The following is a 40713-nucleotide window of genomic DNA, read 5'->3' as shown; positions in this document are numbered from 1 at the left end:
GATAAAGTTACCGAGAATAAAGTTAGCGAGAATAAAGTTAGAGAGAATAAAGTTAGCGAGAATAAAGTTCGAAGAATGAAGTTTTGCTGATAGATAAGAAAAGTGGTGGAGGGAGCTGGATTCGAACCAGCGAAGGCTGAGCCGTCAGATTTACAGTCTGATCCCTTTGGCCGCTCGGGAACCCCTCCACACTAATTTTGTCGCATTTGGCCCCACTTAACTTAGCGGTAAGAAAAGTGGTGGAGGGAGCTGGATTCGAACCAGCGAAGGCTGAGCCGTCAGATTTACAGTCTGATCCCTTTGGCCGCTCGGGAACCCCTCCAATGCAACGGCGCTGATAATAGCAAAGTGAGCATTTAAGTAAAGAAAAAAGCTAAAGAAATATTAAATAAAGCCGATAAATATCTATTACTAACTGCAATCGGCTAAAGTCTATGCAAATCGATGATTTGTTAATCACAGAGAGTCAACTTAACAATCGTCTTGCCAAAAGTGTCTCAGAACACCGTCGTGGCGAGTTTGCATTATTATTGGCAATGCTTTCTCATGACGTGTTAGATTTTAGTCAATTTCATCTCCCTAAAACCCCATTTGATGCACATGCTTCAACACCAACTGAAGCGCAATTACGTGAACAATTAGGGGCAGGGCCTGAGCAAGCATTGGCTCCAGATGAATTTGATATGCTCATTGGCCAACATAATGCACAGCTATTACAACAAGGCAGCATGGCAGATATTCGTTTACGCTCGTGCCTTGCGCCGGAACCATTAGTGATCAGGGATGATAAAAACCATATTCCACTAATGGTGATTGATAATTGCGAACTTGTCGTGCGAAAGCGTCATTTAGATAAAGAAACACAGCTGGATCATCCGCAAATGGATGCGGCTGCATTTTACGATAGCCTTAATAATGCTGAGCTTCATCAACCCTTACACCTTGCCCAAGCGTGATATTAAGCTGTAATAATTATCGGTAAAAATATTTTATTTATTTTAGTGTAAAAAAAGCATCCACAAACTAAATGCAATTGCTATAATGACCCCAAATGGCATTTCCAATTTACTTGGTATTATTGCCATCATCATTAAATCAAGGTAATTAGGAACGTAATGAAGAAAACATTCACGCTGAATCACGAGAAAATCAAATACCCTCGCATGGTAGATGCTGCAAAGCATGAAGTAAAAAAGTATTTGAAAAGAGAGCGTAACAAAACGTTGCCAATTGATGCTGATTACTGGGCATTTGATTGTAAATTTGGTAACACTGCTGAAGATGCCCAAGTGGTGCACGTTGCTGAAATTAGCAACTCAATCAGCGAAATTGAAAAACAAGGCTTAGAGTCGTTTTATGTTGAAATCATTGCTAGAGCTGCACAACGTCAAGTGCAAGACTCTGATGATGAAATTTAAAAGTAATTGATTTAATGAAAGAATGGGCTAAGTAGCCCATTTTTTGTGCTTGCAAAAAAGTAAGTCCAGCACTTTATTTTGCACCTGGTTGGTGCGAAATAGATTTTTTATTTTATTTAAATAATACAACTAATTGATTTATAAGTTTTTGTAAAGTTGGTTCTGTAATTGCTATTACTTTTAATTATGCAGTTAGGAGCAAACACATGGCAAGAATGAGTTATATCAGTAGCGTCGAACGTTACCAAGAATACCAAACCGTGATCCACGACTTACTTGACTCAGTGCTAGCAAGCTTAGAAGACGGTGTTAAAAAACAACAAGATAATCGTTACTTAATCGCTCAATACCCATTTTTAGAATTACAATACTGTTTAGATAAAAATGGCGTGCAGCTAGGTAATAATGTCTGCTTTAAACGTCAGTATATGAAAACCTTAAATAATCGTGGCGATTCACAGGATTTGAGTGAAAGGCCGTATTTTCAAGGTATCCAACAGCAGCAACATACTCGTTTTACGCCGCCCTATATTTCGATCGCGACCAATCACTTATGTATTTCAGCAATAAAATCGTTACATGCTTCATATGGCGAAAATCGCTATTTAGTGATTGATGTATGTCTAACGCAATTAATCGAATTTATTATGGGGGATCGTACTCGCGCCACGATGACGCCATTTTTTAAAGCGGGTTATGGCATTATTGTCAGTTGCTTATTTATCTTAGTGTTATTTTTGCTTGGTCGGGTGTTTGGTGATATTTATAGCTTACTGTTTGTCCGCTCTATAGAAAATGATCCGCTCGAACCGTTTACGATCATCATTTTTATCACCCTCGCATTAGCAATATTTGATTTAGGTAAAACGATTCTCGAAGAAGAAATTTTAATGCATAAAGATATCTTTAGGCACAGTTCAACGCGGCGCACTATCACACGGTTTATTTCAACTATTTTAATTGCAGTGTCTATTGAAGCGTTATTAACGATGTTTAAGGCAGCGCTGGGGCAGTCGCAGTATTTATTACCGGCAATTTATATGATGTTGGCGGTTGTAGGGCTATTGATTGCGCTGGCTATTTATGTGTATTTAGGGGCAAAAGCCGAAACCTTATTATTGAGCGCACAACGCAATAAGAAAGGGCATTAATAAAAATGGGGTAGGCGATGAATGCCTACCCCAACTCAACTTAGTTTATTCTGCGCGGTCTTGGGCGCGACGAGTTTTAAAATCTGAATCGGCTTGCCATTTTGGCCAATCACCGTTGTTTGCCAATTGTGATGCGATATCAACAATTAACTCGATGTCTTGTTTTACACCACCTAATGACCACTGAGCAGAGTAATCATCAGCTTCTTTATGGTATTTATGAGCAATATAATCTGGATCTGTATCACCTAAACTCATAAACAGTAAACCAGGTACGCCTTGTTTAGCTAGTGAGAAGTGATCTGAACGGAAGAATAGGCCGTTTTGTGGCACGGGATCCATTTTTACATGACGGCCTTGTTTGCTTGCGGCTTTGCTAAGGTAGTCTTCCATTTGTGATAAGCCTTTGCCGTATTGCAGTATGTAATCGGTGCCATCTAGCACATTCATACCATCAATATTTAACAGAGCGACCATCTGCTTGGTAGGGATAAGTTCGCCACTGGCAAATTGCTCTGAGCCAATTAACCCTGTTTCTTCGGCGGTAAAGTTCGCAAAAATAATCGAGCGCTTAAACGGTTTTTGTTTATGCATGTTACTTAATATACGAGCGATTTCAATTGTGGCAGCACTGCCTGAGGCATTATCAACTGCACCATTATAAATTTTTGGCCCGCTATCAGTTTGCTTAGTGCCAAAATGATCCCAATGTGCGCTGACCACAATATATTCATCAGGCGCTTCACTGCCCGTTAATTGCGCAACAACATTGTGTGATTTAGCGTGTGACACTTCGTTTTTAAATGCAAGGTTTGCTGTTAAATTAAGCGCAGTAGCTTTAAAGTCGTCGTTAAGTGCTTGTTGCTTTAATTGTTGATAGCTCAAGTTTGCTGATTTAAATAGCTGCTCGGTTGCATCGAGTGTTAGCCAACCCATAACCGGTAGTTCTGATGCGTTTAGGTTGTTATCCATCAAGGTATATTTTGTGCCTGTATTTGAGCTTTCAACTACGCCCCAAGGATATGCAGCTGGCGCTGTTTCGTGCACAATAAATACTGCGGCTGCGCCTTGGCGAGCGGCTTCTTCGTATTTGTAAGTCCAGCGACCGTAGTAGGTCATAGCGTTGCCGGTAAATAGCGCATCGTTTTGCGTAGCAAACCCAGGATCATTTACTAACACAACAACCGTTTTACCCGTTACATCAATATTCTTATAATCATTCCAATTATACTCGGGCGCATTAATGCCATAACCAACAAATACTACCTCTGAATCACGAACATCAATAAGTGGCTGTAATTGCTTCGTTCGCGCCGTAAAATCTTTACCAGCGGTAAAGCTCAAGTCGCCAATTTTTAATTGCATGTTTTGATCAGCGGTTACCATCGCCATTTTTACCGGCTGTAAAAACTTATCATTATATGCACCAGTTAATCCAAGCGCTTGGTATTGGTCACTTAAGTAACCCACAGTTTTTACTTCACCGCGCGTTAATGGACCGCGTCCTTCAAATTCGTCTGAGGCAAGGGTTTTAATATGTTGTTTAATATTGCTTAAATTTACACTGGTTGTATTGTCAAGCGTCGTTTGTTCTTGAGCAGGCTCTGAACAGCCAGTTAAGCCCAATAATAAAGTTACACTGAGCGATTTAAAAAGAGGAGTCATAATTGCAGGTTTTTAAGGATACATACTGTGACTATATGGGGTGTCGGTTTTGCTGTCTAGTTTTTTGCCATGAAGCGCAGATATTTTTATAAAATACAATTAGTTGATTTTGGGTACTATGATTTAGGGGCTGAATTAAATTTCGTTGGGTGAAAGGGACTGGCGCAGAAGTTGTGTGAAAAAAAGCTAAAAGCCAGCGAAGAGTGCTGGCCTTTTGCAACAAAATAACACGTTTAAGCGTCAGCTTTCTTTACGCGGATCTTGCTTTTATCAACAGTACTTTGATTCAATGCTTTTATTGCTACAGCAGCTTCTGCATCGTTTGGCATTTCTACAAAGGCAAAGCCTTTCGATTGGCCGGTTTCTTTATCTAGTACTAAATTACAATCGGCTACTTTACCGTGTTCAGTAAAAAGTACGCGGATTTCATGTTCAGTGATAGTGCGTGATAAGTTTCTAACTAATAGTTTCATAAAGAACCATGTTTTAAAAATAACAGGGGTGATTGTCTCAAGGAAAAGCCGTTTGACCTAATGATTAATTACAAACCGCAAAAATAGTTTTTGGCTGATAGCCAAAGAATAAAGTAGGTTCCTTTTTTGGGGGGGAATAGTTAAAGCATAAGAATAGTTAGCCGATAACAACTTAGCTATAAAAAAAACAAGGACGTAATATGCAAGTTAACTCGAAAGATACATATCCACTATTGCAACCTACTTCAAACAGTTCGGTGGTCGAAATCAACACGCCAGTGAATAGTAAAGAGCAATTAAAAAGTGAAATGGAGCGCCTAGCGAAGGACATCTATCATAAAGGGCAGTTTAAAGAGCCTGATGCAACATACTATAAGCCTGTAAATAAAGATGCCAATATATTAAGACCTATTGAAGAGGTTATGTATGATATTGGAGTCGCTACAGTTCATTTGTATATGCCTGGTGGTGATGTCCCTAAAGCAGTTGAGAAGATGCTTTCACCCTATGATAGCGTTATGGCTGAATTAAGGAGTGAACAGCCTTCCTTAGCAAATAAAAGTTGGGGTATTTCTATCAATGAGTCAGGTGAGCTTACAGTAACGGGTTCTCTTAATGATGATGAAAAGGCAATCATTGCAGAAAAACTAAATAGTAATGAAGAGCTAGTCACTGCCGTTAATGATTTTAAGTCTAATTATTTAAAGTATATTAAGATGGAGCCTAGAGGCTGGGGTAATTATGACGTAAATGAAAGTAATTTTGCGGACGTCTTTGATTTTAGAGAAATGTTAGAAAGCTCAAGGAGTAGCGAAGAGTTTAAAGCAACGTGGGATTATGAAACAAATTGGCTTAAGTTGAACGATAATGTTTCAGCACAATTGAGAAGCAATGCTTCGAAACGAAAATAAACGTTGAAAAATATATGCTAAAAATTTTTACAACAACTAAGAAGAAATGCTCTTAAAATTAACTTTAAGGGTTTAGCATGAAAGGTAAGACCATTAATATAACAAAAAAGCCGTTAGTGATTTAATCCATTACTAACGGCTTTTTCAATTCTGTAAAAATGATTACTTCACTTCTTTACCCGCAGCTTGTTGATCAGCATGGTAGCTTGAACGAACAAATGGGCCTGATGCGGCATGAGTAAAGCCAATTTCATCAGCGTACTCTTTAAGCGCGTCAAACTCTGCTGGTGGCACGTAGCGTTTTACAGGTAAGTGATGCTTTGATGGCTGTAGGTATTGGCCAACCGTTAGCATATCGACATTATGCGCGCGTAAATCACGCAGTACTTCTTCGATTTCGCTAATTTCTTCGCCAAGACCAACCATTAGACCTGATTTAGTTTTCACTTCAGGGTGTGCTTCTTTAAAGCGACGCAGTAATTCTAATGACCATTTGTAGTCAGCACCTGGGCGCGCAAGTTTATATAAACGCGGTGCAGTTTCAAGGTTATGATTGAATACATCTGGTGGCGTTTCTATTAAGATTTCAAGCGCTCGGTCCATGCGACCACGAAAATCAGGCACTAAAATTTCGATGGTGATTTTTGGGTTATACTTACGAATTTCACGAATACAATCAGCAAAATGTTGTGCGCCGCCATCACGTAAATCATCACGATCCACAGAGGTGATCACCACATAGCTTAACTTCATATCGCGAATAGTAAGAGCCAACTTCTCAGGCTCTGCGGCGTCTGGTGTTAACGGACGGCCATGGGCAACATCACAAAATGGGCAACGACGAGTACAAATTGCGCCTAAAATCATAAAAGTTGCTGTACCGTGATTAAAGCATTCTGATAAGTTAGGGCAAGAGGCTTCTTCACACACTGAATGCAGTCCGTGCTTACGCATGGCTTGTTTAATGCCGTCGATCCGCTCAGTTGATTTAGGTAAGCGAATTTTTAGCCACTCTGGCTTGCGTAACATTTCGTTTTTTTCAGTGGGTAATACTTTTACTGGGATCAACGCCATTTTTTCAGCGTCGCGTAGTTTTACCCCTGGTTCCATCTTGACTGGTTTATTCATTCGTTTTCAAACCCTTCAGTATACTTAACCTGTGTCGCATTAAGTTTTTTAATCATATGTTTTACGAGCCCAGCACCTGCTTGCGCAAGGTTTTCTGGGCCGTTCAAGTCGGTTGTTTGCACCATGTTCATACCGGCGTAACCACATGGGTTGATACGTAAAAACGGGCTCATGTCCATGTTTACATTCAATGCTAGACCATGAAAAGAGCAGCCACGGCGAACACGAAGTCCTAATGATGCTATTTTGCTATCGTTAACATAAACCCCCGGGGCATCTGCTTTTGCGTAGGCTTTAATACCGTAATCATTGAGTGTATCGATAATACACTCTTCAAGCCATGTGACCAATTCTCGTACGCCAATTTTCAAGCGACGTAAGTTAAATAATACGTACATCATTTGCTGGCCCGGTCCGTGATAGGTTACTTGACCACCTCGGTCAACCTTGATCACTTCTATATCTCCAGGTGCAAGTAGGTGTTCATCTTTACCTGCTTGGCCTTGCGTAAATACTGGCTCATGTTCAACGAGCCATATTTCATCCGCATCATGCTCAGTTCGAACATCAGTATAGTTTTGCATTTGTTGCCAAATTGGCATGTAACGCTGTTTACCAAGTTGACGGACGATTAAGGTATTTTCGCTCACAGCTTACTCCGCTTAGCGTTTAAAGCATGTGTCGTACGTCATCAATCGCACTGATCACGTTATAAATTTCTTCAATATGAGTGCCGCTGGTCACGGTAACGACTAAGCTAACTGACTCATAATTACCTTTGCTGCTAGGTTTAACTTTTGGAGCGTAGTCGCCAGGGGCAATAGGTTGTAACTTAGTTAGAATTTGGTCAGTTAAGTTGACGTTTGCCAACCCCATTACTCTAAATGTAAAAGGGCAAGGGTATTCTAAATATTCATCAAATTTAGTATTTTTTACCGGTGTAGCCACGACGTTGACTCCTCATACTTATATGTGTGTTTAGTATTTATTACCAAACAATAAACCGATTAGATAACCTGTTCTCGACCTTTATAACAATTGAATTAATCGCTTACATAAGACAATTGGTATTCTGGTTATTTGCGGGTTAGATATGAGGCGCATTCTACCATCTTTAAAGCAAAAAAAAACGCCTTGCTTTGCAAGGCGCTTATATTATTTGGTAGCGTTTTACATTATTTGTAAACGTAGGTAATCATAAATTTTACTAAAGAAGCTACCTTCTTCAACTTCTTCAAGCGTTACCAGAGGATACTGAGCAATTACTTCGCCTTCAAGTTGTAAAGATAAAGTACCTACGGTAGAGCCTTTCGCTAATGGTGCCTCTAAAACTTTATCAAGTTTAAAGTCGGCTTTTAAATTTTTACGTTGGCCGCGTGGAATAGTGATCGGCGTATCAACTAAAATGCCTAACGATACATTTTCTTTGTTACCCATCCAAATACGTTGTTCGGCAAAACTGTCGCCGGCTTTGTAAGGTGTGATTGTTTCAAAAAAACGAAAACCATAGTTAAGTAATTTTTTACTTTCTACTTTACGTGCACGTTCACTCGAAGTACCCATAACCACGGCGATTAAACGCATATCATCTTTAGTCGCTGAACTTACTAAGCTGTAACCTGCTTCCGATGTATGACCGGTTTTTATACCATCAACGTTTAAGCTTTCATCCCATAACAGTGAGTTACGGTTGTATTGCTTAATGCCGTTAAAAGTAAATGATTTTTGTGAGTAAACCGCATACTCGTCAGGCACATCACGAATAAGTGCTGCACCTAAGGTGGCCATATCTCGAGGGGTTGTGAAGTGTTCGTTGGTATCTAAACCATGGCTGTTAATGAAGTGGCTGTTACTCATACCTAATTTCTCAGCATGGGCATTCATTAAGTCTGCAAATGCGCTTTCGCTACCGGCAATATGTTCTGCCATTGCTACGCAAGCATCATTACCTGACTGGATAATAATACCGTGGTTTAAATCGTTAACACTAATTTGCTTACCCACTTCGATGAACATTTTCGAAGATTCAGGAAAGTTTTTAGCCCACGCTTTTTCGCTTACCGTAACCATATCTGTTGGCGCTATATTGCCTGCTTTGATTTCGGTACCAATGACGTAGCTGGTCATCATTTTAGTTAAACTGGCAGGTGCTAGGCGAGTATCAGCTTCACCCTCGGCAATAACTTTACCAGTGGTGAAATCAACAAGAAAATAACCTTTTGCATTAACTTGAGGCGGTGCAGGGATGATTTGGGCGGTCGCAGAAAAAACGGCAGCAGAGCAAACTACGCCACATACACCGCTAATAATTTTGGATTTAATAGATTTCATCATACTCATTAATGGTTAAAGTTAAAGATTCGCGTTTACCTCATTCTAAAGGTGTTATTCACTATAAAGCAAGAACGCGTTTTGAAATTGATCCTGTTTTAGTTTTTCAAGTACTTGCTGAGCTTGCTCAGCATTTTTAATTGGCCCTAAACGCAGCCTATAAATAGCATCTTTTTCCACAATATTAGTGGGTAATTGATATTGCTGGCGTAAAGTGTACGCTAATGCTTCAATATTTTTTAAGGTACTGCCTGCAGCGACTTGAATATAACTCAAACGCGCAGTCGAATCGGCCATTGTAATAGCTTCAAGCTTAACCTTGGCTGTACCATGATGATAGTAACCAAGTTTATACGCTGCTGCATAGGATAAATCGATTAAGCGATCATCATGAAATGGGCCACGATCATTTACACGGACAATCACAGATTTGCCATTACTGGTGTTGGTTACTTTTACAAAGCTAGGCAAGGGTAACGTTTTATGAGCTGCAGTCATCGCAAACATATCGTAGACTTCGCCATTTGAGGTGTGATAACCATGAAATTTACGGCCATACCATGAAGCGATACCTTCTTCGCTATAACCAGTTTCATCTAGCATCGGAGTATAGTTTTTGCCGTTAACTGTGTAAGCGCGCCCAGCACTGGCACTTTTGCTAACCTCTGTGACTATGGCATCTTGCATTTCTAATTCAGTGGGTACTCTCAGTGGTGCAGAATCATGGCGCATACTATACCGGTCACTGTGATTTATACCTGAAGAGCTACAGGCACTTAAAAAAACCACTAACCACAAACAGCTGAATAATTTTAAACAGTAGCGCATTATTTTAACAGCATCCTTTTATCAGTTGCGATAGACATAATAATGCCAAACCCGGCCATTAAAGTGACCATCGACGTACCGCCATAACTTATCAATGGCAATGGTACACCCACCACAGGTAGTAACCCTGATACCATGCCAATATTTACAAATACATAAACAAAAAAAGTCAGCGTGAGTGCCCCTGCCAGTAATTTACCAAATGCATCTTGAGCATTAACTGCGATATACAAACCGCGACCAATAATAAATAAATACATGGACAATAAAACACATACACCAAAAAGGCCAAATTCCTCACTAAGTACTGAAAAGATAAAATCAGTATGGCGTTCAGGTAAAAACTCTAATTGTGATTGCGTGCCTTGCAGCCAACCTTTACCTTCAATACCACCAGAGCCGATAGCTATTTTTGATTGGATAATATGATAACCAGAGCCAAGAGGATCGCTTTCTGGATTGAACAAAGTTAGTACCCGCTGTTTTTGATAGTCATGCATACCGTAATGCCAAAAAGGCCATGCAGCTAAAGCAACCAAAGCGCTTAAAAAGCCGATTAATCGCCAGCTTAAACCAGACAAAAATAATACAAAGATCCCTGAACTGGCAATTAAGATGGAGGTACCTAAGTCGGGCTGTTCTTTGATCAGGAGTGTGGGAACCATAACAATGGTAAAACCAACAACTAAGTGCAGTGCTCTTGGCGGCAAATGATTACGGCCAATATACCAAGCCACCATCATAGGCACGGCTATTTTCATTAATTCAGCAGGTTGAAAGCGGGTAATGCCTAAATCTAACCAGCGCTGAGCGCCTTTGGAGCTGACGCCAAATAACAGCACCCCAACCAGCATCATTAACCCAACACAATATAAAGGAATAACTAAACGCTTTAAGGTCGCGGGTGAAAATTGCGCTAAAATAATCATACCTAAAACAGCGCCGCCCATCCTAGTAATATGACGGATCATCATTGCAGGGTCTTGACCACTGGCGCTATAAACAACGGTTACACTGCCTGCCATCATTAATAGCAATGCCAGCAGTAGCGGCAAGTCAAGATGCATACGCATCCAGATTGAACGGCCATCATGCAAACTGGTCATGGTGTGTTATTCCTAGCAAGATTAACGGGATTTGCGGCAAAGTAGTAATCCATTAGTTGGCGAGCAATTTGCACACCGCCATGATTGTTTTCTAGAACAACAGAAACAACGATTCTGGGATCCTCATAAGGTGCAAAGCCTACATAGATAGTGTTATCACGTTGACGCTCTTTGAGGGATTTTGCATCGTATCGCTCACCTTGAGCAATACTGACTATTTGTGCGGTGCCTGTTTTACCTGCTGAATCGTAATTTGTTCCTTTAAATGCTCTGTGTGCAGTACCTGAGGTTTTTTGAACTGTGTTATGCATAGCATCTAATGCGACCTGCCAATGGCGAGGATCTTTTAAAATAACGGGTGGCTTTTCTTCATTATTGATCTGTGTGACGTCATTGTCTTTTTTCACAACTTGTACTAAGTGTGGTGGGTGGTTAATGCCACGATTTACTAATATATTCATCGCGTTTGCGATTTGTAGGGGAGTTGCGGTCCAATAACCTTGGCCAATGCCAACAGAGATAGTATCGCCACGCCACCATGATTCTTTAAAACGGCCTTCTTTCCATTCTTTTGATGGCAAAATAGCCGTGGTTTCTTCATGAATATCAATACCGGTTAAATCACCGTAGCCAAACTGTGCCATAAAATCACTGATTTTGGTGATCCCTAATCGATAAGAAACATCATAAAAATAGGTATCACAAGACTCTTCAATGGCTTTGTAAACATCAACATGGCCATGGCCCCAACGTTTCCAATCTCGCCACTTATGATCAACATTCGGAATTTGGAAGAAACCAGGATCCCACATTGACGTTTGCTCGGTAACGAGACCTTCTTCAAGGGCCAGAACAGCCATGTGAGGTTTTACCGTCGATGCTGGCGCATAACGCCCTTGTGTGGTTCGATTGATTAGAGGTCGGTCAGGATTTAATAAGGCTTTGTAGTTTTTACTGCTAATGCCGTGAACAAATAAGTTCGGATCATAACTGGGATTAGAATACAGCGCTAACACGCCTCCGTCTTTGGCGTCCATGACGATCACAGCGCCACGCATATCTTTAAGTGCATGTTGGGCAATTTGCTGCAAGCCAACATCAAGAGTAAGAACAAGATCATTACCCGGCTGCGGAGGAGTCATACTTAAGGTGCGAATGACGCGACCACGATTATTGACTTCAACCCGCTGTGAACCTACTTGGCCATGCAGCAGTTGTTCATAATATTTCTCAATACCGAGTTTACCAATATCATGGGTTGCACGGTAATTAGTACCTTGCTCTTGTGCTTCGAGCTGAGCCAGTTCTTTTTTATTGAGTTTAGCAACATACCCTAACGCATGAGTTAGGGTATCTGCAAACGGGTAGTAGCGTGCCAAACGTGCTTCGATACTAAACCCTGGGAATTTATGCTGATTGACCGAAAAACGGGCCACTTCTTGTTCGTTTAAACGTGCTTTTAATACTTGACTCTTAAAGCGACGGTTATGTTTTATATCATCAAGAAAATCGTTTTTTTGTTGCTCTGAAATATCAATAAATTTTGTCAGTGCTGACAGTGATGCATCAAGATCGTCAACTTCTTCAGGAATAACTTCTAAATTGTAAACAGGCTTATTTTCAGCGAGCAACACACCATTGCGGTCATAAATAAGGCCTCGGTTAGGAGCAATAGGAATAACTTTAATGCGATTGTCGTTAGAACGTGTTTGATAATCTTGGTGATCATCAACTTGAATGGTATATAAATTGGAAAGTAAAACCGCGACTAAAATAGTAACAAATACAAACCCCACAAAGGCGCGACGAGCAAATAGGTTAGCTTCTGCTGAGTGGTCTCTAATTGTGGGTCTGTGTTTGCGCATGAGTAAATGTTACTCGCGGTGATACGGGTGGTTATTGTTTAAGCTCCAGCCTCTATATAGACTTTCAGCAACAATAATACGCACCAATGGATGTGGTAGGGTCAAATTTGATAATGACCATTTTTGCTCTGAGGCAGCAATACATTCTGGTGCTAAGCCTTCAGGGCCGCCAATTAGCAAACTTACATCGCGGCCATCCAGTTGCCACTTCTCCATGTCTTTTGCTAATTGGTGAGTATCAAGCGCTTTGCCTGTTACCTCAAGCGTAACAATACGATTGCCTTTAGGGATAGCGGCTAAGGTTTTTTCGCCTTCAATATGCAAAATACGTTTAATATCTGCATTTTTACCACGTTTACCTGCGGGAATTTCAATTAACTCCAGCGCCATATCTTTTGGAAAGCGGCGCTGATATTGTGCAAAACCCGTTTCTACCCACGCTGGCATTTTGGTGCCAACGGCAATCATCTGTATTTTCACGTGTTACATCCAAACTCGATTAAAATTAGTGAGCTGTTAGCTTGATATTAGCTCCATAGTTTTTCGAGGTCGTAATAGCTACGTGCTTGATCTTGCATTACGTGTACGATTACATCGCCTAAATCAACCAGTGCCCATTCACCATCGCTTTGGCCTTCATACCCTAGAGGCTCTTGACCTGCGTGACGAGCTTCTTTTGCTAAATGATCAGCAATTGACAATACATGACGTTTCGAAGTACCAGAGCACACGACCATAAAATCGGTGATGTCTGAGCTTGCGCTTACATCAATATTAACCACATCACGTGCTTTCATATCGTCAATTTTGTCTATTGCAAAGGCGAGTAGTTGTTTCGTATCCAAGGTGTTATCTCATTTAAAAGTGAATAGCTGTTATTTTATCACGCAACTGGTATTTATTCATCACTTAGATAAAGTTGCTGTGATTGAATATACTGACTCACGCCAGTAGGAAGAAGTTCATTGTAATCTATGCCATTTTTAATCGCCTTGCGAATATCGCTTGAGGCAATAGCCATTTCTTCGCCAGCTAAAAAATATAATTTTCCACCAGCTTGCGTTGTAAGCTCTGCGCTATTGCTACATTCTGCGGCTTGTTGGTATGCGAGTAACTCGCCATGGGCAGTGAATTTTAGGCCCGGGCGTTGAAATACCACAATATGACAAAGCTGAGTAATTGTTTGCCACTCAAACCATTTATCTAAGTTATTAAACGAATCCATGCCAATTAAAAATAATAATGGTTGATCTGGAAATTGTATGCGGATCTCTTGCAGGCTTAATAATGAATATGACGGGCCACTGCGATTGAGTTCGCGTAAATCGAGTTGAAAATATGGGTAAGGTGCAATCGCAGCATTGAGCATTGTGATGCGATGCTGCGTACTTATCCCAGGTGCAGTCTTATGAGCTGGAATAGCACATGGCATAAAGTATAAAGTTGTTAAATTGAAATGCTCGACACAATGCTTAGCCATATTGATATGGCCTAAATGAACGGGGTCAAAAGTCCCACCAAACAGTGCAATCATCATAAACGCCTAATAATTAGTTGAGCGGATGCGCAGGCAAAGGAAACGTCAATGGTTGGCAAAATACTAAACAAATATGTGCTAATGCTTGATACGGTTTGACTAAATTACCTTGCTTATAACTGGCATCAAATTGTGCGAGCAACTGGGTGATTTGCTCTAAAGTATGTATCGACAAACGATTAAGTGCTTGTTGAATCGGCCCTTGCTGATTTTTCCAGATGGCTTTTTGTTTAAATAGCGTTGCCAGTTGTTCACCTTGTTGTAAGCCTAATTGTAGGCTTAGTAAGGTATTTGCTTCTTTAGTAATGGTCCATAAGATACTCACAGCTTCAGTGTTATCGCCAGCGAGTTTATTTAATACTTTAATTGCTTGGTGACTATTACCTTGTAGCAGTGCATCACTTAAATCAAAAATATCAAACTTGGCTTGATTAAGTAGGCCTTGTAAAACCTGCTGTTGATCGATCATAGCAGTGCCATGCAATAACGACAGCTTTTCGAGCTCTTGAAAACACGCTAACAAATTACCTTCAGTAGCATCAATTAGGGTGCGTTTGGCATCTGCTTGCATATTGATTTTTAAGCGCTGGCACTGCTCATCAAGCCAACGGCTTAAATGATTGCCGGTCAGGGGGTAGCAGGGTACAAATACGCCCAGTTTATCTAACGACTTAAACCAAGCACTGCGCTGAATATCTTGACTGGCCTTGGCCCCTTTTACAATAAGTACGGTGTCGGGGTTGTTTAGTGCTACGAGCTGTTTAAACGTTTGGCTACCAACAATACCTGGCTTTTGAAAATTAAGGTCTAGCTCGATTAAAGTACGAGCACTAAATAACGACATACTTTGATATTGCGCTATTAGCTCTTGCCAATCAAAACCGGGCATTAAGGTAAATTTAACAACCTCATCAAAACCTTGCTGTTTCGCAATCTGACGAATTTGTTGAGCGCATTGTGCTACTTGAAAGGGTTCTTCACCAAATACTAAATAAAAAGGCTGTAAGCCTTTTTTTAATTCATTGGGTAATTGATTCGCATAACAGCGCATTATAGTTGCGACAGCTCTCTAACAATACGACGACTAGCTTGCATGCGAATTTCATTCAATAGCAACTCTAACTCTTTTGCTTTTGCTAAAGCGTTATCAGGGTCGTCTTGATAATTACGATAAAGCTCAAAACGTTGTTCAATTGCTTCTTTGCCAGGGCGCTTGAGTAAGTAGCGAACACTATAAGCTAACTCGTACTCGGCAACCTGACCATTTTTAAATAATGATAAGGTTTGACGTTCAAGACGATCTTTATATAAATACAGCTGAGCGACGTTTTTCTTAGGCGTGTCGAGTAACTCAACTTTGCTCAATGTGAGTTCTTTGCCAAGCATCGCAAATAACGCTGATTTTTCATCATCACCGTTTAAAGTTAAGGTGGCCAAGTCATCAGGCAGACTTGAGGCTTTTTTAAGGTGAAAGCCGCAGCTAGATAACAAAAAACAGACTAGCGCTAAGGCTAGTCCGTTTTTAATGGCATGAATAGCAGCCATAATTAGTTAGCAACCACGTTAAGTAGTTTACCTGGTACGTAAATAACCTTACGGATTGTTACGCCATCAGTGAACTTAGATACGTTAGGTTCAGCAAATGCTAGTGCTTCTACTTGCTCTTTAGTAGCATCGGCTGGCACCGTTAATTTTGCGCGTAGTTTACCGTTAACTTGCACGATGATCAGTTTTTCATCTTCAACAAGGGCAGACTCATCAACTACGGGCCAAGACGCATCTAAAATATCGCCTTCTTTACCCAATTCTTGCCACAATTGATGTGACAAATGCGGCGTAATTGGTGCAAGCATAATTAGCAGCGCTTCAAGCGCTTCGTTGGCAATCGCTACATCTTGTTTGTCAGCTAAAGGTGCTTTTAACAATTTGTTTGAGATTTCCATGATTGCCGCAATGGCAGTGTTGAATGTTTGACGACGTTCAACATCATCAGTCACTTTTGCAATTGCTTTGTGCAGCTCACGACGAAGCACTTTTTGCTCGTTGTTTAATGCTGATTTGTCTAATGCTTGGAAACCAACAGTGTTTACATCAACCGCATATTTCCATACACGTTTAATGAAACGATGTGCCCCTTCAACACCTGAATCAGACCATTCAAGCGTTTGCTCTGGTGGTGCGGTAAACATCATAAATAAACGTACCGTATCAGCGCCGTATTGAGCGATAACTTGTTGCGGGTCGATACCGTTATTTTTTGATTTAGACATTTTGCTCATGCCTGATGAGAATACTGGCTCGCCGTCAACTTTATGCCATGCTTTAGTCACGCGGCCTTTGTCGTCGGTTTCAGTATTTACATCACTAGGGGAAATCCAAATGTCGCCACCTTTTTCATCTTTACGATAAAATGTTTCGGCAAGTACCATGCCTTGGCATAATAAGCGGTCAAATGGCTCATCTGAATTAACTAAGCCAAAATCACGTAATAATTTATGGAAAAAGCGCGAGTACAATAAATGTAAAATAGCGTGCTCAATACCACCAATGTATTGGTTTACTGGTAACCAGTAGTTTGCCGCAGCTGGATCTAACATACCTTTGTCATGGCGTGGACTACAGTAACGTGCGTAGTACCAAGATGATTCCATAAACGTATCAAAGGTGTCAGTTTCATGAAACGCAGGAGCGCCATTAACCGTGGTTTTAGCCCATTGTGGATCTGCTTTGATTGGCGATGTTACACCGTTCATTACCACGTCTTCTGGTAAGCGCACCGGCAGCATATCTTCAGTCGCAGCAAGTTCGTTACCGTTTTCATCGCTTAACATTGGGATTGGTGAACCCCAATAACGCTGACGGCTAACACCCCAATCACGTAAACGGAAGTTTACTTTACGCTCACCAACACCCAGTGCTTCAAGTTTGTCGGCAATAGCCTTAAATGCGCCATCAAAATCAAGGCCATCAAATTCAGCTGAATTTACCAGCACACCTTTTTCAGTGAATGCCGCTTCATTTAGGTTTACTTCAAGATCTGAACCTGCGACAGGTGCAATGACTTGTTTGATGTCTAAACCGTAAGCGGTAGCAAATTCAAAGTCCCGTTGGTCGTGCGCGGGTACGGCCATTACAGCACCTGAGCCGTAATGCATTAATACAAAGTTGGCAACCCAAATTGGTACTTGCTCACCGGTAAGTGGGTGAGTAGCAAAAAAGCCCGTTGCGATGCCTTTTTTCTCCATCGTCGCCATATCTGCTTCAGCTACTTTGGTGTTTTTGCATTCATCAACAAAGCGTGCCACAGCGTCGCTATTTTTAGCTGCTTCTTGTGCGATAGGGTGTCCGCCTGCAACAGCAACATAAGTCACACCCATAAAGGTATCAGGGCGAGTGGTATAAACACTGAATGTTTCGTTGTTATCGGTGCGTTTAAACTCAATATCTAACCCTTCAGAGCGACCAATCCAGTTGCGCTGCATGGTTTTAACTTGCTCTGGCCAATCTTCTAACTTGTCTAAGTCGTCAAGTAGCTCTTGCGCGTAGTCAGTGATTTTAATAAACCACTGTGGAATTTCTTTTTGTTCAACTACAGCACCTGAACGCCAACCGCGACCATCAATAACTTGCTCGTTAGCAAGTACTGTTTGGTCTACTGGATCCCAGTTTACCGTTGACATTTTTTTGTACACTAGGCCTTTTTCGTAAAGCTTAGTGAAGAACCACTGTTCCCATTTGTAATATTCTGGATGGCAAGTTGCGATCTCACGATCCCAGTCATAACCAAAACCTAATTGCTTAAGTTGGGTACGCATGTAATCGATGTTCTCGTAGGTCCATTTTGCTGGCGCAGTTTTATTTTTAATTGCCGCATTTTCAGCCGGTAGACCAAACGCGTCCCAACCCATAGGTTGCATTACGTTTTTGCCTTGCAAGCGTTGGAAACGAGAAACAACATCACCAATCGTGTAGTTACGCACATGACCCATGTGGAGTCGGCCGCTTGGGTAAGGGAACATAGAAAGGCAATAATACTTTTCTTTGCTCTCGTCTTCAGTGGCTTTAAATACTTGGTTTTCTTCCCAGTAGGCTTGGACTTTTGACTCTATGTCTTGCGGGTTATATTGCTCTTGCATCTACGGTTCCAGACTTCTTGCAAACTAATAAAAAATTGCCGTTAGGATACCCCAAAAAAAGCACTAATCACAGCGTCAAATCAGTGGATTTTATATGAAATTAGTTTTCAGGGCAGGTTAACCTATACTTGTGTAAGGTATAGGTTCGCTAAACACAGTTCTGAAGGAGTAAACAATGGCTGATTATAAGACGTGGTTAACAGATTTGAGCACATGGTTGAAAGACGTAAAAGATCATGAGCTAAAAGATGCGATGGATAAGTTTATTGAATCTGAACAAGCGCTAAAAGATTTAGGACAAGAAAAATTAACTTTATACAGTGAATATTTAAAGCGCGATATTGAACACATCCAAGAGCACGATCAACACTATGGTTCCCTTGCATGGCAAGAGCTTAAAGAGTCTTTGTGGTTTGAACTTTCACATATCGAAGACAAAACTCAACTTGAGTGGCAAGCATTAAATCAAGATTTTAAGCACAATGGGGTATATCACCAAGGCGAATGGATAGCCATGGGCACATTAGTATGTAAGAATTGCCAATATAGTTATGATATTTACCACGCTACGCAAATTACAGCGTGTTCGCAATGTGATGGTATCTACTTTAGCCGCAAGGCACTACAACCTTAAATAGTTAGTGAACAGTGCCTTTTAGTGCACTGATGCCACCTTACAAAATCAACGAATATGTTGGTATAAAAAGAAGTTAGAATGACGAAGAAACTGCTGCCTTTATCTGTGTCGGCCCTTGCGCCGACAATTTCACTTAATCATGTACAAACGTGCATGAACAATCCATATCCTGAAACCTTGACTTTCATCGGTCAACAGCGGGCGCAAAGTGCGCTTGATTTCTCGTTAGGGATGGAATTACCTGGTTACAATGTGTATGTAATGGGGGAGGCCGCGCATGGTCGGTTTACCTTAGTCAAAGATAAACTTCAAGCACACAGCAAAGGCCGGCCAACACCAAATGAGTGGTTATACGTTAATAATTATGACGACCACCGCGAGCCTATCGCAATGTTTTTACAAGCAGGTCAAAGTAAACAGTTAGCTGATGATATTGACTCATTTATTGATGAAGTACTCGACACCTTTCCTGCAGCGTTTGATAACCCAGCGTACCAGCGTAAAAAGAAAAAAATCGACCGTGAATTTAACGACGCTTACGATAGCGCAATTACTGCTGTGGAAATTGCCGCGCTTGAGCAAAGTGTTGCCTTAATTGAAGAAAAAAGTGTGGTTGGATTTGCCCCGCTGATTGATGGCAAACAACTAAGCGATGCTGAATTTGCTGAGCTTGATGATGAATTGCGTGAACAATTTTATGAAGTAATTGAAAAACTCGAAGATGCACTCATTGAGGCACTGATTGAGTTGCCTCGTTGGAAACGTGAATCATCTGAAAAACTCCGTAATTTAAAAAAATCCACCGCAGAGCTGGCTACTAAGCCATTACTAAAAGATCTTGAACATAAATATGCTGCGCACATTGGAGTATTACGCTATCTAAAAGACATCCGCGTGGAAATTATTGATGCGGTACTTGAGTGGCTCGATGATGAAGATGTTAGCGACGAAAACAAAGAAGATTTTGACCGTAAAGGGATGCTTACCGACTTTTTTGCACCTAATATTTTAGTTGAATTTAAAGAAGGTGATGCTGCCCCTGTGGTGTATGAGCCAAATCCTACCTTTGGTAATATTTTTGGCAAAATTGAATATGCTACTTCACAAGGCTCATTGATCACCAGTTATCGATCGATTCAGCCGGGGGCACTGCATCGCGCTAACGGTGGTTATTTGATTATGGACGCTGAAAAAGTGATGGCTAATCCACAAGTGTGGGATGGTTTAAAGCTGTCATTAAAAACTCATCAAATCAAAAATGATTTACCGTATCAAGATAGTGCTGTTGGCAGTAGCTTTACCTTGCGTCCACAGTTGATCCCGCTTGATGTAAAAATTATTTTACTCGGCTCGCGTGAGTTGTATTACACCATCGGTGAATATGACGAAGAGTTTGCTGAGCTGTTTAGAGTGTTAGCCGATTTTGATTATTACCTGCCAAGCAGTGATAAATTACAGTATCAATTTATCACTAAAGTGATTGAGTACTGTGAGCAGACGCTAAAGTGTAGTCTAACTGAGTCAGCGATGGCACGATTACTGAAATTTAGCTACCGCCAAGCAGAACATCACAATAAGCTTTCAGCTCGTTTTGCTGATGTGTTAGAGCTAGTGGCAGAAGCCAGCTTTTATACCAAGCAAGATAACTTAACTTTAATTGATACCCATCATATTGATGAAGCGATTGAAGGCAAGCAATATCGTACTGGGCAAATTAGCGAAAATATGCTCAGCGATATCAAAGAAGGGCATACCTTAATTGCCACCGACGGTCATGCTGTAGGTAAAGTAAACGGTTTAACAGTATTACACATTGGCGATACTTCTTTTGGTACTCCGGCACGGATCACCGCCACGGTTTACGCTGGTGCGGATGGGGTAATTGACGTTGAGCGCGAAGCTGAGCTGGGTAAAGCCATTCACTCCAAAGGTGTCATGCTACTGACGGGCTATTTAGGTAATAAATATGCGCAGCAATTTAGTTTAACGCTCAGTGCTAATATCGCCATTGAACAAAGTTATGGCTACATTGATGGCGACAGTGCGTCATTAGCTGAGTTGTGTGCGCTTATTTCTGCAATTACTAGCTTACCTATTAGCCAGTCAATTGCACTGACTGGTTCAATTAACCAGCACGGTGACGTGCAAGCCATTGGCGGTGTAAACGAAAAAATTGAAGGGTTTTTTAAGCTTTGCAAAATGCGTGGTTTAACGTCTGCGCAAGGAGTAATAATTCCTAAATCAAATCAAGTAAACTTAGTGCTTGATGACGAGATCCTCAATGCAGTAGAGCTTGGCAAGTTTCATATTTATGCAGTTGAAACGGTTGACCAAGCGCTTAATTTACTGATGGATATTGCAGCAGGCGAGTTGAGCGACGGGCAATATCCTGAAAACTCAGTTAACGGCATTGCCTTAGCCCGTTTAAGTGAAATTGCAGATATCGTTAATGGCGATAACGACGAAAAAGAACACGAGAAAGAATAATCATGATCAACATTATTTTGGCGATTATCATCGCCATTTTATGCTTTTTGATTTTTCAAAATAGCAAAAAAGTAAAGCAACAAGCGGTCGCTAATGCGCAAATCGAAGCCGACTTTTTAGTGGCAAACAGCAAGGTTGAAGGGGTTATTGAGACCGCATCTGGTCTGCAATATAAAGTTGTTAGCAGCAGTGGTAGTGAGGCAAGACCAAGCCCAACTAGCATGGTGAATGTGCATTATCACGGTACTTTGCTAGATGGCAGTGTATTTGACAGTTCTGTTGAGCGTAATAGCCCAATCAGTTTTGGTTTAAATCAGGTAATAAAAGGCTGGACTGAAGGCTTGCAACTGATGAGTGAAGGCGATAAATACACCTTTTATATCCCTCATCAATTAGCTTACGGTGAAAAACGTGTTGGCAGTATTCCTCCAGCCTCTTTACTTATATTTGAAGTTGAATTACTTAAAGTAGAGTCTTAGTTGAAAAAATGGCGAAATAAATACATTCGCCATTTTAAACAACTTTTACATGGCTTCTAGCTTGATACCACGTGTTTCTTTTATATATTTAACAATAAAAAATACGCTAATAAAGGCCGAAATAGCATAAAACCCATAGGCACCAGCTAAACCAATACTACCGAGCATAATCGGGAAGGTCATGGTAATTGTAAAGTTGGCAAGCCATTGCGCACTTGCTGCAACAGCTAAAGCAGCCCCTCGAATACGATTATTGAACATTTCGCCTAATAGTACCCATACAACAGGTCCCCAGCTTAAGCCAAAAAATACCACAAAGAGATTAGCCATGATAAGTGCAAACGTGCCCATACTGTCAGTTAATGCAAGTTTACCTGCCGCATCGAGGCCTGCGCTACCAAAGGTATAAGTTAATGCACTTAAACTAATAAACATACCAATACTACCTACTAGTAATAATGGTTTTCTGCCTACTTTATCGATAAGCGCAATTGCTATAAAAGTAGATAAAATATTGGTAGTACCCGCTAATACATTGATGAATAAAGATTGTGATTCATCAAAACCCGCTGCTTGCCAAAGCTCAGAGCCGTAATAAAAGACCACATTAATGCCTACAAATTGCTGAAAAACAGACAAAGCGATACCAACCCATACGATTGGGTGTATTTTCTTTTTACCGTCAATAAATAAGTCACGAATACTTGGTTTTTTATCGCCATGAAGTGACTGCTTAACATCGTTTATTTGTGATTGGGCATCATCATTGGATATTTTTTTAAATACAGCTTTGGCTTTTTCTAATTGGCCTTGGGCAACTAAATAACGCGGCGACTCTGGTATAAATAATACTCCCAACAGAAATAATCCTGCAGGTACAAGTTCTGCCCAAAACATCCAGCGCCAAGCCGCCAGCTCAAGAATAAAAATACCTTCAGCGCCGTTTGCCGCCGAAGCGATCAGGTAATTACTTAAAAAAGCAGCAAATAAGCCAAGTACAATCGCTAATTGTTGCAGTGTTGCTAATCGTCCACGCAAAGCCGCAGGTGCGACTTCAGCAATGTAAGCGGGTGCCAATACAGATGCAGCGCCAATACCGAGACCACCAAATAGACGATAAAAAATAAATTCAGCGGAGCTGTCTGCAATGCCTGAACCAAACGCGCTAATGGCAAATATTACTGCAGTGATGATCATAATTGAGCGGCGACCAAATTTATCAGCAAGCGGGCCCGCAATCAGCGCACCAAGAGCACAACCCAGTAAAACCGACGCAACATTAAACCCTGTTGCGACGCTGCTTGAGTTAAATGTTTTGCCAAGCGCCGACACAGTTCCGTTGATAACCCCGGAGTCAAAGCCAAATAAAAAGCCACCAATTGCTGCAACGCCAGATATAAATATAACGTAAAGTAGAGAATCGGTGTTTGTTGATAAAGAGTGATTCGGGCTATTAATCTTGCCCGACGATAAAGGTGTTGTCATGGTGATATACCTGGTTATTGTTGTAACGAATTATATAGTAGTGTGAGGCGACGCATATTTTAACATGATTTTATCGGGGCTGACTCTTTCATAACTAATATTAAAGTTATTATTAAGCACTTCGAGTAGACCTTTAACGTCGCCAGTTTTGAACATGCCTGCAACGTGTACTTGCTTCAAACGTTCGTCATCAGTATGTATAGCTATAGTGGCTCAAAGTTATGTTGCAGTCTTTGATGCTAAAATATTTGCTTTTAGAGTTTAACCATTAGTAGCTTCCTAGCATTTGGGTAATAACAAAGGGTAATATTTTTGGAGAAGAAAGCTAAAGTCTTATTATTTTGTGCCGATATTATTACCAGGATAATTTTAAGGATGAAATATGAAGATCTTACCTGTTATTACTATTCCTGAAGCTCATGGGTTTCAAAGTAAATACGAAAAACGACTTGAAGAACAAGCAGCGCAAACAGAACAGCCTGAATATATTTTGTCTGAGTTTTTAGATGCTAAAGCGCAAGAGTATAGCGAAGATGATGTGAATTTTGCTGAACAGTATAACAATTTACAAAAAGTGTATGAAGATTTCGCTCAAAAGATCATCGTGCTACAAGAACAAATTAATAAATTAAAACAAGATCCAATTCAGCGAAATCTCAAGCTTGAAAGCCACAATAGCAACTTTATACAGCTGGAAAAAAATACCGAAGCGCAAAATTTAAAAATAGATCCTGAGCATACTGGTGCGAAAAAATACCGAGATTCTCAACAGCAAGAGCAAATTGATATATTAGTTCAGCAACTTAATGAGCTAAAGTCCAACCACGCAGAAATAAAGAAACAGATGATAGAAATGGTTATCACAGAACTTAAAAAGCGAGGTAACGAAGAATATGATTTTAAAAAATAATTTTAATATTTCCAATATAGCAGCTTAATTTACGCTATTTAAGCTCAAAGTTAATATGCGCTAATTCAAGTTTAAAATTACCTTGCTGCTTTTTGGCGATCATAAGGCCCAATTGTTGTACATCTTTGAACGTTAACTCTGGTTGCTGCTCTAAGGTTTTACCACGGTAAGTAAGACTAAAGTCAGTTGGTGAGAATGTAACGACTTGCCATTGATCTTTTAATGTTGCAAACGAAGCAGTAAACGCTGGCCCATCTAGGTACTGACTCGTTCTTAAGCGAAGTTGATACGTTTTACCATCTCCTTTGAACCGTAAAGATATGAGATTGGCGTTTTCTTTATTAGTGTTTATTGTTGTGCGTATTGAAGCAAAGCCTCCATTATTTTCAAAAGAAACGTTGCCTGTAAAAATTAAGCTATTGTCCTTCTCATAAGCTTGGCTGGTCGATAAACCGCCCATTACTGAGTCATTAACTATTTGCCAGTGCAGAATTAAATCGCCGGAACCTGATAGTAAGGGCAAACTAGTTGTAGGGTTTGTTTTCATTTTTTATCGCAAAGCTTTGTGTTATAGATAAGCTCAATAATACGTATGTTCAGATAAATTGATCACTTTTTTAAAAATAGGGAAAGCATGAATTCAGATAAATTTTTTAAATGGGTATGGAACTTAAATGGAATTATTTTATTAGTCGGGGTTTTAATTGCTACTGCGTTAATTTCAGTCCAACTTGTTACAACAGTATTTAATGATAACGACGTTGAGCCACCGGCATTAAATTTAGCAGATGACAAAAACGAAGAAGAAAAGTGGCGTTTGGGCTACCCGCGAAGAGTAGGAGAAACGGACTTTTATTATATAGAGCTTGAGTCTGAAAAGTTAACGGTTGAAGCCGATACCGAACGTGGGTTAGGGCAAGTTGTAGAAAATTTTAGTGGTTCCTCTTATTATAAAAATAGGCCAACACGGTCAAAAAATGTGATGTTTATCAATGGTAAAACAAACTATGCAAATTGGCTTTTTGATACGACAGATCAGTTGATCACTGATATTTCTCCATTGTATTTATCTGAATTTGATTCGCAGTCAAAAGCGGCGGGTATTGCCTATCATGTTATTAAAAACGACACAAATAACGACGGCCTTTTAAGCAACGAAGATAAAAGCACTTTTGCGTTAAGTAAAATTGATGGCAGTGGTTATAGCGAGGTTCTCACAGGCTACGACCGCATTCTTGAGCATGCTGTTAATGAGCAAGGCAATTTGTTTATGTTGTTTATAGACAATGCTGAAGTGTTTTCAATGCTTGTTGATTTAACTACTTTTAAAGTGATTGATAAAAGGCAGCTACCTAAAGTCGGAGGACTATAACTATTACTCATGAGTATTATTTAACCTGACCTCTGATTAAGAGAATTACTAAGACACTGATTATAAATATTGTTCAGGTTATTTACACTCTGTTACAGTTATTTGCCGAACAAAGCTGCAATCCATTTTTATGTTGTTATGATGATATAAAATAACAACATAAGGATGGTTAAGTTGAAATTACGTACTTTTTTAACCGCAATAGCGATTGCGGTTGCGCCTACATTCTCACCCATGGCCGCGGCTTATGATACTCAAGATACGCGATTATTGCGTTTCCCTGATATTCATAAAGAGTCGGTTACTTTTGTTTATGCCGGTGATATTTATATAGCAAATATCAAAACGGGTAACAGCACGCGCTTAACAGATCACATTGGTTTTGAAACATTCCCTAAGTTTTCTCCAGATGGGAAAAGGATCGCTTTTTCAGCACAGTACAATGGTAGCCGCCAAATATATGTAATGAATCGCGATGGCAGTGATCTAAAACAGCTGACTTACTATAACGATGTTGGTGTGATGCCGCCTCGTGGTGGCTATGATTATCGTGTCCTTGATTGGACGCCTGATGGTAAACATATAGTGTTTCGAGCAAACCGTACACCTTATGGTAAGCGTGTGGGACGTCCTTACATGGTGCCTGCCGATGGTGGCTTAGAGCAGCCATTGGCCATACCTGAAACGGGTGGCGGCATGTTATCGCCTGATGGTAAGCAATACGTATATACACCAATTGATCGCGAGTTTCGTACCTGGAAGCGCACGCGAGGGGGCCGCGCACAAGATGTATGGATCTATGATTTAGAGCACAACAAGTCTACGCAGTTAACTACCGATAAAGCCACAGATCAGCAGCCTACTTGGGTGCATGATAATATTTATTATGTCTCAGACAGAGCATACACTTTAAACTTATATAAGCATCAAGACGGTAAAGCACCAGTGAAAGTGACCAATCACACGGATTTTGATGTGCTTTGGCCATCGGCAGGCCCAGATGCCATAGTGTATGAGAATGGTGGTTATTTATACCGTTTTGACGATGCAACGCAGCGTGAAGAAAAGCTGACTATTAACGTACAGGGAAATCGTGAATATACCATGCCTTATAGCAAAAATGTGGCTGGCTTTATTGATTCGATGGATGTATCCCATGATGGTAAGCGTGTGGTTTTTAGTGCCCGCGGAGAGCTGTTCTCAGTACCCGTTAAAAATGGCCCAACACGCAATTTAAGCCATACGCCTAAAGGGCGTGAAATTGCCGCTTCGTGGTCACCAAATGGCCGTTATATTGCGTATATGAGTGATGAAAGTGGTGAGTACGAAATTTATATCCAAGACCGAGCTAATAACAACAAGGTTAAACAACTGACAACTAATGGCACTATTTGGCGTTTTGACCCTGTTTGGTCTCCGGACAACAAAAAGCTATTGTTTGCAGATCTAAATCACACCTTATGGTGGCTTGATATAAAAACCGGCAAGCAGCATAAAATTGATACCGCCAAGTATGAAGAAGATGGCTTAACTACGTATATTTGGTCACCTAATAGTGAAGATGTTGTATTTGTTAAAAATAACGAAAATCGTTATGCCTCATTATGGCATTACAATTTAAAAGACAAACAAGTTACACGTCTGACCGACGATATGAGCAGTGAACGAAATCCTGCGTTTTCTCCTGATGGTCAGCAATTGTATTTTACTTCAGAGCGCGACTTTAACTTAACTTTTAGTAGTTATGAATTTGACTACATGTTTAATAATGCCACGCGAATTTATGCTGTTGCTGTCAATAGCAAAATTAAACCGCTGAATGCGCCACTGACTGATGAAATAAGTATTGTTGACTCGAAAGCGAATAAAGACGATGACAAGTCAGCTAAACCGCTAAGCACTTATATTGAAAGTGATGGTTTTATGGACCGCGTTGTCGCTCTAAATGCTCTGGCCGGAAATTACAGTGCTTTAACTGCTGTAAAAGATGGCGTATTAACACTCTCTGCGGGTGAGCTAAAATTAATACCTATTGCCGTCGATGGCGAAATTGCCACCGTAGCGAAGGGGGTTAATAGCTATAAAATATCAGCGAATGCGCAGCATATCATTGCTCGCTCAGGTGATAATTACAGTGTAATTAAGCCAGCCGCTGAGCAAGATTTAAAAGCCACCCAGTTAGACTTGCAAAATATGATACTAAAAATTGACCCGCAAACAGAGTGGGCGCAAATGTATCGTGAAGGCTGGCGGACATTACGTGATTGGTTCTACGATGAAAATCACCACGGCCAAGATTGGGATGCTATTTTAAAACGCTACCAACCAATGGCTGATGCAATCGCACATCGCGCCGACCTTGACTATGTGCTAAGCGAAATTGCCGGCGAGATTAACTCCGGGCATATTTATGTCAACTCTGGCGATATGCCAACTGCAACACGTTTACAGCATGGTTTATTAGGCGTAGAAATTAGCGCGCATAAATCCGGTTTTGTAAAAATCGAAAATATCTTTAGAGGTGAAAATTGGCACGAAAACTTCCGTTCACCACTCAACGAGCCGGGCGTTAACGCAAGCGTTGGTGACTATATTGTTGAGGTAAATGGTCGCTCAGTAAAAGATGTGATTAACTTTTATGAATTACTTGAAAACACCCAAGGTAAATCGGTTGAGTTATTGCTTAGTAAATCCCCGAGCCTGAAAAAAAGTTGGAAGGTAACAGTTAAACCAATCGCAAGTGAAACCGGCTTACGTTATTTACAATGGACGCATAGCCGTGCTGAATACGTCGATAAACTATCCGACGGTCGTATTGGTTATGTACATTTGCCAAACACACATTACGAAGGTAATCGTTCGTTATTTAAAAACTTTTTACCGCAAACTAGCAAAGAAGCAATGATCATAGATGATCGCTACAATGGCGGTGGTTTTATCCCAGAGCATATGATCACTTGGCTGGCACGCAAACCGCTTAACTACTGGAAGCGTCGTGGCGTTGAGCCAACTAAAACACCACAGTTTGCCCATGATGGACCAAAAGCCATGCTGATCAACGGCTACTCAAGTTCAGGTGGTGACGCACTACCGTATTACTTCCGCCAAGCAGGTTTAGGTAAACTAATTGGCACTCGCACTTGGGGTGGGTTAATAGGTATCTCTGGTAACCCAGGACTTGTGGATGGTGGTTCAGTTATTGCTGCCACCTTTAGAATACTCGATAATGACGGTAACTGGATCATCGAAAATGAAGGCGTAAGCCCAGATATCGAAGTGATTGACCGTCCAGAGCTTATTCAAGCTGGGCAAGATCCGTCGATTGAGCGTGCCGTACAAGAGCTGTTAAAAGAGCTTAAGGCAAACCCGAAAAAAACCTTGATTGTGCCGCCAGCTCCAACAGAGTTTGGTAAGTAGTAAGGTTAATAGGTATTAATAACTGAGCCAGCATTTGCTGGCTTTTTTATAGCTTTTTGCGCTGAAGTTCGTATTTAAATTTGCCGGTCGCCATTTATGGCGAAAAGGAACGTATAAAATACGTACTGAAGTTTAACTGTTAAATAGTTCATCTAATCTAAAATATTCAACACCATCACCTGATTGTTTACTGATATTACACATTTTTAAGGCAACTTGTTTGCCCGTGATAGGGCGATACTTTCTTAAACCAGGTAGCATACATAAAATTGGTAACAATACACTGCCAAGCTTTTCACCAATACGAAATTCGTTATTACGCTCGCCAAGTAATAACGATGGCTGAATAATACTAATGCGTTTAAATGGCAGTTCTTTGACAGTATTGTCAAGTTCACCTTTCATTTGTAAATATGTGTTACCACTATTGGCATTTGCACCACTGGAGGATATTAGCAAGTAATGGTGTACTTCGTGTTTTGCAGCAAGTTCAGCGACTTTTAACTGATAATAAAAATCAACCTTACGCTGAGCGGCAATAGAGCCAGCGGCTTTTTTGGTGGTGCCTAAACATGAAAATAATATATCCGCTTTAAAAAGCGCAGCGTGTTGAGCTAAATGGTTAAAGTCCACTACATGATTAACGACTTTGTCACTGTTATAACTAATAGGGCGACGCGTTAGGGTTATAACTTTACTGATATGAGTTGCCATAATTAATTCTTCAACTAAGTGACTGCCCACTAAGCCAGTTGCACCGACAACAATAGCTACATTACTCATACATTCTCCTTTGATAGCCCTAGCAAATAGCCAAAGTATGTTGTAACCATTGTTATGGATCGTTACTTGTATAACAACCTTTTAGATTATTCATAACAAAGAACACAAGATTAATAGTAATACTTATTTTTTAAACAGTTATTCTAGTTATTTAAGCGCTAAGCATGGCATTATATATTTAACTTATTTATCACGTTGTAAAAAAATAATACAAAGTGCGCACCGTGACTCTCTACAATGAAAGGCCTCCTGATGACAATGATGACGTTAGCCACCCACAATACAGTTGCGGTTTTAACCTTAACAAACGGCGAAAACCGCCAAAATCCACATTTTGCACATCAACTAAAACAAGCGTTAGCAGAGGTTGTTGAAAACCAAAACCACAAAGCGCTAGTGATCACCTCAAATGATGATAAGTGTTGGAGTTTAGGCATTGATACTGATTGGTTGTTACCTGCTATGCAAGCAAAAAAGGCCGATGAAATACGTGGTTTTATGTACGATATGGACGATGTATTTAAAACCTTACTGCTTTTTCCTATGCCAGTGATCGCTGCCATTAATGGTCATGCTTTTGGTAACGGTGCAATTTTAGCGTGCGCGTGTGACTTTAGATTTATGCGCGGCGATCGCGGCTTTTTTTGCTTCCCTGAAGTGGATTTATCGATCCCATTTTTACCTGGCATGATTGCTTTTGTGAAAAAAGCGATCCCTTACTATCGCTTTAACGAAATGAAACTGACAGGGCGTCGCGTCTCTGGAGCAGAACTTGCAATTGATCACGTTATAGAAAAAGCCTCAACAGACCAAGATAGCCTATTAGCGGACGCAATGGCGTTTGCCGCTACATTTGATAAAAAGCGCGCCATTTTTGCTGAGCACAAAAAACGTTTACACAAAGAAATAATTCGTGTGATAAATGAAGAAAATAAACCATTTATAGATAATCTAGCTTTGATGGTTTGAGCTATAGGCTGCTCTCAATAACAATCTAAATAAAGATACCTATTTAATTTTAAGGACAAAGGCGTAAATGAAAGCGAAACAAATAGAACAATTAGCATTAACAGCTGCTGAAACTAAGGAAGTTATTACGCCCTATGCATTTAAAATAGATCAAGCATTATTGGGACTGCCACTTGCTTCACCGACTCGCCGCGCGCTCGCGATGGTAATCGATGTAGCGCTAATTTTTCTCGCGGCTAAGATCAGTGCTGCTGTAATCGCATTTGTAGCTGCAATGGCTTTTTATAAAGGCACAGCGCAAAAATACTTACCAACAATGTCGACTGTTTGGCGAAGAGTATTAAAAATAACTGCTGCCAGTATATTATTTATAAGTTCACTCTCAGTGCTTGCAATCGCAATCGATTTTTTTGAGGATGATACTGCGATTCAAGGGATAAGAATTAAACGCGAAACACCATTAAATGCAGAGGAAAAACAACAGATAAATACTTATTTAATGCAAACAGCACCAAGTCAAAATTGCGATCAGGCTTGTCAAAGCAATGCGCTTGCTAATTTAGTTACTCAAGTGCCACAATTGGCTGAAATAGATGAATCTGATAACGATCAGGTTGCCCGATTATTATTGAAAGTAATGGTTGAAGCTGATGAGCAGACTTCTGCACCTGAAGACGCACCTGTTAAAGCTGCACCTGTGAATAGTATTTTACAGTGGGGCAAAGGAATCATTCAAGATTTAGGTCTTGGCTTTGGTTGGGCTGCTGTATATTTTACATTATTTTCGCTGCTTTGGCGTGGCCAAACACCGGGTAAAAAAGTATGCAATATCCGAGTTGTCGCACTTAGTGGCGAAGATTTAAGTTTATGGGATGCGTTTGGCCGATACGGTGGCTACGGCGCAGGGTTTGCAACTGGGTTACTAGGTTTTTTACAAGTTTATTGGGATCCGAACCGCCAAGCCATTCAAGATAAAATATCAGCAACTGTGGTTATTAAAGGCAGTATAAATCAGCTAATAAATGAAGAGACAGTTAAAGCGATTGTTAAATAGATAGTTAGACTCTAAGTAAGTTTTATAGAAAGGATTAATATACAGAGCATGCCCTATTTATGAAAAATAGGGCATTTAGTGAGGTTCACAGTCCTAAAAACTCTAAATAAGGCATAATAACATCGATATTTGATTTTATGAGTGCGCTAATGCCGGCAAAAAACAGCGCGAATAGTGTACACGCTGAAACATAGCTAACATGTTTATAAATCAGACGATAAAACTTGTCCAGAAAGTTCCACATCAAAAATAATGCGCCTATCCAAAACATGGTATCAAGTTTATATAACAGCGCAATTGTGACCACTGCTATTTCACTAATTAAACCGATAAGCTCAGCGCTAAAGCGTAGCCAAGGTTTTTCTTTTAATAAGAAAAAGCTAAGTTGGGAGATCCCTGAAAAATAAGCAAGTGGCAGTAACGTGAGCATACCAAGTTCAAAAGATTGTAGAGGCTGCCTTAGTTCGAGTAAAGGCGCGAACCAATCGGTATAAAATACTAACCAAGCTAATAGAGTTAACGTAAAACTAAGCGCAGTTAAATAAACAGATTGTGCAACGCGTTCATCTTGGCTGCCGACGGTTACTCTACCTGGAGCAACTAATATCATAAAACCAAAAGTTGATAACAAGGCTAATACACTGCAAAACCCAAAGATGCTGTTATCAAATATTAAGGCCAGCGCTGCGAATGTAATAGCTAATGGCCAACCTACCCATTTAGCTTCTTCTTTATCGTCACTAATGCGACTTAGCACCGAATAGCTAACAATGCTGCCTAAAGAGAATCCTGCAACCAGTAGCCAATATTCGTAGTGGAAAAAAATGAGCGAAATGATGGACGCGCCGTAAATCAAAAGTTCGTTGAGTAATGGTGGGAAAGACGACATGATTTTGCCAATTAAGGCCAATAATAACAAAGCTGAAATAGCATATAGCGCGGTAGTGAAACTATCAATACGCTGCTCGGTGTCAGATATTGGTGAAGGTTGTTTGCTAATTTGATGGGCATTACCAATCGGTATGTCGGAGGTGTATGTTCCACTGTCTAAGTCAAAATGAAAGTTCGTTTGTGCTTGTTGATGTAAAAAAGTAGATTTTTCAGTAAACACATTCTCTGAAACAGCATTTTCAGCTTTTAACTCTAGTAATAACTGATATTGAGCTTGTAACTCATCCTTGGAACTGACTTCATATTGAGCGGCTAAACCCAAGGAGGGGATAGTAACCATCAATACGAACAGAATAAAATGCCTGACTCTGGCCATGTTCTGTGTAATTGATTGTTTGCATAGGGTGTTAATCCATAACATACGACTTCCTTGTTATTATATTTACGACAATTGATGTAGATGAAATATATCAATTATGTGATTACTTTTAGTGAATATATTTAACGATGATTATCTTTATATTTAAATTTTACGATTAATGCTGCGATTGTAATGCTAAAAATAAATAACCACACAGGCAAGTTACCGTATTGACTATAGATGCTGTCGCCTTGGATTAGCTTGATATTAACTTTAAGGGTGTCGGCTTCAAATTGTGGCATGCTGACTTGAATTTGACTGATTGGGTCGTATACGCCGCTGATACCATTGTTGGTCACACGAATAAGCGGGCGTTGCAATTCAAGGGCGCGCATACGGGCTATTTGCATGTGCTGGTGGGGGCCGTGGGAGGCACCAAACCAGGCATCATTACTTACAGTAAATAAAATATCCGAATCATTGTGGTAATTACCACGCACTAAATCAGCAAAAGCGATTTCGTAGCAAATAGCCGGTAATATATTTAAGCCATTAGCACGTAAGTTATTTTGAACTTGGTCGCCGCGAGTGAACGATGACATGGGTAGGTCAAATAATGGCGCGATAGGGCGCAATATATCTTCAAATGGCACAAACTCACCAATGGGAAGTAATTGGTGTTTTTGGTAACGGTTTTTACCTAAGTATTGATAATGACCATGTTCGTCACCCTGCTCTTTATTACCAAGTACAATTAATGTGTTGAAGATTGCTTTAGTGTCGCGCTGATAGTCAACAATACCTGTAATGAGAGCAGTATTGTTAAATGAGGCTGCGCTATCTAAGCCTGCTAAATAGCTATCTGCAAGTGCTTCTATTTCAGGCACTGCAGCTTCTGGCCAAACGATTAAGTCGGCATCCCAGTGTGGTCGAGTCATATCTTGGTACTTACTCATTGTGGTCCAAAATTCACTCGGGTCAAAGCGCAGATGCTGTTTGATATTACCTTGTACCAGTAAGGCGCTAATCGTTTTATCACTGTAACTGTTATTGCGCGTGTAGTGAGTAATAGCGAATAGTACAGCGATGCTAATTACAGTGGCTGCTGTGGCTTTAAAGTCTCTAATAAACAGCAGGCGATAGAGCGCAAAACCAATCGCGATACATACAAGGGTTAAGCCAAACTCACCAATTACTGGAGCGAGTAGATTAAGTGGGCTATCGGTTTGAGTATAACCAAAGCTTAGCCAAGGGAAGCCGGTGAGTACCACACCGCGTAAGTATTCGGTGACAGCAAAGCCTGAGAGTAATAATAAACCGTAGCTACTAGGGCCGCTGGCAAAGCGTGTGGCAAACATAAAGGCTAAAGCCGGGTAGATAGCTAAATAAGCACATAACAGCACCATCAGTAACACTGAGGCTACCAGTGGCATACCGCCGAAGGTGGCAATGGAGACATGCACCCAACTGATACCTGCGCCAAACCAACCGAGGCCAAATATAAAACCATATTTGGCGGCGCGTTTACTGGCTAGTTTGCCATATTGCTGCCCAGAATTATGTGTGTGGGTACTGTATATCGCTAATGCTAAACAGGCGAACGTGAGGGGCCAAATCTCAAAAGGGGCATAACACAAGGTTAAAAAGAGGCCCGCAACCAGTGCGAGCCATGCTTTTTTATCTTTTGCTAAATGCAGGCAGTTAGTCAGAAGTGTCTTCACTGTCGTTATCATCAGCCTTTGGCACTGTAACCTGTAATTGCAATAATCGACGATTATCGGCATTGGTTACTTTAAATTGTAAGCCATCTATATCAATTATTTCACCACGGCCAGGCATATGCCCAAAGGCGTGTAAAACAGTACCACCGATGGTATCAGCGTCTTGCGTGCTGTAGCCAGTTTTAAAATATTCGTTAAAATCATCAACAGGAGTAAGTGCTTGAACAACAAACACATGCTTTGCAAGTTGACGAATATCTAGTTGCTCTTCTTCGTCGTGTTCATCTTCAATTTCACCGACGATGAGCTCAAGAATATCTTCTATGGTTACTAAACCAGATACACCGCCGTATTCATCAATTACTAACGCCATATGGTAACGCTGTTGGCGAAACTCATTAAGTAGCGTATCAACACGCTTACTTTCTGGCACAACAACGGCTGGGCGTAAATAATCACGTAATGATGGCAGTAGATCATCTTTATTGAGGATCAGTGGTAATAGATCTTTTGCTAGTAAAATGCCTTCAATGTGGTCTTTATCTTCACACACCACTGGAAAACGTGAATGAGTTGAATCGACCATCATTGGAATGAGTTCTTCTAGCGGCGCTTCCACTTCGAGCGTGATCATTTGTGAGCGCGGGATCATAATATCTCGCACTTTTAACTCTGACACACCGAGCACACCTTCGATCATCTCTTTGGTTTCAGGATCAATGACATCCCGAACTTGCGCATCGGCAATTACTTCAGCCAGCTCTTCTCTATTCTGGGGTTCCCCTTGCAACATTTGGGTAATTCTACCCAACCAGGTCTTGCCAGAAGAACCCTGGCTAGTCTGCGAGTTATCGTCGCTCATTGCGTCTACTTGCTCCGTAAATTTAAATATCGTCCCGATATGGGTCTGCTATGCCTAATTCGGCAAGCAATTGCTTTTCAATGCTTTCCATTTCTGTCGCATCTTCATCCTTTATATGGTCAAATCCAAGTAAATGCAAGCATCCGTGGATCACCATATGGGCAAAGTGGTCATGAAATGACTTTTCTTGCTCTATTGATTCAGCTAACACTATGGCTGGGCAAATAACTAAATCACCCACCAAAGGTAGCTCTATACCTGCTGGCGCTTCAAATTCAAACGACAACACATTGGTTGGTTTATCTTTACCACGGTAGTCATTATTGAGTTGTTGGCTTTGCTCTTCATCAGCAATAACAATACTCAGCTCTGATTCGTCACGGTATTGACTAAGCACTTTATTAGCCCACAGCGCAAATTGCTCAAGACTAGGCAAGTTATCAAACTCGCAGGCTATTTGTAAATCAAGTTCAGTGTTCACGGCATCACTCTTTAGTCGAAGGTTGCGCTTGCTCTTGGTTTGCGAGCAAGTCTTTAGCACGTTGTTTTTCGGCGCGTTTGAGTCGTTCTGCTTCATCGTTACGTTCGTAGGCTTCAACAATACGTGCCACGACAGGGTGGCGCACCACGTCCTGTGATTGGAAGAAGTTAAAGCTTATTTCGTCTACATCGCTAAGTACTTCAATGGCGTGACGAAGCCCTGAGCGCGCACCACGGGGTAAATCTACTTGGGTAATGTCGCCGGTGATCACTGCTTTTGAATTAAAACCAATTCGGGTTAAGAACATTTTCATTTGTTCAACCGTGGTATTTTGGCTTTCATCTAAAATAATAAAGGCATCGTTAAGTGTGCGACCACGCATAAAGGCAAGTGGAGCGACTTCAATGACATTTTGTTCCATCAGCTTTTCGACTTTTTCAAAGCCGAGCATTTCAAATAAGGCATCGTACAATGGGCGCAGGTATGGGTCGATTTTCTGACTTAAATCACCTGGTAAAAACCCCAGTTTTTCACCGGCTTCAACAGCAGGGCGGGTCAATAAAATACGCCGTATTTCTTGACGCTCTAAAGCATCAACTGCTGCGGCGACAGCTAGGTAGGTTTTACCTGTGCCAGCAGGCCCTATACCAAAGGTGATATCGTGACGAAATATATTCGATACATAATGACCTTGATTGTCGTTACGTGGTTTTATTACGCCACGACGAGTTTTGATCATCACCTCTTTGCCATATTCGTTTAGCTCATCTTGCTCTAATGCATTTGACTCACTAATGGCTAAATGTACGGTATTTGCTTCAATTTCAGTAATAACACCGCGTACTGGCTGAGTTTCGACATATAAGTCTTTGAGGATTTCCATCGCTGCAAACGCGCTGGTGGTTTTACCGGTGATTTTAAAATAGTTATCGCGATGAGTAATTTCAACACCTAAGCGGCGTTCAATGTGTTTGATGTTTTCGTCAAACGGGCCACATAAAGATGAAAGACGTTTGTTGTCGGAGGGTTCTAAATAAATCTCTAATTTTTTTAATTGATTACTCAAAATTGCTTCCTGTTTTGATGTGCCAGCGAGGCTGGCACAGTAAGTTTCGCCTAAGGAACGAAAGTTGCAACACCTAATTCATCAGGGGTGGCTTGCGGCTCTGGTTGTGCTGCTTTACTTAAAATATCAGCAGGAGCAACCGCACGGCGTAAGTTCATTTGGGATTCTGTACGAATTAAGTCACCGCGTAAAGAGTTTGGCAGTGCCTCAGTTATACGTACATCAACAAACTGACCGATCACTGTGTGTGGGCCAATAAAGTTTACTACGCGGTTGTTTTCAGTACGGCCACGTAGCTCCATCGGATTTTTCTTGGATGGACCTTCAACTAGGATGCGTTGTTCAGTATCAAACATTTGACGACTGATCTGTTGCGCCATTTGAGTAATACGGTTTTGTAGTAGGTATAAACGCTCTTTCTTTTCTTGCTCGCTGACATCATCAGGCAAATCAGCCGCTGGCGTACCCGGGCGTGCGCTGTAGATAAAGCTAAAGCTCATATCGAAACCAATATCATTGATAAGGTTCATCGTCGCTTCAAAGTCAGCGGCGCTTTCACCTGGGAAACCAATGATAAAATCTGACGACATACTTAAATTAGGGCGAATTTTACGTAATTTACGAATCGTTGATTTGTACTCAATAGCAGTGTGACCACGTTTCATTAAATTAAGAATACGATCCGAACCGCTTTGTACTGGTAAATGTAAGTGATCGACTAATTCAGGTACGTCGGCATAAGCGTCAATGATGTCTGGTGTAAACTCTACCGGGTGCGACGTGGTGTAGCGAATACGGTCAATCCCGTCGATAGCTGCAACATAACGAATTAAATCTGAGAAGTAACAAATTTCACCATCGTGAGTTTCGCCGCGATAAGCATTTACGTTTTGACCTAGTAGGTTTACTTCACGAACATTTTGCTCTGCAAGTTGAGCAATTTCTAATAATACATCATCAAGCGGGCGGCTGACTTCTTCACCGCGCGTGTAAGGTACTACGCAGAAGGTACAGTATTTAGAGCACCCTTCCATAATAGATACAAATGCAGAAGGACCGTCTGCTTTTGGCTCTGGTAAACGGTCAAACTTTTCAATCTCTGGGAATGAAATATCAACCACAGAGCTGCCTTTGTTACCTTGCACTTGTTTGATCATTTCAGGTAAACGGTGCAATGTTTGAGGGCCAAAAATAACGTCAACAAATGGTGCGCGTTGGCGAATTGAATCGCCTTCTTGTGACGCAACACAGCCACCAACACCGATGATCAGATCGGGTTTGTCATCTTTGAGTAATTTCCAACGGCCTAGTTGATGGAATACTTTTTCCTGCGCTTTTTCGCGAATTGAACAGGTATTGAGTAGGATAACATCTGCATCCCCAGCTTCATCAGTTAACTGGTAGCCGTTGGTTGCATCGAGAAGATCAGCCATTTTCTGAGAGTCGTATTCATTCATCTGACAACCCCAGGTTTTAATATGCAGCTTTTTACTCATTGAAATATAGCCTCGTTTTCAATTCGGTAGTGGCACGGTTGTGCGCTAAACAGGATAAGCGGCACTTTCGCTTACTTAAAGGACGCGTATTTTAGCTGGATACCCGTCTAGATCCAAGTATAGTTTTTATGTTTGTGAATTGAAGTCAAACAAAGTGCGTTTTATGGTTGATTAAGATGAAACTCACTCGCACTTGTAAACAGAAGTACGATACAATCAAGCGCACTGAAAATAACCAAATTAGTGACTAAAAATGATGAAAAACAAGGTTATTGTTGTTGGCGGCGGCATGGTTGGTGCAGCCACAGCAGTTAAACTCGCTAAACAAGGATGCCAAGTAACAGTGATTGAGCAGCAGATAATTGATGCTGATGCTGTATTGGCAAGTGAAAAAGTTGATATTCGTGTATCTGCTATCAATCGTTTTTCAGAAAACTTATTAGATGACTTAGGCGCTATGCCTATTTTACGAGTGCATCGACATGCCCCATATCAACAGCTCGAAGCGTTTGAACGAACGGGCGATAACCTTTTGTTTGATTGTCACGATATTAATACCACTCATTTAGGCCACTTAATTGAAAATAATTTAATTCAAGCGAGTATCTGGCAACAGTTTGCACAGCACAATATCGAAGTGATTGAAACACCTCAATCATTGTCCGCAATTGAGCAAAGCGAACAGCAAGTGACATTGCATTATGGAGAGCAGCAATATACAGCTGATTTAGTTGTTGCTGCAGATGGTGGGCAATCGTTATTACGTCAACAGGCAGGTATTGGTGTTACGGGTTGGCAATATGGTCAGCATTGTATGGGAGTATTAATAAAACTAGACGCTGCGCAACAAGTAAAAACATGGCAGCAGTTTAAGCCCACAGGTCCGGTAGCTTTTTTACCTATGCAGGCGCCATACGCCAATTTAATTTGTTACCACGATGCAAAGCACTTAAAGCAATGGCAGCAACTCTCAGCAAGCGAATTAAAACAGCAACTGCTTGCACATTTCCCGCCCTTAGATGGGGACTTTGATATCATAGAGCATGCTGTATTTCCGTTAGCCCGCCAACATGCCAACAGCTATTCAGATGGCCGTATCGTGCTGGTTGGTGATGCAGCGCATACGATTAATCCGCTCGCTGGGCAAGGGGTTAACTTAGGTTTTCAAGATGTCGTAGCACTTGCTGATATATTAAAAAATGCAGACGATATAGGTGCTGCACAATATCTTAAACAATATGAGCAAACTAGACGCAAAGCAAATTTGTTAATGATGAGTATGATGGACGCTTGTTATTTTGGTTTTTCTAATCAACTAACTCCATTGCAGTGGGCACGCAGTCAGTTTTTGAAAATGGCAAATAAAACCGGACCGGTAAAGCATTGGGTATTAAAATATGCGATTAGCGGTGAAATCAGTTAAGAATTCTCATTTTATTAAAAATATGATTATCATAGCGAATTATACCAATCGTGTTAAGTTACTGACCATTTATAGCGACAGATAAAGACAGTGATAACAAGGCGTAAATTTTGACATGTAGTTGTTCTACTTGAAAAAATTATAACGCAGTTAGCGCTTTATTTAGCTCGCTAGAATGGTTAAATATTTATGTAGATTGGTATTAAATAGCTAACTAATTTAATGTAATTGGTGTTAATAGAATGGCTAGGGTGGGCGAAAGCTCACTCA

Annotated in this window: 37 protein-coding genes and 2 tRNA genes; 13 read left to right on the top strand and 26 right to left on the bottom strand. The window is 40.8% G+C overall.

All coding sequences use genetic code 11. The features are described 5' to 3' along the window. Nucleotides 1-103 precede the first annotated feature (103 nt). A tRNA-Tyr gene (locus H5158_RS17040) sits at nucleotides 104-188 on the bottom strand. Between the two features lie 49 nt (nucleotides 189-237). Then, nucleotides 238-322 (bottom strand) — tRNA-Tyr (locus tag H5158_RS17035). Between the two features lie 112 nt (nucleotides 323-434). Between H5158_RS17035 and H5158_RS17030 the strand changes: the two genes are divergently transcribed. From H5158_RS17030 to H5158_RS17020, 3 genes are all read left to right on the top strand, one after another. After that, nucleotides 435-956 carry a VC2046/SO_2500 family protein gene (locus H5158_RS17030; RefSeq protein WP_145241410.1) on the top strand — a complete coding sequence of 174 codons (522 nt, stop codon included), beginning with the start codon at nucleotides 435-437 and terminating at the stop codon, nucleotides 954-956. Nucleotides 957-1115: 159 nt separating this feature from the next. After that, entirely contained in the window at nucleotides 1116-1418 is a 303-nt protein-coding gene (locus tag H5158_RS17025; protein WP_145241408.1) for a DUF6172 family protein, read from the top strand. 206 nt (nucleotides 1419-1624) lie between these two features. After that, the gene (locus H5158_RS17020) at nucleotides 1625-2569 is read left to right on the top strand and encodes a general glycosylation pathway protein (protein ID WP_145241406.1); all 945 of its coding nucleotides are present in this window, start codon (nucleotides 1625-1627) and stop codon (nucleotides 2567-2569) included. A 45-nt stretch (nucleotides 2570-2614) separates the two neighbouring features. Here H5158_RS17020 and H5158_RS17015 read toward each other — a convergent pair whose 3' ends face one another. Both H5158_RS17015 and H5158_RS17010 read right to left on the bottom strand, forming a co-directional pair. Beyond that, a complete protein-coding gene (locus H5158_RS17015; RefSeq protein ID WP_182740490.1) occupies nucleotides 2615-4234 on the bottom strand; it encodes a M28 family metallopeptidase in 1620 nt (539 codons plus the stop codon). Between the two features lie 233 nt (nucleotides 4235-4467). After that, entirely contained in the window at nucleotides 4468-4707 is a 240-nt protein-coding gene (locus tag H5158_RS17010; RefSeq protein ID WP_145241401.1) for an RNA-binding protein, read from the bottom strand. Nucleotides 4708-4907: 200 nt separating this feature from the next. Between H5158_RS17010 and H5158_RS17005 the strand changes: the two genes are divergently transcribed. Beyond that, complete coding sequence (locus H5158_RS17005) at nucleotides 4908-5618, top strand: hypothetical protein (RefSeq protein WP_182718131.1); 711 nt, start codon at nucleotides 4908-4910, stop codon at nucleotides 5616-5618. Nucleotides 5619-5780: 162 nt separating this feature from the next. On the opposite strand, the gene lipA is transcribed toward H5158_RS17005, so the two are convergent. The 13 genes from lipA to leuS form a co-directional block, all read right to left on the bottom strand. After that, nucleotides 5781-6746, bottom strand: coding sequence for a lipoyl synthase (lipA, locus tag H5158_RS17000; RefSeq protein WP_145240533.1), 966 nt, complete (start codon nucleotides 6744-6746; stop codon nucleotides 5781-5783). Further along, a complete protein-coding gene (gene lipB / locus H5158_RS16995; RefSeq protein WP_145240535.1) occupies nucleotides 6743-7396 on the bottom strand; it encodes a lipoyl(octanoyl) transferase LipB in 654 nt (217 codons plus the stop codon). Before lipB ends, lipA begins: the two co-directional genes overlap by 4 nt. A gap of 19 nt (nucleotides 7397-7415) precedes the next feature. Beyond that, a complete protein-coding gene (ybeD, locus tag H5158_RS16990; protein ID WP_145240537.1) occupies nucleotides 7416-7694 on the bottom strand; it encodes a DUF493 family protein YbeD in 279 nt (92 codons plus the stop codon). 222 nt (nucleotides 7695-7916) lie between these two features. Next, the gene (locus H5158_RS16985; RefSeq protein ID WP_149980736.1) at nucleotides 7917-9077 is read right to left on the bottom strand and encodes a serine hydrolase; all 1161 of its coding nucleotides are present in this window, start codon (nucleotides 9075-9077) and stop codon (nucleotides 7917-7919) included. A 54-nt stretch (nucleotides 9078-9131) separates the two neighbouring features. Then, nucleotides 9132-9905, bottom strand: a complete 774-nt coding sequence (locus tag H5158_RS16980; RefSeq protein WP_182718130.1) for a septal ring lytic transglycosylase RlpA family protein — start codon at nucleotides 9903-9905, stop codon at nucleotides 9132-9134. Next, nucleotides 9905-11011, bottom strand: a complete 1107-nt coding sequence (rodA, locus tag H5158_RS16975) for a rod shape-determining protein RodA (protein ID WP_182718129.1) — start codon at nucleotides 11009-11011, stop codon at nucleotides 9905-9907. Before rodA ends, H5158_RS16980 begins: the two co-directional genes overlap by 1 nt. Then, complete coding sequence (gene mrdA / locus H5158_RS16970) at nucleotides 11008-12876, bottom strand: penicillin-binding protein 2 (RefSeq protein WP_182740489.1); 1869 nt, start codon at nucleotides 12874-12876, stop codon at nucleotides 11008-11010. Before mrdA ends, rodA begins: the two co-directional genes overlap by 4 nt. 9 nt (nucleotides 12877-12885) lie before the next feature. After that, nucleotides 12886-13356, bottom strand: a complete 471-nt coding sequence (gene rlmH / locus H5158_RS16965) for a 23S rRNA (pseudouridine(1915)-N(3))-methyltransferase RlmH (RefSeq protein WP_145240546.1) — start codon at nucleotides 13354-13356, stop codon at nucleotides 12886-12888. Between the two features lie 47 nt (nucleotides 13357-13403). Next, the gene (gene rsfS, locus H5158_RS16960) at nucleotides 13404-13721 is read right to left on the bottom strand and encodes a ribosome silencing factor (RefSeq protein ID WP_145240548.1); all 318 of its coding nucleotides are present in this window, start codon (nucleotides 13719-13721) and stop codon (nucleotides 13404-13406) included. A gap of 53 nt (nucleotides 13722-13774) precedes the next feature. Continuing rightward, nucleotides 13775-14410, bottom strand: coding sequence for a nicotinate-nucleotide adenylyltransferase (nadD, locus tag H5158_RS16955; RefSeq protein WP_182740492.1), 636 nt, complete (start codon nucleotides 14408-14410; stop codon nucleotides 13775-13777). 16 nt (nucleotides 14411-14426) lie between these two features. Then, nucleotides 14427-15464 carry a DNA polymerase III subunit delta gene (gene holA / locus H5158_RS16950; RefSeq protein WP_182740488.1) on the bottom strand — a complete coding sequence of 346 codons (1038 nt, stop codon included), beginning with the start codon at nucleotides 15462-15464 and terminating at the stop codon, nucleotides 14427-14429. Next, nucleotides 15464-15958 (bottom strand): LPS assembly lipoprotein LptE, encoded by a 495-nt coding sequence (gene lptE / locus H5158_RS16945; RefSeq protein ID WP_145240554.1) that lies wholly within the window; start codon nucleotides 15956-15958, stop codon nucleotides 15464-15466. Before lptE ends, holA begins: the two co-directional genes overlap by 1 nt. A 2-nt stretch (nucleotides 15959-15960) precedes the next feature. Continuing rightward, a complete protein-coding gene (gene leuS, locus H5158_RS16940; protein WP_145240556.1) occupies nucleotides 15961-18549 on the bottom strand; it encodes a leucine--tRNA ligase in 2589 nt (862 codons plus the stop codon). Nucleotides 18550-18724: 175 nt separating this feature from the next. Between leuS and H5158_RS16935 the strand changes: the two genes are divergently transcribed. From H5158_RS16935 to H5158_RS16925, 3 genes are all read left to right on the top strand, one after another. Next, entirely contained in the window at nucleotides 18725-19183 is a 459-nt protein-coding gene (locus H5158_RS16935; RefSeq protein ID WP_145240558.1) for a zinc ribbon-containing protein, read from the top strand. Nucleotides 19184-19264: 81 nt separating this feature from the next. Then, complete coding sequence (locus H5158_RS16930) at nucleotides 19265-21673, top strand: Lon protease family protein (protein ID WP_182740487.1); 2409 nt, start codon at nucleotides 19265-19267, stop codon at nucleotides 21671-21673. A gap of 2 nt (nucleotides 21674-21675) precedes the next feature. Then, nucleotides 21676-22152 carry an FKBP-type peptidyl-prolyl cis-trans isomerase gene (locus tag H5158_RS16925; RefSeq protein WP_149980730.1) on the top strand — a complete coding sequence of 159 codons (477 nt, stop codon included), beginning with the start codon at nucleotides 21676-21678 and terminating at the stop codon, nucleotides 22150-22152. Nucleotides 22153-22197: 45 nt separating this feature from the next. Here H5158_RS16925 and H5158_RS16920 read toward each other — a convergent pair whose 3' ends face one another. Then, complete coding sequence (locus H5158_RS16920; protein WP_220491345.1) at nucleotides 22198-23637, bottom strand: sugar porter family MFS transporter; 1440 nt, start codon at nucleotides 23635-23637, stop codon at nucleotides 22198-22200. Nucleotides 23638-24019: 382 nt separating this feature from the next. Here H5158_RS16920 and H5158_RS16915 point away from each other — a divergent pair, with 382 nt between their 5' ends. After that, nucleotides 24020-24547, top strand: a complete 528-nt coding sequence (locus H5158_RS16915) for a hypothetical protein (protein WP_145240584.1) — start codon at nucleotides 24020-24022, stop codon at nucleotides 24545-24547. Nucleotides 24548-24581: 34 nt separating this feature from the next. Here H5158_RS16915 and H5158_RS16910 read toward each other — a convergent pair whose 3' ends face one another. Then, nucleotides 24582-25094, bottom strand: coding sequence for a CIA30 family protein (locus H5158_RS16910; RefSeq protein WP_182718119.1), 513 nt, complete (start codon nucleotides 25092-25094; stop codon nucleotides 24582-24584). 87 nt (nucleotides 25095-25181) lie between these two features. On the opposite strand from H5158_RS16910, the gene H5158_RS16905 reads away from it, so the two are divergent. Together H5158_RS16905 and H5158_RS16900 are read left to right on the top strand one after the other, a co-directional pair. Next, nucleotides 25182-25919, top strand: coding sequence for a hypothetical protein (locus H5158_RS16905; protein ID WP_182718118.1), 738 nt, complete (start codon nucleotides 25182-25184; stop codon nucleotides 25917-25919). Between the two features lie 234 nt (nucleotides 25920-26153). Further along, nucleotides 26154-29336 carry a PDZ domain-containing protein gene (locus H5158_RS16900; RefSeq protein ID WP_409076823.1) on the top strand — a complete coding sequence of 1061 codons (3183 nt, stop codon included), beginning with the start codon at nucleotides 26154-26156 and terminating at the stop codon, nucleotides 29334-29336. 132 nt (nucleotides 29337-29468) lie between these two features. Here the strand turns inward: H5158_RS16900 and H5158_RS16895 are convergent, their stop codons facing one another. Next, nucleotides 29469-30119 carry an NAD-dependent epimerase/dehydratase family protein gene (locus H5158_RS16895; RefSeq protein WP_182740485.1) on the bottom strand — a complete coding sequence of 217 codons (651 nt, stop codon included), beginning with the start codon at nucleotides 30117-30119 and terminating at the stop codon, nucleotides 29469-29471. A gap of 252 nt (nucleotides 30120-30371) precedes the next feature. Between H5158_RS16895 and H5158_RS16890 the strand changes: the two genes are divergently transcribed. Further along, on the top strand, nucleotides 30372-31088 hold the full coding sequence (locus tag H5158_RS16890) for an enoyl-CoA hydratase/isomerase family protein (RefSeq protein WP_246175492.1): 717 nt from the start codon (nucleotides 30372-30374) through the stop codon (nucleotides 31086-31088). 67 nt (nucleotides 31089-31155) lie between these two features. After that, entirely contained in the window at nucleotides 31156-32142 is a 987-nt protein-coding gene (locus tag H5158_RS16885) for an RDD family protein (protein WP_149980720.1), read from the top strand. Nucleotides 32143-32227: 85 nt separating this feature from the next. On the opposite strand, the gene H5158_RS16880 is transcribed toward H5158_RS16885, so the two are convergent. The 6 genes from H5158_RS16880 to miaB form a co-directional block, all read right to left on the bottom strand. After that, nucleotides 32228-33454 (bottom strand): hypothetical protein, encoded by a 1227-nt coding sequence (locus tag H5158_RS16880; protein WP_182740484.1) that lies wholly within the window; start codon nucleotides 33452-33454, stop codon nucleotides 32228-32230. A gap of 80 nt (nucleotides 33455-33534) precedes the next feature. Further along, nucleotides 33535-35115, bottom strand: coding sequence for an apolipoprotein N-acyltransferase (gene lnt, locus H5158_RS16875; RefSeq protein WP_182740483.1), 1581 nt, complete (start codon nucleotides 35113-35115; stop codon nucleotides 33535-33537). Continuing rightward, a complete protein-coding gene (gene corC, locus H5158_RS16870) occupies nucleotides 35096-35977 on the bottom strand; it encodes a CNNM family magnesium/cobalt transport protein CorC (protein ID WP_149980717.1) in 882 nt (293 codons plus the stop codon). Before corC ends, lnt begins: the two co-directional genes overlap by 20 nt. A gap of 22 nt (nucleotides 35978-35999) precedes the next feature. Continuing rightward, nucleotides 36000-36458, bottom strand: coding sequence for an rRNA maturation RNase YbeY (gene ybeY / locus H5158_RS16865; RefSeq protein ID WP_145240621.1), 459 nt, complete (start codon nucleotides 36456-36458; stop codon nucleotides 36000-36002). Nucleotides 36459-36462: 4 nt separating this feature from the next. Then, nucleotides 36463-37524, bottom strand: coding sequence for a PhoH family protein (locus H5158_RS16860; protein WP_145240623.1), 1062 nt, complete (start codon nucleotides 37522-37524; stop codon nucleotides 36463-36465). A 50-nt stretch (nucleotides 37525-37574) separates the two neighbouring features. Continuing rightward, on the bottom strand, nucleotides 37575-39020 hold the full coding sequence (gene miaB, locus H5158_RS16855) for a tRNA (N6-isopentenyl adenosine(37)-C2)-methylthiotransferase MiaB (protein WP_145240625.1): 1446 nt from the start codon (nucleotides 39018-39020) through the stop codon (nucleotides 37575-37577). Between the two features lie 253 nt (nucleotides 39021-39273). Here miaB and H5158_RS16850 point away from each other — a divergent pair, with 253 nt between their 5' ends. Continuing rightward, a complete protein-coding gene (locus H5158_RS16850; protein ID WP_182740482.1) occupies nucleotides 39274-40443 on the top strand; it encodes an FAD-dependent oxidoreductase in 1170 nt (389 codons plus the stop codon). Nucleotides 40444-40713 lie beyond the last annotated feature (270 nt).

The organism is Pseudoalteromonas sp. SR45-6 (assembly GCF_014163545.1).
GTDB lineage: Bacteria > Pseudomonadota > Gammaproteobacteria > Enterobacterales > Alteromonadaceae > Pseudoalteromonas > Pseudoalteromonas rhizosphaerae.
The sequence above is the reverse complement of the archived record's forward strand: the minus strand, read 5'-3'. Positions and strand labels throughout refer to the sequence as shown.

What these genes read in the sequence shown, in the direction of transcription:
- H5158_RS17030 (WP_145241410.1), top strand. Translation starts at nt 435, where the DNA reads ATGCAAATCGATGATTTGTTAATCACAGAGAGTCAACTTAACAATCGT.
- H5158_RS17025 (WP_145241408.1), top strand. Translation starts at nt 1,116, where the DNA reads ATGAAGAAAACATTCACGCTGAATCACGAGAAAATCAAATACCCTCGC.
- H5158_RS17020 (WP_145241406.1), top strand. Translation starts at nt 1,625, where the DNA reads ATGGCAAGAATGAGTTATATCAGTAGCGTCGAACGTTACCAAGAATAC.
- H5158_RS17015 (WP_182740490.1), bottom strand. Translation starts at nt 4,234, where the DNA reads ATGACTCCTCTTTTTAAATCGCTCAGTGTAACTTTATTATTGGGCTTA.
- H5158_RS17010 (WP_145241401.1), bottom strand. Translation starts at nt 4,707, where the DNA reads ATGAAACTATTAGTTAGAAACTTATCACGCACTATCACTGAACATGAA.
- H5158_RS17005 (WP_182718131.1), top strand. Translation starts at nt 4,908, where the DNA reads ATGCAAGTTAACTCGAAAGATACATATCCACTATTGCAACCTACTTCA.
- lipA (WP_145240533.1), bottom strand. Translation starts at nt 6,746, where the DNA reads ATGAATAAACCAGTCAAGATGGAACCAGGGGTAAAACTACGCGACGCT.
- H5158_RS16985 (WP_149980736.1), bottom strand. Translation starts at nt 9,077, where the DNA reads ATGAAATCTATTAAATCCAAAATTATTAGCGGTGTATGTGGCGTAGTT.
- H5158_RS16980 (WP_182718130.1), bottom strand. Translation starts at nt 9,905, where the DNA reads ATGCGCTACTGTTTAAAATTATTCAGCTGTTTGTGGTTAGTGGTTTTT.
- rodA (WP_182718129.1), bottom strand. Translation starts at nt 11,011, where the DNA reads ATGACCAGTTTGCATGATGGCCGTTCAATCTGGATGCGTATGCATCTT.
- mrdA (WP_182740489.1), bottom strand. Translation starts at nt 12,876, where the DNA reads ATGCGCAAACACAGACCCACAATTAGAGACCACTCAGCAGAAGCTAAC.
- nadD (WP_182740492.1), bottom strand. Translation starts at nt 14,410, where the DNA reads ATGATTGCACTGTTTGGTGGGACTTTTGACCCCGTTCATTTAGGCCAT.
- holA (WP_182740488.1), bottom strand. Translation starts at nt 15,464, where the DNA reads ATGCGCTGTTATGCGAATCAATTACCCAATGAATTAAAAAAAGGCTTA.
- lptE (WP_145240554.1), bottom strand. Translation starts at nt 15,958, where the DNA reads ATGGCTGCTATTCATGCCATTAAAAACGGACTAGCCTTAGCGCTAGTC.
- leuS (WP_145240556.1), bottom strand. Translation starts at nt 18,549, where the DNA reads ATGCAAGAGCAATATAACCCGCAAGACATAGAGTCAAAAGTCCAAGCC.
- H5158_RS16935 (WP_145240558.1), top strand. Translation starts at nt 18,725, where the DNA reads ATGGCTGATTATAAGACGTGGTTAACAGATTTGAGCACATGGTTGAAA.
- H5158_RS16930 (WP_182740487.1), top strand. Translation starts at nt 19,265, where the DNA reads ATGACGAAGAAACTGCTGCCTTTATCTGTGTCGGCCCTTGCGCCGACA.
- H5158_RS16925 (WP_149980730.1), top strand. Translation starts at nt 21,676, where the DNA reads ATGATCAACATTATTTTGGCGATTATCATCGCCATTTTATGCTTTTTG.
- H5158_RS16920 (WP_220491345.1), bottom strand. Translation starts at nt 23,637, where the DNA reads ATGACAACACCTTTATCGTCGGGCAAGATTAATAGCCCGAATCACTCT.
- H5158_RS16915 (WP_145240584.1), top strand. Translation starts at nt 24,020, where the DNA reads ATGAAGATCTTACCTGTTATTACTATTCCTGAAGCTCATGGGTTTCAA.
- H5158_RS16910 (WP_182718119.1), bottom strand. Translation starts at nt 25,094, where the DNA reads ATGAAAACAAACCCTACAACTAGTTTGCCCTTACTATCAGGTTCCGGC.
- H5158_RS16905 (WP_182718118.1), top strand. Translation starts at nt 25,182, where the DNA reads ATGAATTCAGATAAATTTTTTAAATGGGTATGGAACTTAAATGGAATT.
- H5158_RS16900 (WP_409076823.1), top strand. Translation starts at nt 26,154, where the DNA reads ATGGCCGCGGCTTATGATACTCAAGATACGCGATTATTGCGTTTCCCT.
- H5158_RS16895 (WP_182740485.1), bottom strand. Translation starts at nt 30,119, where the DNA reads ATGAGTAATGTAGCTATTGTTGTCGGTGCAACTGGCTTAGTGGGCAGT.
- H5158_RS16890 (WP_246175492.1), top strand. Translation starts at nt 30,372, where the DNA reads ATGACAATGATGACGTTAGCCACCCACAATACAGTTGCGGTTTTAACC.
- H5158_RS16885 (WP_149980720.1), top strand. Translation starts at nt 31,156, where the DNA reads ATGAAAGCGAAACAAATAGAACAATTAGCATTAACAGCTGCTGAAACT.
- H5158_RS16880 (WP_182740484.1), bottom strand. Translation starts at nt 33,454, where the DNA reads ATGTTATGGATTAACACCCTATGCAAACAATCAATTACACAGAACATG.
- corC (WP_149980717.1), bottom strand. Translation starts at nt 35,977, where the DNA reads ATGAGCGACGATAACTCGCAGACTAGCCAGGGTTCTTCTGGCAAGACC.
- miaB (WP_145240625.1), bottom strand. Translation starts at nt 39,020, where the DNA reads ATGAGTAAAAAGCTGCATATTAAAACCTGGGGTTGTCAGATGAATGAA.
- H5158_RS16850 (WP_182740482.1), top strand. Translation starts at nt 39,274, where the DNA reads ATGATGAAAAACAAGGTTATTGTTGTTGGCGGCGGCATGGTTGGTGCA.